Raw genomic sequence first — 56,363 nt, 5'->3', positions numbered from 1 at the left:
ACCGGATCTGGTGCGCATCCACCGCGCCATGGAAGACGGCACGCAGCACCACCGCCTCGTTGATCACCAGACCCATCGCCATCGACCTTCTTGCTGAACAGGGGAAAGGGGCAGCGAGCCCCCGCAAATGAGAATAATTTGCAATACCATTGAAAGTTTAGGCGCGACGAAAGAAAATTTAGGCACGACAGCATTCGCGGGTGCCTTGCATGCAGGTCTATTCCTGCGCCGAACTGATGAGCGCCGCCCACGCGCTGGGTGGCCGGGTCGACTTTGAATCGGGCCTCCCCGATGCGCTGCCGGTGCTGGCCGGCTGGCAGCAGGTGCAGTCGATGGACAGCGGCCTGGTGCTCTACCTCAGCCGCAGCCAGGACATGGTCGGCGGCCGCAGCCAGAACTGCCTGCCTGCGGGCCTCACCGCCAGCTTCCTGCTGCTGGGGCAGGCCGAAGTGGTCATCGCCAACCAGCGCCTGCAGATGGACAGCCGCCGGACCGGGAGCCCGGCGATGCTGGTCCACCTTCGTGAGGAGGAAGCGTTCCAGCGCCATTGGCAGGCGGGTCGTGAGGAAACCAAGGTCAGCCTGCACCTCGGCCAGGACTGGTTGTCGCGCCAGCTCGATGGTATTGCATCGGCCGGACTCACCCGCCTGCGACTGAGCCACGCACGCAACCAGGCGTGGCAACCGCCTGCGCCACTGCTGCGGCGGGCCGCAGCGTTGTTCGGGGCGGAAACGGCGGAGCCGCCTCTGCTGGCCAACCTGCAACGCGAGAGCTTTGCGCTGGAAGTCGCGGCCAGCGTGGTTCGATCCGTGATCGCCGAACGCGAGGCGCCTGCCCCCAGCGCACATCTGCGGCGTTGCGTGGACCAGTTGCAACAGTGGCTGCAGAGCGGCGAGGCCGATGGCCTGACCATCAACCAGATGGCGCGCAGGCTGGGGACCAACGCCGTCGACCTGCAAAGCACCTTCCAGCAGCTGCACGGCAGCAGCATCGCCGCCTGGCTGCGTGCACTGCGCCTGCAACGGGCGCACGATGCCCTGCTGCAACGACGGGTGTCAGTGGACGTGGCGGCCAGCGTGGCCGGGTACGCCCATACCAGCAGCTTCAGTGCCGCGTTCAAGCGGCAGTTCGGAAGGTCTCCTTCCCGGATCCGCTAGCCGCAGCAGGCACGCCCCGCGCGCACAACCAGTACCTGCCACGCAGCGCAGGTACTGCTTAAACCTTTTACGCACCCGCTGCATCCGATCCTCGACGCCCCGCCGGAATCCCGCATGTTCCGCCCAACGCTTCGAGTCATGCTCATGCTCATCACTGCCCTGCCCTTCGCCGCCATCTCCGCCAGCCAGGACCAGGCCAACGACCAGACCCGCCGCCTGATCCGCCAGATCATGCTGGAGCAGCGCATTCCCGGGCTGCAGGTCGCGGTGATCAAAGACGGGCAGATCGTGTTGTCCGAGGCCTACGGCCTGGCCAATGTCGAGAACGGTGTGCTTGCCTCGCGCGACACCCGCTTTCCGCTCAATTCGGCCACCAAGGCGTTCACCGGCGTGGCTGCCGCGCAGCTGGCCCAGCAGGGGCAGCTGGATCTGGACGCGCCGGCCTCGCGTTACCTGGATGATCTTCCACCAGCGTGGAGAGACGTACGCGTACGCCAGTTGCTTGCGCATACCTCAGGCCTTCCGGACATCCTTGATGCGAACGGGCTGTTGGGTGGTGGCTCCGAAGCGCAGGCGTGGACAGCCGTCACTGCGCGGCCGGTCGAAGCCGCACCCGGGCAGCGCTTCGCCTACAACCAGACCAACTACGTACTGCTGGCACGGATCATCGCGCAGCAATCCGGCATGCCCTACGAACGTTTCCTCGCCACCGGCCAGTTCAGCAGCGCGCGCATGGCCCGCACCACCTTCGGCGACAGCTACGACCTGATTCCGGATGCGGCGACGATGTACAGCCTGGCCCCGCGTGCCACCGACGCAGCCGATGCACCGGCGCGCCTGTCGCACTGGTTCTACGACATTCCGCCTTCACTGTGGGCCGGTGGTGGCATCCTCACCACCGCCGATGACACCGCGCGCTGGCTGGTCGCGTTGACCGACGGGCGCCTGCTTCAGGATGCAGCTCGGAAGAGGATGTGGACCGCAGAGCGCCTCACCGATGGCCGTGCCGGCCCATGGGCGGGCGGCTGGCCGGTGCTGCGCGCATCGCCCGACCTGCAGGTGGCCGGCATCGGTGGCGCGCGATCGGCCTTCATCGTCTACCCCGACCGCGGCGTGGCGGTGGTGGTGCTGACCAATCTGGTCGGTGCCAATCCACAGCAGTTCATTCCGCGCATTGCCGATCTCCATGCGCCTGCGGTGACCGTGCCCTGAGGCTGCCGGCCAGCGGCCGGCACTACCGTCGGCTCACCCCCGCGGCCCGCCCATCACCGGCAGGATCACCCCGCTGATGTAACTGGCACAGACCGGCGAAGCCAGGAACACATAGGCGGGCGACAGTTCTTCGGGTTGTGCGGGCCGCCCCATGTCACTGTCCTTGCCGAACTCCGCAACATCTTCGGCCTGCTTGTCGGCGGGGTTCAACGGCGTCCACACCGGCCCCGGCGCCACGCAGTTGACCCGGATGCCACGTGGCAGCAGCTGGCTGGCCAGCGCCTTGGTGAACGCATGGATCGCGCCCTTGGTGGCCGAGTAGTCGATCAGCGCCTTGCTGCCGAAGATTCCCGTTTCCGATCCTGTGTTGATGATGCTGGCACCCTCGCCCAGGTGCGGCAGCACCGCGCGCGCCATCTGGATGTAACCGCCGATGTTGGTCTGCAGGGTTTCCTGCAGATGCGCGTCTTCCAGGTCTTCCAGCCGCTCGCAATGCAGTTGGAACGCGGCGTTGTTGACCAGGATGTCGATGCCGCCGAACGCCTTGGCCACCTGCTTGACCGCCTTGTTGCAGAAGCGCGGATCGCGCACGTCACCGGCGATCACCACGCAGCGACCGCCTTCGCGCTCCACGTGCTGGCGGGTGATGTCCGCGTCCTCGGCCTCGTCCAAATGCAGTACCGCCACATCGGCGCCTTCGCGTGCGAACAGTACTGCCACCGCACGGCCGATACCAGAATCGCCACCGGTGATGATCGCGCGCATGCCCTGCAGCTTGCCGCTGCCGGCGTAGTCCGGTGCAAGGAAACGCGGCGCCAGCTCCAGTTCGTGTTCATGCCCAGGCTTGGCCAGCTGCTGCGCCGGCATCGCCTCCGGTTGCCGGCGCGCACCGGCCTGGGTCGCGGTCTTCTTCGTTGCTTTTTTTGCCGCGCGCACGTCCTTGGCCTTCTCCTGGTCCTGCAGGCGCCGCTGCCGGGCCGCGACGCGCGCTGCCCGCGGATCGCTGGCGGCCGCCTTGCGGGTTGCGGTCTTCACCACCCGTGGGCGATCGGGGTCGGCGACGGTCTTGGTTGCGGTGCTGCCTTTGCGCACCTTCGGCGAGGCTTTGCGGCGGACGGGGGCTTTCTTGGTGGTGGCCATGCAGGTCTCCTCGGGAGGGAAAGGGGCTGCCGGCCAGCGGCCGGCACTACCGGGGGCGGCCCTTGCCGCTCCTGCAGTGTCTCCACCCACGCTGTTGGCGGCGGTGAGCGCGCCGTGTCCACGATGTGCACGGCATTCATTCCGCCACCACGTCTGACGTCGCACCCTGCACGCAATCAAACAAGGAACGCCTCCATGAAACTTGCCATCGCCACCGCCGCCGCCTGCTTTGCCCTTGCCGCCTGCAGCAGCACGCCAATGGCGCAGGTGCAGCCGATCGACGGCGTGATTTCCGGACAGTGCCACAGCGACATGGTGCGCGGCGCACTGGGCTTGGCCGCTTCGGACGCCACCGTGGCCCGCGCACGCGTGGACAGCGACAGCCTGCATGTGCGGGTGCTGCGCCATGACGGTCCGCGGGTACCGCCGGCCAGCGAAGGCGGCGACCGCCTGACCATCGAAAAGGGCCGCACCAACAACATCACCGCGATCTACTGCGGCTGAGCCTGCGCGCCCTGCGCAGCACGCGCAGGGTGGCCTGTTCCCATTGGCGCGGCCCACGCAGGCCGGCCAGCTTCGCCAGTTCACCGCGCTCCCAGCCGGCGAACACGCACGGGTCGATGTAGGCCTTGCGGCACACCGCCGGGGTATTGCCCAGCAGCGATGCCACTTCGCACACCACCGCGCGCTGCGCCTGCGCCAGCGCGCGCTGACTGGCCGGTTCCGGCAGTTCGGTGGCGGCAAACGCCTGCACCGCCGCCACCGTGCCACCCCAGGTGCGGAAATCCTTGGCAGTGAAGTCCTCGCCCATCGCCTCGCGCAGGTAGTCGTTCACCGCGCCGGAATCCACCGGCTGCAGCGCACCGTCATCATCGCGGTACTGGAACAGCGCCTGCCCCGGCAGCTGCTGCAGGCGCCGCACCAGCAGCCCCAGCCTGCGGTCGCCCACGGTCACCTCCTGCAGCTGCCCGGACTTGCCGCGGAAGCGCATGCGCACCCGGCCGCCGCGCAGCAGCTCCAGATGGCGGTTGCGCAGCGTGGTCAGTCCGAACGAACGGTTCTGTTGTGCATAGGTTTCATTGCCGACCCGCACCAGGGTGTCCGCCAACAGCGCCACCACCATGGCCAGCACCTTTTCCTGCGGAAACCCAGGTCGCTTGAGATCCCGCGACAACCGCCGCCGCAGCGTGGGCAAGGCCTCGCCAAAGGCGATGATGCGGTCGAACTTGCCGGCGTCGCGCTCCTTGGCCCAGTCGGCGTGGTAGCGGTACTGCTTGCGTCCGCGTGCATCGCGGCCGGTGGCCTGCAGGTGGCCGTTGGCGTGGGCGCAGATCCATACGGCGGTATACGCCGGCGGAATCGCCAGCGCACGGATGCGTTGCAGGGTGGTGGCGTCGCGTATCGCGTGACCATCGGCATCGCGGTAGCTGAAACCCTTGCCGGCGCGGCGCCGGCTGATGCCCGGTTGGGTGTCATCGACATAGCGCAGGCCGGCCGCGCGCGCGGCCTGTCGTTCGGGGGTGGAGGGGGTTGGCATGTCGGTAGTGTCGCCGTCGCCATGCCGCGATCCTGTCGATAACACAAGACAAACACGTGAGGGCCGGTTCGCCGCTATGCTCGGGTCTTCACAACCCCTTCCGGAGTCATGATGTCGTTCCCGATTCGCGCCCGTTCGCTCTCCGCCCTGTTGCTGCCGGCCGTGCTGGCGCTGACCGCCTGCCAGGCACCGGCGCTGGATGAACAGGATTCGGCCACGGCCCACGCCCAGCAGGCCGCCGAAGCCGCCAAGGCACCAGCCGACGAAGCCGGCAAGGCCACCGAGGCTCCGCCGGTCGGCACCTGCGATGCCAGCCAGGTGCAGAGCCTGGTCGGCCAGACCTACACCGACGCGCTGGGCAAGCAGGCGCAGGAAGATGCCGGCGCCAACCAGGTGCGCGTGCTCAAGCCCAACGACGTGGCCACGATGGAGTTCCTCGGCGACCGCCTGAACATCGAAGTGGACGCCAAGGGCGCCGTCAGCGGCGCGCGCTGCGGCTGAGTCCGGCCCCGCGCCGGCACTGGGTTGCCGGCGCGTTCTGTTGCACCTGCAACCGTGTATTGCGGCGTTGCAGCAACCTGTGATCTAGTCGAGGCATCCGGTGGCCTCACGATGCGCTCCAGGGATTGAGCGGGCTTGAGTGTCCCCGTTCAATTCATTCCGCATCGAGGTAGAGATGGCCCCCCGCAACCGCCAAGGGCTTTACGACCCGCGCTCCGAGCGCGATGCCTGTGGATTTGGCATGGTCGCCCAGCTCGACGATCAACCATCGCGCCTGTTGGTTGATACCGCCATCGCCGCGCTTTCGCGCATGACCCACCGTGGCGGTGTCGCCGCAGATGGCCTGACCGGCGATGGCTGCGGCCTGCTGCTGCGCCGCCCCGATGCGTTCCTGAAACTGCTGGCCAGCGAAGCCGGCATCGCGGTCGCTGCGCGTTTCGCCGCCGGCCTGGTGTTCCTGCCGCACGACGCCGACGCGGCGCAGGCCTGCCGCGCGCAGCTGCAGGCGCAGGTGGAAGCGGTCGGCTGCAAGGTCGCCGGCTGGCGCGAGGTGCCCACCGATGACAGCGTCTGCGGCCAGCTGGCGCGCGACACGCTGCCGCGCATCGAGCAGGTGTTCGTCGACGCGGGCATCGGCCAGGATGACGCCGGTTTCGCACTGGCGCTGTTCCTGGCCCGTCGCCGCAGCGAACAGCAGCTGCGCGAGCATGCCGATTTCTACGTCACCACCCTCACCCCGGATGCGATCAGCTACAAGGGCATGGTGCTGCCGGACAAGCTCAGCCGCTTCTTCCCGGACCTGCAGCGCCGCGAGCTGGCCTCCAGCGCGATCGTGTTCCACCAGCGCTTCTCCACCAACACGCTGCCGCGCTGGCCGCTGGCGCACCCGTTCCGCATGCTCGCCCACAATGGTGAGATCAACACCATCGAAGGCAACCGGCGCTGGGCGCAGGCGCGCAGCAAGGTGTGGAAGACGCCGCGCTTCGACATCGGTGAATTCGACCCCGTCATCTCCATGCACGGCTCTGACTCGCAGAGCCTGGACAACATGCTGGAGCTGATGGTGGCCGGTGGCATGGAGCTGATCCAGGCGCTGCGCATCCTGGTGCCGCCGGCCACCCAGTCGCTCGAATTCAAGGATCCGGACCTGGCCGCCTTCTACGAGTTCCATGGGCTCAACAGCGAGCCGTGGGATGGCCCGGCCGGCATCGTCGCCTGCGACAGCCGCTATGCGGTGTGCACCTTGGACCGCAACGGCCTGCGTCCGGCGCGCTGGATGCTGACCGCCGACCGCCACTTCCTGGTCGCCTCCGAAGCGGGTGTGTGGGAAGTGCCGACCGAGCGCGTGGTGCGCAAGGGCAAGCTCGGCCCCGGCGAAATGGTGGCCATCGATCTCAAGCGCGGTGACCTGCTCGACTCCGATGCGGTGGATCGCATCAACCGCGGTCGCGCGCCGTACAAGCAATGGCTGCAGCAGGGCGTGACCTACCTGCAGACCGAACTGATCGATCCCTCGCTGGTGGAGGAACCCTTCGACGAAGGCACGCTGCGCAGCTACCACAAGCTCTACCAGCTCAGCAGCGAGGAAGTGGAGCAGGTGCTGCGGCCCTTGGCCGAGACCGAGCAGGAAGCCACCGGCTCGATGGGCGACGACACGCCGATGGCAGTGCTGAGCCAGCGCAGCCGTCCGCTCTATGACTACTTCCGCCAGGCGTTCGCGCAGGTCACCAACCCGCCGATCGATCCGCTGCGCGAAGACTGCGCGATGTCGCTGTCCACCCAGCTCGGCAGGGAGACCAACATCTTCCACGCCGGCCCGGAGACGGTGAACCACGTCATCCTCAACTCGCCGGTGCTGAGCCAGCGCAAGCTGCGCCAGCTGCTGAAGATGGACCAGTACGTGCAGGCCAACCGCCTGCTGGACCTGTCCTACAGCGAAGACGAGGGCCTGCGCGCCGGCATCGAGCGCATCTGTGCCGAGGCCGAACAGGCCGCGCGCGAGGGTATGGTGATGCTGCTGCTGTCCGACCGCTACCCGGTGGCCGGGCGGCCGATGGTGCATGCCCTGCTCGCCACCAGCGCCATCCACCACCACCTCTCGCGGCTGGGCCTGCGCTGCGACGTGAATCTCATCGTCGAGACCGGCACCGCGCGCGACCCGCACCACATGGCCTGCCTGCTCGGCTTCGGCGCTACCGCGGTGTACCCGTACCTGGCCTACCAGACCCTGTTCGACCTGGGCCGACGCGGCATCCTCAAGCTCAGCAAGGGCGGTGAGCAGTCGCAGATCGGCCGCCGCTACCGCAAGGGCGTCTACAAGGGCCTGTCTAAGATCATCTCGAAGATGGGCATCTGTACCGTGGCCAGCTACCGCGGCGCGCAGCTGTTCGAGATCATCGGCCTGGAACCGGAAGTCGTGGACCTGTGCTTCCCGGATACCGCTTCGCGCATCGGTGGTGCCGGTTTCGCGCGCCTGGATGCCGACGCACGCGAGCTGTGCGCGCAGGCCTGGGATGCGCAGCAGGACGTGGATGTCGGCGGCCTGCTGAAGTACGTGCACGGCGGCGAGTACCACATGTACAACCCGGACGTGGTGACCACCCTGCAGCGCGCGGCGCGCAGCGGCGATCCGCGTGCCTGGCAGCAGTACTGCGATGCGGTGCATGCGCGCCCGCCGTCTGCACTGCGCGACCTGCTGGAACTGGTGCCGGCCGCTGCGCCGACACCACTCGATGACGTGGCGCCGGCCAGCGAACTGTTCCCGCGCTTCGATACCGCGGCGATCAGTCTCGGTGCGCTGTCACCAGAAGCACACGAGGCGCTGGCGATTGCGATGAACCGCCTCGGTGGTCGCAGCAATTCCGGCGAAGGCGGTGAGGATCCCGCCCGCTATGGCACCGCCAAGCGCAGCAAGATCAAGCAGGTGGCCTCGGGCCGCTTCGGCGTCACCGCCGAATACCTGGTCAATGCCGAAGTGCTGCAGATCAAGGTCGCGCAGGGCGCCAAGCCCGGCGAAGGCGGCCAGCTGCCCGGGCACAAGGTCAACGAGCTGATCGCGCGGCTGCGCTACGCGCGTCCAGGCATCGGCCTGATTTCGCCGCCGCCGCACCACGACATCTATTCGATCGAAGACCTGGCGCAGCTGATCTACGACCTCAAGCAGGTCAACCCGACCGCGCTGGTGTCGGTGAAGCTGGTCAGCCACGCCGGCGTCGGCACGATTGCCGCGGGCGTGGTCAAGGCCGGAGCGGACCTGATCACCATCTCCGGCCATGACGGCGGCACCGGTGCCTCGCCGGTCAGCTCGATCCGCTATGCCGGCGTACCGTGGGAACTGGGCGTGGCCGAAGCGCACCAGGCGCTGCTGGCCAACGATCTGCGCGGGCGCACCCTGCTGCAGACCGACGGCGGCCTGAAGACCGGTCTGGACGTGGTCAAGGCCGCGCTGCTGGGTGCCGACAGTTTCGGCTTCGGCACCGCGCCGATGATCGTGCTGGGCTGCAAGTACCTGCGCATCTGCCACCTCAACAACTGCGCCACCGGCGTGGCCACCCAGGACGAGCGCCTGCGCGAGAACCACTTCACCGGCCAGCCCGAGCGCGTAGAGAATTTCTTCCGCCTGCTGGCCGAGGAAGTGCGTGGCTGGCTGTCCTACCTGGGTGCGCGTTCGCTGGAAGAAATCGTAGGCCGCACCGACCTGCTGCGGCAGATCGAGGCGGCGCCGCGCGACGGCGTGCGCGTGGACCTGTCACGCCTGCTGGCCGACAGCCGCTATGAGGGCAGCCACTGTGCCGCGCAGCGCCTGTACGAATCGCCGGACAGCCTGGCCACGCAGATGGACGGCCTGCTGGCCCCGGCCATCGAACACAAGCGCGGTGGCGAACACCGCTTCCTGATCCACAACACCGACCGCAGCATCGGCACCCGCCTGGCCGGTGCGGTGGCACGCGCACACGGCAACCAGGGCATGGCCGAGGCGCCGCTGGAACTGCGTTTCCGCGGCAGTGCCGGGCAGAGCTTCGGCGCGTTCAACGTCGGTGGCCTGCACCTGGAAGTGGAAGGCGAAGCCAACGACTACGTGGGCAAGGGCATGGCCGGCGGCCGCCTGGTGGTGCGTCCGCCGCGCGGCGCCCGCTTCGAGGCACGCAGCACCGCGATCATCGGCAACACCTGCCTGTACGGTGCCACCGGCGGTGAACTGTTCGCTGCCGGTCGTGCCGGCGAACGCTTCGCCGTGCGCAATTCCGGCGCGCTGGCGGTGGTGGAAGGCGCCGGTGACCACTGCTGCGAGTACATGACTGATGGCGTGGTGCTGGTGCTGGGCAAGGTCGGCCTGAACTTCGGTGCCGGTTTCACCGGCGGGCTGGCCTACGTGCTGGACGTCGACCGCGATTTCGTCGACCGCTACAACCACGAGCTGATCGACATCCATCGCGTGTCCGCCGAAGGCTTCGAGAACTACCGCCAGCACCTGCACCGCCTGATCGGCCGCCATCGCGAGCTGACCGGCAGCATCTGGGCGCAGCAGATCCTGGACGAGTTCCGCGACTACATCGGCAAGTTCTGGCTGGTCAAACCGAAGGCCGCCAGCATCGAGTCGCTGACCGAAACCCTGCGACGCGCTGCGTGATGTTTTCCGGTAGTGCCGGCCGCTGGCCGGCAACGTTCCCCCCCGCATTCCAGAGCCCGCCATGAGCCGCAAGCACGCCTTCCAGTTCCTCGACCTGCCCCGCACCATGCCGCAGCGCATTCCGGTGGAACTGCGTACGTCCGGCGACTGGGGCGAGTTGTACGGCAAGTTCGGCAAGGAGGACGCCCAGTACCAGGCCGGCCGCTGCCTGGACTGCGGCAACCCCTACTGCAGCTGGAAGTGCCCGGTGCACAACGCCATTCCGCAGTGGCTGCAGCTGGTGCAGGAGAACCGCATCCATGAAGCCGCCACGCTGTGCCACAGCACCAACCCGTTGCCGGAGGTGTGCGGCCGGGTCTGCCCGCAGGATCGACTGTGCGAGGGCAGCTGCACGCTGGAGGAATTCGGTGCGGTCACCATCGGTGCGGTGGAGAAGTACATCGTCGATACCGCGCTGGCCAGCGGCTGGCGCCCTGACCTGGGCGCGGTGCAGCCCAGCGGCCACAGCGTGGCGGTGATCGGCGCCGGTCCGGCCGGCCTGGCCTGCGCCGATCGCCTCGCCCGCGCCGGCATTGCCGCCGTGGTCTACGACCGCTATGAGCAGATCGGCGGCCTGCTGCAGTTCGGCATTCCCAGCTTCAAGCTGGACAAGGACGTGATCCACCGCCGCCGCGAAGTGCTGGAGGGCATGGGCGTGCAGTTCCGCCTCGGCGTGGAGATCGGCCGTGACCTGAGCGTGCAGCAGCTGCTGGACAGCCACGACGCGGTGTTCGTCGGCACCGGCGCCTACCGCTACACCGATGGTGGCCTCGACGGCCAGGACCTGAAGGGCGTGCTGCCGGCCCTGCCGTTCCTGGTGCAGAACAGCCGCATCGTTGGCGGCGATGATCCGAAGGGCCGGCCGATTGCCGGCTGGGAAGACACCATTGCCCTGCCCGACCTCAACGGCAAGCGCGTGGTGGTGCTCGGTGGCGGCGATACCGGCATGGACTGCGTGCGCAGCGCGGTGCGCCTGGGCGCGGCCAAGGTCACCTGTGCCTATCGCCGCGACGAAGCCAACATGCCCGGCAGCGCGCGCGAAGTGGCCAATGCCCGCGAAGAAGGCGTGCGCTTCCTGTTCAACCGGCAGCCGCTGTCGATCGAAGCCGGCGCCGACGATGAAGTGATCGGCGTGACCGTGGTGGAAACCCGGCTGGGCGAGCCCGATGCCAACGGCCGCCAGAACGCCGTGCCGATCGAAGGCAGTGAATCGCTGCTGGAAGCGGACGTGGTGATCATCGCCTTCGGCTTCTCGCCGAGCGTGCCGGCGTGGCTGGCCGAGCTGGGCGTGGAAGGCCAGTCCAACGGACGCATCGTGGCCGGCGGCAAGGACCGCCTGCCATTCCAGACCGCGCATCCGCGCCTGTTCGCCGGTGGTGACGCGGTGCGCGGTGCTGACCTGGTGGTGACCGCCGTGGCCGAAGGCCGCGATGCCGCCGCCAGCATCGTGCGGCTACTGGCGCACTGAGTCCGGTACCAGCAGTGCCGCCAGCAGTGCCCGCAGTGCGTGCGGCTCCACCGGCTTGGCCAGGAAGTGGTCGATGCCAGCCGCACGACAGGCTTCGCGGGTGCTTTCCATCACGCTGGCGGTGAGCGCGATGATCGGCACCTGCGCACGCGCCGGGCAGGCATCGGCACGGATCGCCCGTGCCAGCGCGAAGCCATCCATGCCCGGCATGTGGCAGTCGGTGATGACCAGGTCGAACGGCTGCGCCTGCCATGCTTCAAGCGCCGACCGTCCATCGGTACAGGCGTGGACCTGCAGCCCGAGCGCACACAGGTGCTGCTCCAGCAGATGCAGGTTGGTGGGATGGTCTTCAGCCATCAGCACGCGCGCCGCCGGCAATGGACGCTCGTCCGCAACCGCCGCCGCGGGCGCGGCCACGGGTGCCTCACAGGCATCCAGGTCCAGATCCAGCCACACCGTGGTGCCCTTCCCGGGTGAGCTGTGCAGTTGCAGCTCCGCCCCCATCGAGATCGCCAGCTCGCGGCAGATCGCCAGGCCCAGCCCACTGCCGCCGAAGCGCCGCGTGGTCGAGCGCTCCGCCTGGGTATAGGCAGCGAACACCGCCTGCTGGCGCTCCTCGCTGATGCCCACGCCGCTGTCGCTTACCTGCAGGCGCAGCCGCTGGCCCCAGTCACGTTGCTGCAGTACCTGCACCTGCAGCTCCACGTGGCCGTGCCGGGTGAACTTCAACGCGTTGCCGGCCAGGTTGAACAGGATCTGGCGCAGGCGCAGGCCATCGGCCAGCGATCCCGGCTGCATCTCCGGATCAAGCACCACCTGCAGGTGCAGGCCTCGGCTGGCGGCCACCGGCATCAGCAGCTGCTGCACCGCGCGCACCAGTGCCGCCAGGTCGGTGGGCCGCAGCTGCAGTGGTGCGCCCTCCAGGCGTTGGCTGTGCAGTACATCGTCGAGGATCTGCCGCAGCATCCGCGCGGCATCATCGACGGTGGCCAGCACCTGCTGCTGGCGCGGCTCCAGCCTGCTGCCCGCCAGCCGTTCAAGCATGCCCAGCAGCGTGCTCATCGGGGTGCGGATCTCGTGGCTCATCGTTGCCAGGAAGTGCGCCTTGGCCTGTGCCGCCTGCTCGGCCTCGCGGCGCGCTTCGGCCAACGCACGGGTACGTGACTGCACCTCACTGACGTCGATCCAGTAGCCGCTCCACTCGACGTCGCTGTCGTCGCAGGACAACGGCCGCCCATGCGAGCGCACCCATCGCCAGCCCTGTGGCGAGCGGGTGCGGAAGGTGACGTCGATCGGGCCACGCGCCAATGCAGCCATCTCGACGCAGGCCATCACCTGGTTTCGGTCATCCGGGTGGACCGCGGCCAACAACCGCTGGTGATCGATCCGCGCGGTCTCCACGCTGATTCCGAACAGGGCCTGCACGTCCCCGGCGATCTGCGGAAAGCTGTAGTGGCCGCCCGCCGAACGACGCGCCTGGTAGACCACCGCCGGCAGGTTCGCGGTCACCTCCTGCAGGCGCTGCTCCACCCCTCGGCGGCGCACGCTCTCGCGATGGACCCGCCAGTAGCCGAAGGCATGGACCAGCGCCAGGGCGAGCAGGATCAGCGAGGCAGGCACCAGCCAGCGCAGGGGCGACGATGACGGAGCATTGCGCGGCCGGTCCGGCAGCCAGGCCGCGCGGATCTGATCGCGCTCGGTATCGGTCAGCTGCGACAGCGCCTGTTCGAAGCCGGCGATGACATCGGCGCAGGCGGGCGTGGCCGCCAGCACCAGGGCATCATCGAAACCGGCCGGCGCGGCGATCAGCAGTGCATCGCCCTGGTAGCGGCGCAACGCCGCCTCGACGTCGCCGAGGTTGGCCACCACCGCATCGATCAATCCGGTGCCCAGCAGCGGGAGTGCATCATCCAGCGCTGCCGGAGGCAGCAGCTGTGCACCCGCTGCCTGCTCGGCCAGCAGCCCCTGCAGCGGCATCCGGCTGGGGCTGGCCACAATGCGTCCACGTAGATCTTCCAGGCCCAGCACCGGCGGCGCATCCTCCCGGCGCACGATCACCTGTGGCAGCTGCAGGTAGGGCGTGCTGACCACCCATCCGGCAGGCAGTTGCGAGCGTGGCCATCCCAGCAGCGCCTGGGTGCCGGCCGGCAGCTCGTCCCGGTCCACGCTGGTGGCCGGCACGGGCAACAGCTGCAGTGGCCGTTGCCCGCCCAGCAGCTTCAGGTACGCCGCGCCGAGCCCCCGGGCTTCGCCCTGTTCGCTGGACGACAAGGGAGCACGGTCGGACGGCCAGGCGATGCGCAGCGGTGTGCTGCAGCCCGTGGCGGAGGCCGCGGCAGGCAGCAGCAGGCTGGCCATGACAGCAATGGCTGCCGGGAAGCCGGCGACATTCACGGTAGGCATCCTCATCTCGCGGGCGGAAGGAACGGCCGCGCTGCGGTACCGCTGCCTGCCACGCTATCGACGCGCGGGCCGACGGCAATGAAGAAAGTTGTAAAAGCATCCAGATGGGGGAATGCCGACATACACTGCCGCCTTCACCCGTACCTGCGGAGCGTTCGATGCGCATCGGCCTGGCTGCCAACCGTCTTCATCACCACGACGCGCGCGCTGCGCTGTTCCGTTGGCTGCGCAGCAGCGAGGCCGGCCTGCGCGAGCTGGGCGTGTCGCTGCATGCGGTCGGCCGCACCCATGACGCGATCGAACGGCAGGGCTTCCTGACCGGGTACGCGGGCCTGCACCGTTATCCCTACGGACGCGAGGGTGGCCTGATGAAGCTGGTCGCCGAAGTCGTTGGCATGGGTCCGGATCGGACACTGGATGGCGCGATCTACCTGATCGACCCGGTCGATCCATCCTCGGTGTTTCCGGAAGCAACCGCGCTCAAGCGGCAGTGCGTGATCCACGGCAAGCCGTTCATTTCGACCGTGGCCACCGCACGCGACTGGGTGGAGGTGGAGCGCGTCCACGCCGGGCTGGCAGCCGATGCCGGCGCCGACGACCTGCATGCGTTCGAAGGCCAGACGCTGGCGCTGATCGCGCACGATGCGATGAAGCCGGCGATGCTGGCCTTCGCCGATGAGCACTTCGATGTGCTGGCCCGGTTCGGTGAGCGGGTGGCCACCGGGACCACCGGCCAGCGTTTGAACGAGCTGGCCTGGAGCCGGGGCTGGCCGCGTGATACGCCGTGGGTGACGCGCTACCAGAGCGGCCCGATGGGCGGTGATGCGCAGATTGCCGACCGGGTGCTGGAGGGGCGTTGCCAGCGCGCGATCTTCTTCGAGGATCCGCATGTGGCGCGCCAGCATGAGGCGGATATCCAGCTGCTGGAGCGCGCGGTGACGACGGTGACCGATCAGGCGGTGTGCATTACGGCGCCGCGGGTGGCGGCGCGGTGGGCGGCGGCGGCGGCGTTGCGGGCGGGGTGAGGGTTTCGGCCAACGGCTGAGCCCCTCGTGGTGGGTCGTTCAGATCAGAAGCCGTGCTTGGCCGGGTGGGGTGGATTGCGCAGGGGTCGCTGCAAGTCCCCCTCCGGGGCCCGGCCCAGCCGCTGGCGGCTGTGCGTTCAGGCGCTTGCGAAGCAGTGCTTCGCAAGCAAAGCGCCTTCACCCCTGTAAGCTCGGTCGCCGCTTGCTCGTGTGCGCTGTCCTGCGCACACGGCAAGACCGGGCTTGGGCGTCCTGCCCAACCCGCCCGAGGCATGCCTCGGGCCCATGCGGCTCACGCCCCTGCGCAACCCACCCCACCCGGCCACGGACACTTTCCGGTGTGCCCACCACGGAAGAAAGAAAGAAGAGCAGGAGCGAAAGCGGGTCGCGCGCTGCGCGCGCTTCTGTAGAGTCGAGATCCTATGTTCGTGGTCAAGCCTGCTGGAAGCAGGCTTGACCCACCTTCAGCATGGCCGGATCGAAGTCCCGGCCGCTTTTGAAGACACCCCAGGCGATCCTGGCCAGCTTTCTGGCCAGGATGTTGAAGACGGCGGTGCTGGGGTGACCGCGTTTTGACAGCTCGTCGTAGAGCGGTTGCCCCCGACGACACCGCTTGAGCCCCATGGCGGCCATGTAGAGCATCTGGCGCAGCACTGGCGCGCCCTGTTTGGACAGCCGACGCCGTCCCGTTCTGCCGCCAGACTCGTTGGGCCGGGGATCCAGGCCCGTGCAGGCGATCCACGCGTTGGCGTTGGCCAACGGCCAGCGCGTCATGTAGTAGATCAGGTGAGCGGCGACAGCGGGGCCGATACCAGGGATGGTCAACAGGCGCTTGTAGAGCGTGCCATGCTCTCCATCGCGACCCAAGCGCTGCAGTTCGCTTTCCAGCTCGGACAGCGTCCCAGCCAGAGCGCAGAACAGATCTGACAGCTCCCCGGGGGCACTTTTGCTTACCCCGAAGGATTGCTCCAGCCGCGCGCGTGTCTTTACCAGCGTCTGCCGCTTGCGCAGCAAATCGTGCATCTGCTGCTGCTCATCGGTACGCGGTACGTATTCACGCAGGCGATCGTTCTCCTTCTTCACGTATCGGGCGATCGCTTCGGCGTCCATGGCGTCCGTCTTGCCACGCGAGCCCGTCGCCCGGCCGTAGTGCTTGATCAGACGTGGATTGATCACATAGACAACGTGGCCTGCCTGGCCAGCCATCCGAGCCAACAACTCGTAGTACCGCCCCGTCGCCTCCATGCCAATCCGGCATCGCTGGGGCAAGGTGTTGAGCCACTGGGCTATGCCGGCCCGGGTGTTGGCGATCCTGTCGCCGGCCTTGCGGTCGGCCACTGCCGGTACGAACTCCTTGGAGTCCACGTCCACGCCAATATCGAGAGAATCAGACATTTGTACGGCTCCCAGCTATCTTTAAGGGGCTGGGGTGGTACCGCACCGACGTTAGCTTGCCTACATCGACGATCCCCTTTGGGGGCCGTACGATCCTTTATCGACGTTCGTGTGCGGGATGGGGATCGCTCGACTCGTCTGTCGGCTAGTATCCGCAGATGCATGCTTGACGGTCCCTCCACCCTGGCTCCTACATACCGCGTAGGAGCCGGGAGGAACATACAAGCTTGCTCGACTGCTCAGCACGCGGTCTGGAGTGAAGCCCCTTCTGTTGAAGGGGCGCGCCGAAGGCGGGGGTAGAGGAAGAATGCGTGGGCAACTGCTGTAGCGCTGGCGCTACAGCAGTTGCCGAAGCATAGCTTTCAAGCGGCGCCCTTCCAGCTGGAAGTAGTCGCGCTGTTCGCGCCAGGCGGGGAAGCGTTGTTCCACTTCGTGCCAGAACGCGGGTGAGTGATTCGGCTGGATCAGGTGGCAGAGTTCGTGCACCAGCACGTACTCGAACGCCTCGGATCGGCCCAGCACCAGGGCCAGGTCCAGTGCCATGCTGCCGTCCGGGGCAAGTGAGCCCCATTGCGAGGACATCACCTTCAGGCGCAGGCGGCTGGGTGCGCGCGGCAGGGTGGGCAGGTACTTCGGCAGCCAGCGGCCGACGTCGGCGCGGGTCTGGGCTTCGTAGAACTCGCGCAGCAGGCGGCGCAGGGTGGCATCACCGCCGCGGGTCGGCCACTGCACGCAGGCGCCGTGCGCGTCGATCTCCAGCCGCGCGTAGCGGCCTTCCTGCCAGCGCAGCGGCAGCAGTTCGCCACGCAGGGGCAGCACACCGTCTTCGCCGGGCTGCAGCGGTGCCGGCAGGCCCTGGCCCTGGTACTGGCGCAGCTGCAATGCCAGCCAGTCGCGGTGCTGTTCCAGAAAGCGTTCGCCCATCACCAGGCTTGCGCGCGGCGGCAGGGTCAAGCGTGCGCCGCGCTCGTCCACGCTCAGCTTGATGCGGCGCGCACGTGGATCGCGCACGCGCAGCACCTCGATCTCGGCATCCTCCAGGCGCAGGCGAACGGTGTCGCGCTGTACGGTGGCGGGCGGGGTCGGGCTGATCAGGCGGCGCAGCAGACGGCTCATGCGCCCAGCATAGCGCCGCTTCGGGCCGCCGGATGACCGGCGGCCGTCGGGCTGCCTGTTCAGTCAGCCTTGCTGAGCTTGAAGGCTTCTTCCAGCAACAGGAACAGGCGGCGGATCTCGGCGCTCTGCAGGGCGAAGCGGGCATCGAACTCGGCGCGGCGGCCGTCTTCGTCGGCATGCTCCAGCTGGTCCAGGGCGCCGTCGAGGAACTTCAGCTTGCGCACGATCAGGTCGTCGCCGATCACGAAGGACAGGTTGTCTTCGAAGATCAGCGCCAGCTTGGTCACCTGCTTGCCGGCGTCCAGGTGCTTGTCGATCTCGTCGCAGCGCAGTTCCTGGTGCTGGCACTTGACCACCGCGCCACCTTCCACCGGGTCCTTCATCTCGCACTCTTCGCCCAGGCTCAGCCCGGTCGGCAGCGGCTCGCCGGCGATCCAGCCGGTCAGGATCGAGCGCGGCGCGACTTCGGCATTCAGCGGCATCGCCGGGAAGCTGCCGAGCAGGCCGCGGATGTCGGACATGAAGTACTCGCCGGTCTTGCGGCTGGAGGTATCCACCGCCACGTAGCCGTGCTGCAGGTCGATGAAGGCGTCGTTGCGCGAGGACTTCACGAAGGCGCGCGGCAGCAGTTCATGCAGCAGGTCGTCCTTCATGCGCTTGCGCTCGCGGCCACCCGGGCGGCGGCCTTCCTTCTCCTCGATCTCCTCCAGCTTGCGCTCGAGCAGGTCGTTGACCACCGCCGCCGGCAGGATCTTGTCCTCGCCGCCCACGGTCAGCCACAGGTGTTCGGCGATGCGGTGGGAGAGCAGTTCCTTCTCCTCGCGGCCGAACGGCGAGATGAAGCCGCGCGAATTCATTTCCAGTGCGCCGACCGGCTTCAGCAGCGCGTGCGGCAGCAGGGTGTCGACTTCGGAAAAATCGGTGGTGGTCGGGAAACGGAAGAACGTCAGGTTGCGAAAGAACATGGAATTCCGGATGGCAAAGAGGAAGGGCGACCGACCTTAAACGGTGGGCGTCTCGGGATCTGCGTCGGCGTCGGCCGGGGAGCCGGCCAGCCAGGCATGGGCGTCGGGCAGCGGCGCGTCGTCGCGACGGCCCAGCGCCATGAAGTCGAACAGGGTGGTGTCGGCCAGCTGCGAGGGCCGGACTTCGCCCATGGCACGCGCGATCTGCTCGATGCGGCCCGGGTGGTCCTTTTCCCACTGCTTCAGCATCAGGCCGACCTGGCGGCGCTGCAGGTTCTCCTGGCTGCCGCACAGGTTGCAGGGAATGATCGGGAACTGGCGTGCCTGTGCGTACTCGACGATGTCGCTTTCGCGCACATAGGCCAGCGGCCGGATCACCACGTGTTTGCCGTCATCGCTGCGCAGCTTCGGCGGCATGCCCGACAGCTTGGCGTGGTGGAACAGATTCATGAAGAACGTGGCCACCATGTCGTCGCGGTGGTGGCCCAGCGCGATCTTGGTGAAGCCATGGAGTTCGGCGTAGTTGTACAGCGCGCCACGACGCAGCCGCGAGCACAGCGAACACATGGTCTTGCCTTCCGGGATGACCCGGCTGACCACCGAATAGGTGTCCTGCTCGATGATGTGGTACGGCACGCCCAGCCCGGCCAGGTACTCCGGCAGCACGTGCTCGGGGAAGTCCGGCTGCTTCTGGTCCAGGTTCACCGCCACCAGCTCGAACGGCACCGGCGCCTTCTTCTGCAGCTGCAGCAGCACGTCCAGCAGGGTGTAGCTGTCCTTGCCGCCGGACAGGCAGACCATGACCTTGTCGCCGGCCTCGATCATGCCGAAGTCGGCAATCGCCTCGCCGACCTGGCGGCGCAGGCGCTTGGCCAGCTTGTGCTGCTCGCGCTCGGCCACGCGCGGATCACGGGCGATGCGCGGCTGGGGATCGGGAAGGGAAATCACGGCACTCATGGGTTCCATTCTAACGGCTCGGAGCGGCCACGGCCGGGGGTCGGAATTCCCCTCTCCCGGCAGTCATCATCGCTGTGTATGCTCGGAGGCTGTGGACACCTACAGCCCCGCCGAGATCGTCGAGCACCTCGCCGCCCTGCGCGCCGAGCACCGCCTGCTGGATGAACAGATCACCCGCATGGCCGCCAATGGCGAGGACGAGCTGGAAGCCAAGCGCCTGAAGCGGCGCAAGCTTCAGCTGAAGGACTGCATCGCCAAGCTGGAAAGCCTGCAGATTCCCGACGAACCGGCCTGAGCGGTGGCCCATCCACGCATGGCGTGGATCTACTGCTTCGCCACGGTAGATGCCAACCTTGGTTGGCATGCCGTTCGCCGGGCATCGCCCGGCGCTGCCTTCAATCCTGCGGCGCAGGCTCGTCCGGGCGGGCCGCTTCCGGGCTGACCCTTTCGATGGTGTGGCGCAGCTCGCGGCCGAGGATGAACTTGGCATCCTTGGCCCAGGCGTCCAGGCGTTCGTCGAACAGCAGCTTGCTGTTCTCGTCCGGCCACACCAGGCGCAGCTCGCGCAGCTTCTGGATGAAGCCGCGGAACAGGGACTTGTCGAAGAACTCCGGTGCCGCCGGTGCATAGAGCAGGCTCAGCCGCTGCGCGGCCTGCTGGCACAGGCTTTCCAGCTCGGCCGCGCCGAGCACGCCCGGGCCGTTCTTCACCAGCACCGAGATGGCGATGTAATAGCGCTCGAACGCCTGCTGCAGCGAATGGCCGATCGCACGCAGGCGGAACACCTCGTCGGTCTGCCCGGTGTTGCGCGCCAGGATGCCGCCATCGTCATCGTTGACGTTCTGCAGCAGGCCTTCGCGCACGAACACGTCGATGGTCCGGTCGATGCGCTGGGCGAACTCGTCCTCGCTCCACGGCAGGAACAGCTCGGCCTGCAGGAACGGATATACCGTACGGCCCAGCTGGACCAGGCCGGTGCGGCTCATGCGGCGGTTGTTCTGGAAGCAGCAGGCCACCCACGACGAGGCGGTGAACAGGTGCACCACGTTGTTGCGGAAGTAGCTCAGCAGCACCGCGGTATCGCCGCTGACGCTGAGCACGTCGCCCAGCGGGTGCTTGATGCGGGTGAGGACGTTGATTTCCTCGGCATGGGCGATGATCCGCTCCGGCGAGTGCGGGGTCACCGTCACCCGGTCCGAGTACGGCATCTCGACCAGCAGGGTCTTGCACAGCTCGATCTGCGCGATCAGGTCGGCCTCGCCCATCGCATGCTTCGGCGTGGACAGCAGGGCCAGCGCCAGCAGGTTGATCGGGTTGACGTCGGCGGCACCGTTGATGCGCACCTGGATGCGTTCGGCCAGCGTATCCACCGTGGTCGACAGCCACGCCGGCTTCTCGTCCTCGGAGACCGCCTCGCCCTTCCACTCCGGCGCCTTCTCGGCGAGCACGTCGTTCAGTGCGATCGGTTCGCCGAAGTTCACCACCACCTGGCCGTAGTTCTGCTTGAGCACCTTGGGGATGCCCCACAGCAGCGACCAGATCGATTCCTTTTCCTTCGGCCGGCCGGACAGTTCGTCCAGGTAGCTGCCGCCTTCCATCAGCTTCTCATAGCCGATGTAGATGGGCTGGAACAGCACCGGCTTGCGCGGCTGGCGCAGGAACGCACGCAGCGTCATCGAGATCATGCCGCCCTTGGGCTGCAGCAGCCGGCCGGTACGCGAGCGGCCGCCTTCGACGAAGTACTCCAGCGAGTAGCCACCGGCCACCAGCTGCGCGACGTATTCGCTGAGCACCGCCGAGTACAGCGCGTTGCCACGGATCGAGCGGCGGATGAAGAACGCACCGCCCTTGCGCAGCAGGGTGCCGACCACCGGCAGGTTCAGGTTGATGCCGGCCACGATGTGCGGCGGCACGATGCCACGGTCGTACAGCAGGTACGACAGCAGCAGGTAGTCCATGTGGCTGCGGTGGCTGGGCACGTAGACCACTTCATGGCCCGGCGCGGCGGCCTTGAACTTGTCCAGGTGGTGCACCAGCACGCCCGCATAGATGCGGTTCCACACGTGGCTGAGCATGAAGCTGGCCGAGCGCACCACCGGGCTGGAATAGTCCGCGGCGATTTCCCAGGCGTAGGCGTGCGCCTTCTTCCAGGCATCGGCCGGCTTCGAATTGTCGCGCTTGGCCTGTGCGGCGATCGCTTCGCGCACCGGTTCGGCGGCCAGCACCTGGTCGACCAGCAGGCGCCGCGTCGACAGGTCGGGGCCGATCACCGATTCACGGATGCGGCGGAAATGGGTACGCAGCACGCGCTGCAGCTTGCGCACCGTGCGCTCCGGCTCAAGGCCTTCGTCCACGGTGCTGCGCAGCGAGATCGGCGGGGCAAAGCGGACGATGGTGCTGCGGCCGTTGAGCAGCACCGCCAGCAGGCGGCGGAAGCGGCCGACCAGCGCCCAGTTTTCCGAGAACAGCACGGCGAACCAGCCGCTCTGCTTGTCCGGCGCGCGGCCGACGAAGATCGACACCGGCACCAGGTGCACGTCCAGGTCATCGCGCACGCGATGTGCCTGCAGGACCTTGGCCAGCGAGTCCGAATGGGTCTTGGCGCCGCGCTGCTCGGGAATCAGCGAGTTGCTGGAGCTGCGCCGCGACAACGCCAGGTAGGCGCGCTTGCGGCCGGTCGGGTCACCGGCCAGCGGCACCAACGGCGATGGCAGGCCGGCCTGGCGGCAGGCCTTGTCCAGGATCAGCGCATTGGACAGGCCGTAGTCTTCCAGCACGTACATGACCGGGCGGCCATCGTTGTACTGGCCCGGGTCTTCCGGTTCGATCTTCAGCGACAGCCACGGCTCGACCAGGCGGCCGAGCAGGCGAGCCCACAGCGGGCGGCGGCCGGCCGGACGCGCATGCGCGGGCGGCGGTACCGGGTTCGGGCCGGTACCGGTCGAGGGGGACGCCGGCACCGTATCGGCGGGCGTCGACTGGGATTCTTCGCCGGGGAACGGCAGCGGGTTCTGTTTCGACATCGGCGCCATTATGGCTTAGGCGGCGGCGTTGCCGCTTCCCCACCCTCGGCGGGGGCTTCAGCCGGTGACGGCGACGCAGCGGCGCGGGCCGCGTCGGCCTTGCGCAGCAGCGCGTCGGTGTCGGCCAGGGTTCGGGTCAGGTACCAATGGCCCTCGCGGCGGCTCAGCGGCAGCTGCAGGGTCATCTCACGCCCCGCCAGGTCGTAGTGCAGGCGTACCAGCGCGTTGTCGCCCTCCACCGAGAGCAGTTCACCGCGCACGCTGCGCAGTGCGTCATCCACGCCCAACCCGTAGCTGCCCAACACCGCCTTGAGGGTATGGATGAACGGCGCCAGCTGCTGCAGGCTGCCTTCCATGCCCGCGGCCTGCAGGCCGGCCTCATCGTCGAAGCCAACCTTGCCGGCGGCACCAACCAGCGCGGCGATCGTGCTGCGTGCACGCGCACGGTCACTGATCGGCGCGCCCTGCGCCCAGCTGGCAAGGGTTTCCACCAGGGCGATGTAATGGGCCTGCTGGCCGGGCGTATAGCCCTTCTGGTGGCGCAGGTACTGCACGCCGAAGTTGCCCATCGACTGCGCGGCCTGGCGCACGGCACCGGCCTGGCCGGCCAGCTGGCGGTCGAAGCTGCGTTGCAGTTCGGCACCGGCATTGGGCGTGCGCAGTGCGGCCAGCATCGGCAGCAGCTGGTCGCCCAGCGGCAGCTCGGTCAGCGGCCACTGGCTGTGGCCCTCGGCCCAGGCCTGCTGCAGGCGCTGGTACTGGCTGGGCGGAACCGACAGCTTTGCATAGCCGACCAGATCGTCCTCGGCCAGGCGCAGGGCCATCGCCTGCACCGCCGCAACCGGTTCGGCTGCCGGCCTGGCCGGATCGTTGGCCGGTTCACGGCACGCGGCCACGGCCAGCAGCATGACTGCCAGCCCCCATCCACGCGCAGACCTTCCTCGCACTGCCACGCTCATGCACTCGGACTCCCCGGACCGGTCCGCATCTTGCGGCCTGCGAGGTGACAGCGGCAAGCCGGGACGTCACGGTTTCCGCAGTTGCTTGTGCAAGTCACTGATCGGAATAAAAAAAGAGCCGGGATCACGAGGATCACAGGCTCTTCAAGCCGGCGCAGGGCCGGTGGACAGTGTTGTGGCACATGTCCGGTCCGAGGACCGGATGGCGGCGATCCTACGCTGCCGCTCAAGTTAAGGCAATACTTCACGTAGTGTCATATAAATCATTGATTTTATTGGGTAGCCTGATGCCTTGCGCCGGGGCCATGAAATCTACGGCAGGTTTTGCGGCGATTCGGGCACAACCGGTCCTTCGGCGGATGCAAAAACGCCATCCCGCGCGGGTCGGGATGGCGTTCGGGCCTGCAGACTGCGCAGCGGAATCTCAGCGCGTAGCCAACGCCGACGCGATTTCCTGCTGGATGGCCCGGGCCGCAGCCTGCGGATCGGCGGCCAGGCGGATCGGGCGACCGACCACGATGGCATCGGCGCCATCGGCAAAGGCCTGGGCCACGCCAACGGTACGCTTCTGGTCATCGCCGACCGGGCCACCGGGGCGGATGCCCGGGCAGACGATCGAGAACCCGGCGCCGGTAGCGGCGCGGATCGGGCCGGCTTCCTGGCCCGAGGCGATCACGCCATCGATGCCGGCCGCCTGCGCGGCCAGCGCGCGCTCGACCACCACGTCCACCGGCTCACGGTCGATGCCCATCTGCGCCAGGTCCGGGCGGCCCATCGAGGTCAGCACGGTCACCGCCAGCAGACGCATGTCGCTGCTGTTGGCGGCGGCGCAGGCTTCCATCATCGCCGGGTGCCAGCCGTGGATGGTGGCGTAGCTGACCGGCCACTGCGACAGGCGCTTGATCACCGCCGCGGCGGTGGCCGGGATGTCGAAGAACTTCAGGTCGACGAACACGCGCTTGTCGCGGCGGGCCAGCTCGTCCAACACCTGGAAGTACTCGCCGGAGGCGAGCAGTTCCATGCCGATCTTGTAGAACGCCACGCTGTCGCCGAGGCGGTCGACCCACTCCAGCGCCTGCACGCGGTCAGGCACGTCCAGCGCGAAGATCAGGCGCTCGTCATCGCGCAGCGGCAGCGGCGCGCGGCTCACGGTGCGTAGTCCAGCGCAGCGCGCTTGGCGTCGTGACGGGCCTGGCGCGACTGGCTGTAGTCGTTGTTGAACTGCGCCGGCTCGAAGCCGCCGTAGGTCGGGTTCGGCAGCATCCACCAGCGCTCGCCGAACCAGTCGTGGTACTGCTGCAGCAGCGCGTCACGACCGTCGTTGGTGTTGGCGGTCACCTCGACGAAATCGCCCAGCTGGTCGCCGAACTGCATCAGCACGCGGTATTTCTGCCCGGCCAGGCGGCGGCGGCAGTTCTTCTCGCTGCCGGCCTGCTCGCAGCCTTCGACCACGGTGCCCAGGCCCAGGAACACGCTGTCATCGGCCACCGGCAGGCCCTGCTCGCGCAGGTTGGCCAGGGTTGCGTCCTTCAGGTGCACGGCGCGGTTGGAGATGTACAGCAGGGTCACGCCCTTGGCGTTGGCGGCCTTGGCGAAATCAACCACGCCCGGAATGGCTTTGGCCTTCTTTTCGGCCACCCACTGGTCCCAGGTCAGCTCGTCGTATTCCTTGCCGTCGCGCACCAGGCGCGCCTGGTAGGGCGAGTTGTCCAGCACGGTCTCATCCACGTCCAGCACCACGGCCGGCTTCAGGCCCTTGGCCTCGTTGCCGCGTTCTTCCGGCACCAGCGCATCCCAGTGGGCTTCCTTCAGCGCGGCATCCAGGTGGTCGGCGGCGGCACGGTAGGTCTGTTCGGTGATCGCCTTGTACTCCTGCGCGCGCTGCATCCACAGCACCGCATTGAGGTTGTCGTTGGCAGTGGCATCGAGCGCGCCGTCGGCCTTGGCAGCGGCGGCCGGGGCCTCCGGCGCAGCGGCTTCAGCGGCAGGCGCATCCACGCGCTTGCAGGCGGACAGGCCCAGCGCCGCGGTGGCGAGCAGGGTCAGGGACAGGGAAACGGGACGACGCATGGATTCACCGGCAATCAGATATACCGGCGCATTTTACCGGCAAAGGCGGTCCCGGGACGGCTATGCTTGGCGGTTGACCCGTTGCCCTTCCGGAGGCCGCCATGACCGATTCCACCCAGACCCCCGACGTCCCCCTGCTCGACGCCGTGCAGGCCCGCCTGCTGGGCTGCCTGGTGGAGAAGGAGGCAACCACCCCGGACACCTATCCGCTGACGGTCAACGCCGCCCAATCGGCCGCCAACCAGAAGACCGCCCGCGAGCCGGTGATGAACGTCGATGCCGGCAGCGTGCAGCACGCGCTGCGCCAGCTGGAAACACTGGGCCTGGCCCGCCAGCACTTCTCCTCGCGCGCAGACCGTTACGAGCACCGCCTGCAGGCCGCGCTGGACCTGACCCGGCAGCAGACCGTGCTGCTGGCGATGCTGCTGCTGCGTGGGCCGCAGACCCTGGGCGAACTGGTCACGCGCAGCGAGCGACTGCACCGCTTCGCCGACGCCGACGAAGCCCGCCACGCCATCGAGCGCCTGCAGCAGCGCGCGCTGCTGGTGGTGCTGCCGCGCGCCAGCGGCCAGCGCGAAGACCGCTACATGCACCTGCTGTGCGGTGAAGTGGACGGCGCGGCGCTTGCGGCCAAATACGCCAGCAGCGGCGGTGGCAGCGACGCGGCCGATCCGGGCCTGGCCGAGCGCGTGGCCCAGCTGGAAGCGGCCGTGGCCGAGCTGCAGGCGCAGCTGGCCGAACTGCGCGGCTGATGGTGGGTGCCGGCCGTTGGTCGGCACTGCATTTGAATCGTGCCGACCAACGGTCGGCACCCACCACGATCAAACCTCAGCCGCACCCAAGGTGGCGTACAGCCGACTGGGCGTATCGATGCCCGGCAACTGGATGACCCCGCGCTCCTGCATGCCCAGGCCCAGCAGGATCTTCCCGGACACCACGTTGTCCAGATCGGTGATGCCGTACAGATCCTGCAGGCCCAGCTCAGCGCGCGCATGCGCGAACACCGCCCGCGCCGCCTCACTGGCATAACCCTGCCCGGCGAATTCAGACAGCACCGCGTAGCCGATGTCCGGCCCCGGCAGGCCATCGCGGCGCACCAGCCCGGCATTGCCCAGCCACGCCCCATCGGACAACCGCTCGATGGCATACATGCCGAACCCATTCAACGCATAGCTGTGCAGCACCCGCAGCGCGATGTACTCACGCGCCTGTTCTTCACTGCGCACATTGCGGTCACCAATGAAGCGCACGAAGCCCGGATCATTCAACAGCGCCAGCATCGGCGCCGCATCGCGATCAGGTTCAATCGCACGCAAGCGCAGGCGTTCGCTTTCAATTGGATGCACGCGCAGACCTCCAGCCGAAACCCCGATTCTGCCTCAACCCCCGGCTGTTGCTTTTGATTTTCTTTTTTCTTTTCCGTGGCTGGCGCGCACGGAACCTGTCAGAGGCCGGGCGGGTGGGCTGGGCGGGACCGTCCGCGGCATGGGCCCGAGGCATGCCTCGGGCGGGTTGGGCAGGACGCCCAACCCCGGTCTTGCCGTGTGCGCAGGACAGCGCACACGAGCAAGCCGCGGCCGAGCCCCCATGGATGGGTTTACGGCGTGTCGCGACCGGCCCACCCGCCCGGCCCACCACGAATGCGCTGCGAACGGCGGCAGCCACGAGGGGCTGCGCCGTTCGCCGATCAATCGAACAACGCCTCGATCGCCGCCAACCCCGCACTCGCCCGTTCCTTCTTGCGCACCGCATCGGCCACCGGATCAGCACCATCGCGCTGGATCTCCTCCGCCGGAATCTCCTCGAAGAACCGGCTCGGCTTCAACCGCACGTGCTCACCGAACTTGCGGGTCAGCTTGCTGTAACTCATCCACAACTGGATCTTGGCGCGGGTGATGCCCACGTACAGCAGGCGCCGCTCTTCCTGCAGGTTGCCCTCGTCCAGGCTGACCTGGTGCGGCAGCACGCCATCCTCGCAGCCGACGATGAACACGTACGGGAATTCCAGGCCCTTGGAGGCGTGCATGGTCATCATGCGCACCTGGTTGCCGCCCTCGTCCTTGTCGCTGCGCGACAGCAGCGCCAGCTGGCCGGCCAGGTCGGCGGCAGTGGCACCGCGCGGGCCCCCCTCGAACCACTGCGCCAGTTCCTCGATGTTGTTGGCACGGCGCTGGTAACTCGCCTCTTCCTTGGCCTGCTGGCGCAGTTCGCTGAGCAGGCCGGATTCCTTGGCGACCTTGCGGATCATGTCGCCGGAAGTGACCTGTTGGGTCTGTGCACGCAGGTCACGCAGGATGTCGGTGAAGCGCGCCAGGCTGTTGGCCGCGCGCGGCGGCAACTGCTGCAGGGCGCCGATCGCCTCGGCGGCCTGTGCCATCGGCATGTCCTTTTCCTGCGCCAGCTCGGCCAGCTTGGCCAGCGTGCCGGCACCGACGTCGCGCTTGGGCGACTGCACCGCACGCATGAACGCGGTGTCGTCGTCGGGGTTCACCAGCAGCCGCAACCAGGCCAGCGTGTCCTTCACTTCCTGGCGTTCCAGGAACATGGTGCCGCCGGTCAGGTGATACGGGATGCGCAGCAGCTGCATCGCCTTTTCCAGCGGGCGCGACTGGAAGTTGCCGCGGAACAGGATGCAGAAATCACTCCACGGCACATTGCGCGACTGCGCCACGAAGGCGATCTCGGCGGCAACCTTTTCCGCCTCATGTTCGCTGTTGCGGCATTCCCACACGCGGATGCGTTCGCCGTCGGCCTGGTCACTCCACAGCTTCTTCAGGTGCTCGTGCGGGTTGTTGGCGATCAGCGCATTGGCCGCGCGCAGCACGCGGTTGGAGCAGCGGTAGTTCTGCTCCAGCTTGATGATCTCCAGCTTGGGATAGTCGCGCCCCATCTGCTGCAGGTTTTCCGGATTGGCGCCGCGCCAGGCATAGATCGACTGGTCATCGTCACCCACGCAGGTGAAGTTGCCCTTGTCACCGGCCAGCTGCTTGAGCAGCCGGTACTGCGCGTCGTTGGTGTCCTGGCATTCGTCCACCAGCAGGTAGCCGATGCGCTCGCGCCAGGCCAGCGCGATCTCCGGATTTTCTTCCAGGATCTGCACCGGCAGACGGATCAGGTCATCGAAGTCGACCGCATTGAACGCGGTCAGGCGCAGCTGGTAGCGCTCGTAGACGCTGGCCGCTTCCTTCTCGCGATTGCTGCGCGCGGCGGCCATCGCCTGTTCGGGCGACAGGCCGGCGTTCTTCGCGCGCGACACCAGGTTCTTCATGTCCTCGATGTCATCAGGCTTGGCCCCGTACATCAGGTCCTTGATCTGCGCAGCGGCATCGTCGGCATCGAAGATCGAGAAGCCGCGCTTCAGGCCAACGGCCGCGTGCTCGATCTGCAGGAACTTCAGGCCCAGCGCATGGAAGGTGCAGATGGTCACCTCGTCGGCGTCCTGCTCGCGCAGGCGCTTGGCCACGCGCTCGCGCATTTCCTTGGCCGACTTGTTGGTGAAGGTGATCGCCGCGATGCGGCGCGCCGGATAGCGGCCGCAGCCGATCAGGTGGGCGATCTTTTCCACGATCACACGCGTCTTGCCGCTGCCCGCGCCGGCGAGCACCAGCAATGGACCTTCGATGTGCAGGACGGCGGCGGCTTGGGGGGGATTGAGACCGTGCATGGGATGGGGATTGTAGCGGGGCCGGGTGACGACCACAGCGGGCCGCCGGTGGGGTTGCTGAACGGCTTCGGCGAAGCGGGGCTGCGGCGTACAATCCGTCGATGGCCAAGCTCTACTTCTACTATTCGGCGATGAACGCCGGCAAGACCACCACCCTGCTGCAGAGCGCCCACAACTACCGCGAGCGCGGCATGCGGGTGGCGATCCTGACCCCGCGCCTGGACGATCGTGCCGGCGCCGGCGTGGTCGCCTCGCGGATCGGCCTGCGTGCGGACGGCATGGCCTTCGACCGCGATACCGACCTGCAGCGCTGGGTCGAGCAGGATCTGGCAGCCAACGGCCCGATGGGCTGCGTGCTGGTGGACGAGGCGCAGTTCCTGACCCGCGCCCAGGTCTGGCAGCTCAGCGAAGTGGTCGACCAGCTGCGCATTCCGGTGCTGTGCTACGGCCTGCGCACCGACTTCCGCGGCGAGTTGTTCGAAGGCAGCCAGTACCTGCTGGCCTGGGCCGATGAGATGCAGGAGATCAAGACCATCTGCCACAGCGGCAAGAAGGCGACGATGACGGTGCGTGTGGACGAGCATGGCCACGCGGTGCAGGACGGCCCGCAGGTGGAGATCGGCGGCAACGACCGCTACGTGTCGGTCAGTCGCGCCGAGTTCAAGAAGATCACCCGCGGCGAAGGGCGGATCGATCCGGCGCAGGCGCCGCTGCCGCTGTAGCAGGCGCGCCGGTGCGCCATGACCTCCAGCGGTTTACAAGCACGCGCTGTCGCGCCTAGGCTGCGGCTCCCCTGCTGCCGAACTGGACGTCCGACATGCGCTCTGCCCTCCTGCTGCTGCCGCTGCTGTTGCTGCCCCTGCTGGCCACCGCGGCCGAGCGCCCGTCAGGTGAAGACGATGCGGCGGTGATCGGCGCCGGTTTCATGGACAGCCACCCGGACATGATGTACCGGCAATGGGGCGTCAACGCGCTGCGTCGCAACGATGTCAACGGCGCGATGGACAACTTCCGGCTGGCCGCGCGGTATGCGGACAAGCCTGCCCAGGGCTACCTCGGCGAGATGTACTGGTACGGGGTAGAGCAGCCGCGCAATCCGGTCATGGCCTATGCCTGGATGGAGGTGGCGGCCGAACGTGGCTATCCGTTGTTCGTCGAGCTGCGCAACGAGTACTGGGCCACGCTGCCGCTGGAGCAGCATGATGCGGCGCGCGCGCAGGCAAGCGCGCTGCGCGCCGAGTATGGTGACGAAGTCGCGCGCCCACGCATGGCCGAAGTGCTCAGAAAGGGGCGCCGCGAGATGACCGGCAGCCGCGTCGGCTCGATGTCCAACAACGTCGACATCGTGTACATGGACGGCGGAATCTCCCGCACCATCAAGGCCGATCGCCTCTACGACCCGAAGTACTGGGACCCGAAGCAGTACGAACGCTGGCAGGACGAAACCTGGATGAAGATCCGCCGGGGCACGGTGGAAGTGGGTGTGCCGACCCAGTCGCACGCCACCGACAGCAAGCCTTGAAACAACGGTGCCGGCATGTAGCCGGCACCGGGCCGCATCCATTCAGTACAGCGTGCGCTCCGGCGCACCTGCCGGCGGCGGGGTGTACTGGTACAGCCAGGTCTCGGTGAGGGTCTTGCCGCCACTGCGCAGGAACAGGCGGATGTCGATCTGCTCGGTGCTGCCTTCCGGCGGCACCAGGTCGAACATCGCGCGGTAGCCGTTGATCTCGCGCAGCGGGCGCGCCGACACGATCTCGACCCGGCCACGGCTGGCTTCCACCACGGCCTCGACCTCACCCTTGTCGATCAGCCTGGCCAGTTCGCCGCCTTCGAAGTCCACCGCGAAGCGCCAGCTGAAATACTCGCGCTTCTTGCCGACCACGCCGCCCAGGCCGGTGCGGCTGGCCACGCAGTGCGCCAGCGGCGGCCGTGCCGGCGGCTCGGCGCCCCAGTACAGGCGGTAGCCGACCAGCAGCTCCTGGCCCGGCTGCGGCTTTTCCTTCGGGTTCCAGAACGCCACGATGTTGTCGAAGGTCTCGTCCACGGTGGGAATCTCCACCAGCTGCACCGAGCCCTCGCCCCATTCGCCCTTCGGCTCCACCCACAGGCAGGGGCGCTTCTCGTAGAACACGCCGTCGTCCTGGTAGTGGTCGAAGTTGCGGTCGCGCTGCAGCAGGCCGAAACCACGCGGGTTGCGGTCGACGAACATGTTGAAGCGCAGGTTGCGCGGATTCAGCAGCGGTCGCCAGATCCATTCGCCGGCACCGGTCCACAGCGACAGGCCGTCGGTGTCGTGGATCTCCGGGCGCCAGTCCCATGCCATGCGGCGGTCGTTCTCGCCCACCTGGTACATGCTGGTGCACGGGGCGATGCCCAGCCGCTCGATCGCCTTGCGCGGGTACAGCGCGCTGTCGATGTCCATCAGCAGCACATCACCATTGGTGATGGCGAAGCGGTAGGCACCGGCCACGCTGGGCGAATCCAGCAGGCCGTAGACCACGATCGTCTCCGAATCGGCCGACGGCTGCTCCAGGTAGTAGGCGATGAAGTCCGGGAATTCCTCCGGCTTGCCCATGCCGGTGTCGATCGCCAGGCCGCGCGCGGACTGGCCGTACTGGCCTTCCTTGCCGACCGCGCGGAAGTAGCTGGCGCCGAGGAAGGCGGCGAAGTCGCGGTCGGTGTCCTTGCGGGTGTTCAGGCGGAAGCCAGCGAAGCCCAGATCTGCCGGCAGCTCGCCGTCCTTGATGCCGCTCTTGCCGTAGTTGAACGCCGCGCCGTCATAGGCCAGCTCCTGCGCCTTGCCGTCGACCACGTCGAACATGCGCACCGGCGAGTGGAAGTACAGGCCCAGGTGGAAGAACTTGGCCTGGAACTTGCCCGGCTGGTCAGCCCACAGCGCATGGTCCTGGCGGTAGCCGATCGACTGGTACTGGTCCCAGTCCAGGCCTTCCAGGCGGCCCGGCAGCACCCGCTTGTGGCTCTTGTAGGGTGCCTGTGCCAGCGCGCGCGCCTGGCCCTTCAGGGTGGCGAAGTCGAACGGCTGCGGCTGGCCGAGGCGGCGCAGGCCCATCTGGCCGCTCTTGCTGGCCGCGCACGCGGGCAGGGACGGCAGGCCGAATGCAGCCAGGGCGAGGGAGGCATTGCGGATGAAGTCGCGTCGTTGCATGCAGGCGCGTCAGGCACAGAGGGAAGGTCGGCCATCATAGGCAGACAAACGTTAACGGGCAGCGGAGACGTGCCCTGCCCGTTCAGCTGCCGCTGGCCGCCCGCCTCAGCGCTGGCAGTGGCTGCACCAGACGCTGGCGCGCTGGCCGATGGTGGCGTGCTTCAGCGCGCGGCCACAGTTCGGGCAGGGCAGCCCGTCGCGGCCGTACACCAGCAGTTCCTGTTCGAAGTAGCCCGGTGCGCCGTCAGGGCTGATGAAATCGCGCAGGGTGGTGCCGCCACGGGTGATGGCGTAACCGAGGATTTCCTTCACCGCGTCGGCCAGCCGCTGATAGCGCCCGCGCGAGATCTTGCCGGCCTCGCGCAGTGGACTGATGCCGGCCTTGAACAGGCTCTCGGCGGCGTAGATGTTGCCCACGCCCACCACCACCGCCTGGTCCATCAGGAAGGTCTTCACCGGCGCGCTGCGGCCACGGCTGCGGGCGAACAGGTAGTCGCCGTCGAACGCGTCGTCCAGCGGCTCCGGGCCCAGCCCCTGCAGCAGCGGATGGACCTCACCGGCGGGCTGCCAGAGCAGGCTGCCGAAGCGGCGCGGGTCGTTGAAGCGCAGCAGGCGGCCGTTGTCCAGGCTGATGTCGACGTGGTCGTGGGCGCGTACCGGCGTATCACCGGGCAGCACACGCAGGCTGCCGGACATGCCCAGGTGCAGCACCGCGCTGCCGATGGCGGTATCCAGCAGCAGGTACTTGGCGCGCCGGCGGATCTCCTCGATGCGCTGCCCCGGCAGCAGCTCGGCCACTTCCGGCGGAATCGGCCAGCGCAGGTCGGCGCGACGCAGGATCACGCCATGCACGCGGCGACCCTGCAGGTGCGGCGCCAGGCCGCGGCGGGTGGTTTCGACTTCGGGCAGTTCAGGCATGAACCGATTCTACGCCCGCTCAGCGTGGCGGTGCCGCCAGTTCACGGGCATCCAGGACGCCATCACCGTTGGCATCCTGCTTGTGGAAACGCTGCACGATCACCTGCCGCTGCTGCTCGCGGCTGATCGCCCTGCCCTTGCCGCCGGGCAGCTCGTCTGCGCTCAGCACGCCATCGCCATTGCGGTCCATGCGATCGAAGGCATACAGCATCCACTGCACGTACTCGGCCTCGCTGACCCTGCCGTCGCCATCGCTGTCCATCCGCTGCAGGTAGCTGGTGGTGTCGGTGACCTGGGCCAGCGCCACGCCCGGCAACAGCACCGCCAGCAGAAGCCCGTACCCTGCCCTCACGCGCCCACCAGGCTGTAGCCCTTCAACCGTGCGGCATAGGCCTGCAGCGCGGCGATCCCGCTTTCCTCGGCCTCACGGCACCAGGCCTGCAACTGATGCAGGCGCTCGGCGGCATCGTGGCCGCGGGCCTCGAGCAGCGCCGCCAGCCGCGCGCGGTACTCGACCAGGGTGCGGATGCGCGGGCGCTGTGCCACCCATTCGCTGAGCTGGGCACGACTGTCCGGCTTCAGCCAGCGGCCATCGTTGACCAGGCCACGGCGCAGCCGGCGTGGCAGCAGGCGGCGCAGCTTGGCCCCGGCCTGCACGGCTTCCTCGCGCAGGGCCGGCATGAACACATTGCGCTGGTAATCGGTCATCGCCTGGAAGCGGTGCGACAGCAGCGCCTTCAGGGTTTCGGCATCGGGCACGGCGATGTTCGGGCGCACGTCCATGGCCGGCGCCACCCGCAGCACCCTGGCCAGGCGCAGCGCCTGCAGCAGGCGGATCGCACTCCAGCCGATATCGAACTCCCAGCGCCGCATCGCGAAGCGCGCCGAACTGGGGAAGGCATGATGGTTGTTGTGCAGCTCCTCGCCACCGATCCAGAACCCCCACGGCGTGAGATTGGTGGAGGTGTCGGCGGACTCGTAGTTGCGGTAGCCCCACCAGTGTCCCAGGCCATTGACCACGCCCGCGGCCCAGAACGGGATCCATGCCATCTGGATCGCCCACAGGGCCACGCCCGGCAGGCCAAACAACACGGTATTGATCGCGAACAGCAGCACCGGCCCCAACGTGGCATGCGGGGTATACAGGCGGCGCTCGATCGCATCATCCGGGGTACCGCGCCCGTACTGCTCGATGTCCGCGCGCATGCCACGCGCTTCGCGGTACAACTCCACGCCGTGCCAGAACACCTTGCCGATGCCACGGGTGACCGGGCTGTGCGGGTCGTCCTCGGTCTCCACCTTGGCGTGGTGCTTGCGGTGGATGGCCACCCACTCGCGGGTGATCATCGAGGTGGTCAGCCACAGCCAGAAGCGGAACACATGGGCCAGCGCCGGGTGGAAATCGACCCCACGATGGGCCTGGCTGCGGTGCAGGTACAGGGTCACCGAGAAGATGGTGATCTGAGTGAAGACCAGCAGCACCGCCAGCATGGCCCACCAGCCCAGGCCGAGCACACCACCGGTCAACAGGGACATCAGGGCATCTGGCATGACGGCTCTCCGGGTCGACGCGGGGATGGCAGACATCATGGGCGCTTGCGTTGCAAACTGCATCCCTGCGGCGATGCTCTGCATCGCCATCCGAGGCACCGTTCACAGTTGGGGACCTGAGTTGTCGAGCCTTGATCCACGCGCCAGCGCCATGACCGCCGCCCCGCCCCTGGCGGAGCAGCCCCCCTTGATCGAACTGGACCGCGCCACCGTGGTACGCGGCCAGGTGAAGGTGCTGCACGGGCTCAGCCTGCGCATCGCGCAGGGCCAGCACACCGCCCTGCTCGGCCCCAACGGCTGCGGCAAGTCCACCTTCATCAAGCTGATCACCCGCGAGCTGTACCCGCTGGCCCAGGGCGACGGCACGGTGGCGGTGAAGGTGCTGGGCCAGAACCGCTGGCAGGTGGATCGCCTGCGCTCGCAGCTGGGCATCGTCACCGGCGACCTCAGCAGCAACCTGGCCGACATGCCGGGGCTGACCGTGGAACAGGCGGTGCTGTCCGGCTTCTTCGCCAGCTACGTGGTGCCGGCCTTTCGCGAGGTGACCGCCGACATGCGTGCACGCGTCGGCGAGACACTGGCGATGACCGGCGCGCTGTCGCTGCGTGAGCGCGCCTACGCCGAGCTGTCGGCCGGCGAGACCCGCCGCGTGCTGATCGCCCGCGCGCTGGTCAACCGGCCGCAGGCACTGCTGCTGGATGAGCCCTCCACCGGCTTGGATCTGGTCGCCCGCGAGCAGCTGGTGGCGACCATGCGGGTACTGGCGCAGCAGGGCATCACTCTGGTGCTGGTGACCCACCACATCGAAGAGATCATTCCCGAGATCGAACGGGTGGTGCTGCTGCGCGACGGCCGCGTACTGGCCGATGGCACCCGCGCCGAGCTGCTGCGCAATGAACCGCTGTCGGCGGTGTTCGGCGGCGCGATCACGGTGGTCGAACAGGAAGGCCGACTGACCGCGTACGCGGGATAGACAGATGCATCGCTCTCCGTAACCGTCTGTAGAGTCGAGCCATGCTCGACTGCCGTTCGCCGCGAGCAGAAGCAGCCGAGCATGGCTCGGCTCTACAGAAGGCGGGGCAGCGGGCCGGATGTTCCGGCCCGCCACCGCTTTGCTCAGAACCGCAACGCCAGTGCGCGCGACTCGATCGGTGCCATCCGGCTCTGGTCCTGCAGCTGCAGGTCGCGCAGCTCGTACGGCGCACCGAAGCCGGCCGGCAATGCGGCCTGGTCGAACGGCAGCACCAGCTGGCCTGCGCCCGGGCCATCGAACCACGCGGCCGCATGTGCCTGTGCCACCGGCTTCAACTGGCCATCGCGGGCCGTGGCGTACAGCGTGCCCCGCGCCTCATAGCGTCCGGCCGCGGCCACCTGCAGCGGCAGTGCCACCTGACGACTGGCCGGGTCCGGCGCGGCCTGTCCACTGAAGCGGGCAGTCGGCCGTGCCACCGCAAAGGCGACCTTGCCATCGCGCAGCACACCGTCGGCCTGGGCGAACACCTGCAATTCCCACAGCCCCTGCACGCTGCCGACATCGGCCGGGATCCGCACCTGCGCGCGCAGGCTGCCATCGGTGGTGCGCAGCAACCGCTGCGGCCAGCTGCGGCCATCCGGTGCGACCAGCAGGGCTTCACCGCCCAGCCCACCACGACGCGATGCCAGCTGCGCGGTGGTGGTGCCGTCTTCCAGCAGGCGTGCCTGCAGCTGCACGTTGCCGCCGGCCAGCACCTGCGCCTGGTTGGCCTGCACCTCAAGGCGTAGCGGGCTGTTCGGCTCCAGCACCTGCACCACGTAGCGGCCCTGGGCCTGCGCGCTCTGCAGCGTGTACGCACCGACCGCACTGGTCGCGCCGGTACGCAGCATGCTGCTGCCATCGCTCACCGGCATGCCGGCATCCTGCAGCGCGCGCGCATCGACACTGCGCGCCACGCTGCTGCGGCCGGCCGGGTCGCGCACCTGCAAAGTGTTGGCCGGCAGCGCGCGGGCACCTGCGGTCGGGCTCAGCTGGATCACCGCATCCGGCGCCGTCAGTGGCAGGTCGAGGCCTCGCTGCAGCTGCGTGCCATCAACCTGCTGCCAGTAGCTGCGGCTGACCGAGGCATACGGCGTAGCCGCCTGCAGCGGTTGTGCGGGGTCCAGCGCCCAGGCAAAGGCCAGTGGCGCGTGTTCGCTCTCATCGGTGGGAAGCGGCGCGGCTACCAGGGCGGCAGGCACCTGATCGCCCGCACGGGCGGCCTGCAGCGGCTGCGCGGCCTGCGCTACGGAAAGGGACAGCACTGCCAGGGTGGCGCCGGCCAGCAGGGTGGATTGAATCGTCATGGTCGTCTCCCTCACTGGGTCAGGTCGTTGCGCAGCAGGGTGCCGAGGCCGAAGCACTCGCGGCGGCTCTGGTTGTGGCTGAGCGGTTCTGCACCCTGGGTACGCGCCTTGTCGGTGAACCAGGTGGTGCCGGCGGCCTTCTGGCTGCTGCACTCCAGGAAGCCATCGGAGCAGGACGACAGCCAGTTCTGGGTGAACTCCAGGCCGACGTTGGCGGCATAGCCACCGCAGTAGCTGTTGCTGTCCCACACCGCCGATTCCACATCGCTGCCCACCACCGCGCGGAACGGTTTGGGCAGCGCCGGGCGGCCAGCGGTGCCGTAGAGGTTCTGCGCGTTGTAGGTGGCCATGCTCGCCACCTGCTGCTGGCGCACGGCGTCGTTCTTGTAGCCCAGCAGCCAGCCCAGCGAGGTTTCAAAGGTGTTGCCGTTGAGCACCGCATCGGCCAACGGCGTGCCGGCCGAAGACGGTGCCAGCGCGTTGACCTTGCGCACCGTGCGGATGATCTTCGGATAGCGGCTGTCATAGGTCGGGTTGGACAGGATCCAGCGCATCACGTTGCCGCCGTTGGAGTGGGTGATCACCACCAGCTGGGTGATGCCACGGCTGTCGATGAAGCCGGTCAGCTGATTGGCCAGGCAGCCGGCCGCTTCCGGCTTCCACATGTACTGGGTGAAGTCACAGTTGATGACGACGTAGTTGCTGCTGTTCGGCAGGCCCTGGCGCACGGTGTCGATGATCGCCGGCTGCCAGTAGTCCTGGGTGGCGTTGGTCTGTGCGCCGGTGCCATGCACAAAGGCCACACCGACCACGTCGGCCGCCTGTGCCGGCGCGGTTGCCAGCCCGAGGAGCAGGGCCAGGACGGTACTTCCTGTTGCGGTGCTGCGCATCGCTTCTCTCCCTCTGTCAACGGATCCCCCCGACCCGGCTGGAACTGGACGGCCCCTGGTGCTTGCCGTTGTGCCGATGCTCGCGGCGAGGCCGCGTGAAAGTCCGTGCGCTGCGCCCGGATTCAGGAGACTGACGTCACTCGATGACGCTTTTCATATCGCCGGGATGACCATGCCGGGTCTGGCCGTATGACCGATGGCCACTGCGGTGTCGTATACGGGCTGCGATCATGGCGCGATGTTTTTCCTCCGGAGCCTGTCCATGTCGCTGATTTCCCACCCTGCCCGCCCGCTGCTCGGCCTTGCCGTCATCGCGGCCCTGGCCGGTTGTGCCGCCACCGCCGCCAAGCCGACCGCCGTCGAAGCCAACATCACCACCAAGGCGGTGGGCTATCTGGACAAGAGCGCGGTACCGGCCAGCCTCGACCTGGTGCCAGCACCGCCGGTGGCCGGTTCGGCCGCCCTCGCCCTCGACGAACAGGTCAGCCGTGAAGCCCGCGCGCTGCGTGGCAGCCCGCGCTTCGCCCAGGCCGGTGTCGATGCGGAACTCGGCTTCCCGGAAGGCGCCAACCACTTCTCCTGCGCCGCCGACATCGACGTCGATGCGGTGAAGACCCCGGCGCTGTACCGCCTGCTGGAGCGCAGCCGGATCGACGCCAGCGCCGCCACCAAGGCCGCCAAGAACCACTACCAGCGCCCGCGCCCGTTCATGGTCAATGGTGAACCGACCTGCTCGCCGAAGGACGAAGAAGGCCTGCGCAAGAACGGCTCGTACCCGTCCGGCCACACCTCGATCGGCTGGGCCTGGGCCCTGATCCTGTCGGAGATCGCACCGGATCGCGCCGATGCGATCCAGGCGCGCGGCCGCAACTACGGCGAGAGCCGCCTGGTGTGCAACGTGCACTGGCAGAGCGACATCCTCGAAGGCCGCTTCATGGGCGCTGCCGCCGTGGCCCGCCTGCACGACAACGCCGCGTTCAACAAGGACCTGCTGGCCGCACGCAAGGAGATCGCTGCCGCGCGCAAGGCCGGCCTGCACTCCAGCCGCGACTGCGCGGCCGAGGAAGCGGTGCTGAAGGTGCGCCCGCAGAGCGCGCTGTAAGCGCCTGGCGGTTCAATTGTTACCGGCCAGCGGCCGGCACTACCGATGGGTGTAAAGCAGAAGGGCCGGCATTGCGCCGGCCCTTCTTCATTGCATCTACGCGGTCACCGCATCAGAACTTCGCGGTGAACTCCACGCCCCAGGTACGCGGCTCGTTGAGGAAGCCGGTCAGGTTGTTGAAGTCGATCGCGCCGACCACGCGGGTCTGGTTGGTCAGGTTGCGGCCGAACACGGCCACGTCGTACTGGCCGTAATCCCAGTTGTAGCCCAGGCGCAGGCCGCCTTCCAGCGAACTACGGCCGCGGAATTCCGGCGACTCGTAGATGAAGAAGTTCACTGCGCTGCGGTAGGCCCAGTCGGTGTAGGCATACAGCTCGCTGCCATCGCTGAGCGGGAAGCCGACGCGCAGGGTCGCGTTGTGGATCCACTTCGGCGCCTGCGGCAGCGGGTTGCCGTTGACCAGTGCGTAGGTGCCACCGTTGATGACGGTGGTCGGGTCATTGATGGTGCAGCCACCGCCGCAGATCGCTACCGCCAGATCCTTGTCCTTGATCTCGGTGTCGTTGTAGCTGCTGCCGAAGGTCAGCAGGACGTTGTCGGCCAGATAGGCTTCCAGGTCCAGCTCCACGCCCTGGCCGATGGTCTTGTCAGCGTTGAGCAGGGTGGCGGTGTTGTTGGTGCCGCCCACCGCGATCAACTGCTGGCCGTCAACGTTGTAGCGGAACACGCTCAGGCCCAGGCGCGCGCGGCGCTCGAACAGGTCGGCCTTGATGCCGGCTTCGTACGAGATCACCTTCTCCGAATCGGCCTGCGACAGGCCCGGCGCGAAGGCCAGGCGGCCCTGGATCGACGGCGCACGGAAGCCCTTGGCCACGCGGGCGTAGGCATTCACGTTGTCGGTCAGCTTGTACACGCCGCTGACATCCCAGCTGACGTCGTTGACGTCGGTGTTGGCCAGGTACGGGCCACTGACCGGGGTGCCGAACGGAAGGACGGCCTGCAGCACGCTGGCGTTGAAGTCCTTCTTGTCCTGGGTGTAGCGCACGCCGGCACGCAGCTTGAAGCGGTCGGTGACATCAAAGTCACCCGAGGCAAATACCGCCCATGCCTTGTTGCGCTGGTTCTGCACCACGTGGCCGGTCTGCGGGTTGCCCGGCTTCAACGAGTTGTAGTTGAAGTTGTTGATGGTCACGTCTTCGTCGAAATAGAAGACGCCGGCCTGCCAGTCGAAGCGACCCCATTCGTTGGATTCGACGCGGAACTCCTGCGTCCACTGGCGATGGTGCGGCAGGCCGTCGGCCGACTCCGACGAGAACGGGATGAAGCCCGGCCCATAGTTGCCAGCGCCCAGCGATGCGTCGCCGTAGCCACCGTCGATGTCACCACGATTGAGCGATTCGGCGGTTTCATAACCGGTGATCGAGTGCAGGGTCACCGAACCGAGGTTCCACTGCAGGCGCGCACTGCCGCCCCAGGTCTTCAGGTCGGAGAAGTTGACGCCATCGTTGGCCACCTTGTCGCGATCGAAGTTCTCGACCAGGCCGTTGCCACCCGTCTGGATGATGTTGGCACGGAACAGGCGGGCGGTGCCGTTGAGCTTGCGCTTGTGCAGGTTGAACAGTGCTTCGAAGTCGTCGCCTTCGTACAGGAACTGCACGCGGCCGGCGGCTTCGTCATAACCTTCGAAACCGCTGTTGGGCGCACCGGCGCGGGTGTTGTCGACCCAGTCGTCACGGCGCTGGTAGATGGCCGAGACGCGTGCCGACCAGCGGTCGGTCAGCGGGCCGCCATAGGCGCCCTGCACGTTCCAGCTGTTGTAGCTGCCATAGCCCACGCGCACGTAGCCGTCAGCATCCTGCGAAGGGCGCGCCGAATCGAACTTGACCACGCCGGCCGGGGTATTGCGGCCGAACAGCGTGCCCTGCGGGCCGCGCAGCACTTCCACATTGGCCAGGTCGAACAGCGGGAAGCCCTTCAGCAGCGGGCTTTCCTGCACCACGTCGTCGTACACCAGCGACACCGGCTGCGACGCATTGAGGTCGAAGTCGGTGTTGCCCAGGCCACGGATGTAGAAGCGCGGGAAGGCACGGCCGTAGGACGACTCGATGTTGAGGCTGGGCACGCGCGCGGCCAGGAAGCGGATGTCATCGCCCGCCGAACCCAGCACATCGAGCTTCTCGCCCTGGATCGCGCTGATCGCGACCGGCACGTCCTTGGCGTTCTCGACGCGGCGCTGCGCGGTCACCTGCAGGGCATCAAGGGCAACCGGATCCTTGGCAGCGGGAGTTTCCTGGGCGGCTGCTACCAGCGGCAACAGGGCGGAAAGAGCGGCAACGAGGGGGCGCGCGACCGGAAGGCGGCCACGGGAAGTGCGGGTCGGAGACATGGCGGTAGGCTGTGTTTGGAGGGGTGGTAAAACGGCGCTACCAGATAATTGTTGCAATACAGCACCTGCCCCGCAAATGCCTGCCGTTCATGGCCGCGTCGCTCCGGCCCCCGCGCCCTCGCTAGACTCGGGGTTTTCCAGCCCTGCAGAGCCGCCGCGATGACCCAGTGGTACTTCCATGCCTCCGCCCAGGCCGAGCGTATCGGCCCGCTTGATGACGAGTCCGCGCGCCGTTATGCGCAGGCCAACCCGCGCGCCCTGGCCTGGTGCCAGGGCATGAGTGGGTGGACCTCGATTGCCGAGGTGCCCGAACTGCAGTCCGCGGCCCCGGGCATGCCGAACACCCCGCCGCCGGTCCCCGCCGCGGCCAGCGGCCGCGCCGACGACATCGAGTTCCGCATCGTCGGCCATGAAATGCAGTTCGTGGAGATCGAGCTCGACCCCGGTGAGAGCGCCATTGCCGAGGCCGGCGCATTGATGTTCAAGGATGCCACCGTGCAGATGGACACGGTGTTCGGCGCCGCCAACGGCGACCAGGGCGGCGGCTTCATGGGCAAGGTGATGGCCGCCGGCAAGCGCGTGCTGACCGGCGAGAGCCTGTTCGCCACCGTCTACACCCAGAGCGGCCACGGCAAGGGCAAGGTCGCCTTCGCCGCGCCCTACCCCGGCACCGTGCTGGCAATGAAGCTGGACCAGCATGGCGGCCGCCTGATCTGCCAGAAGGACAGCTTCCTGGCCGGCGCGCGCGGCGTGCAGATCGGCGTGCAGTTCCAGCGCAAGATCATGACCGGCCTGTTCGGCGGCGAAGGTTTCATCATGCAGAAGCTGGAAGGCGACGGCTGGGTGTTCATCCATGCCGGCGGTTGCGTGGTGGAGCGCGAGCTGGCCGCCGGCGAGCGGCTGGATGTGGATACCGGCTGCGTGGTGGCCTACCACCCGACCGTAGACATGGATGTACGCCGGGTGGCCGGCATCAAGAGCATGCTGTTCGGCGGCGAAGGCGTGTTCCTGGCCACGCTGACCGGTCCGGGCAAGGTCTGGCTGCAGTCGCTGCCGTTCTCGCGTCTGGCCGGCCGCATGTGGATGGCCGCGCCGCAGGGCGGTGGCCAGAACCGCGGCGAAGGCTCGGTGCTGGGCGGCCTGGGCCGGATGCTGGACGGCGACAACCGGTTCTGACCGCCCCCGGTCGTGCCGGCCGCTGGCCGGCAGCCTCATGAACCGTTGCCAGGTTCCCAATGATTGCCGGCCAGCGGCCGGCACTACCTTTATGAATGGGCGATGTTTCCTACCCTGCCCGCCCCGCCACGGCTTCGGTATGCTGGCGCCCTTTCCTGAATCCGGCGCCGCGAGCGCACTGCCGATGAGCCTGTTCCGCCCCCGCATGCTGCTGTCCGTCGCCCTGATCGGCCTGCTGGCCGGCTGCGGTGGCGACCCGGTCCGCCCCACACCGCCGCCGGCGCCGACCGTGGTGCCGCAGGCCAAGCCGGTGAAGATCGGCATCGCCCTCGGTGGTGGCGCAGCCAAGGGCTTCGCCCACATCGGCGTGATCAAGATGCTGGAGGCCAACGGCTTCGAACCGGCCGTGGTGTCCGGCACCAGCGCCGGCAGCGTGGTCGGTGCGCTGTACGCCAGCGGCATGGACGCGTTCCAGATGCAGAGCAAGGCAGTCGCCCTGGACGAAGCCAGCATCCGCGACGTGCGCCTGTTCTCCGGCGGCCTGGTGCAGGGCCAGAAGCTGCAGGACTACGTCAACGAGCAGGTCGCCAACCGTCCTGCCGAGCGCCTGAAGAAGCCGTTCGCCGCCGTCGCCACCCAGCTCGAAACCGGCGAGCGCTCGATTTTCGTGCGCGGCAACGTCGGCCAGGCGGTGCGCGCGTCCAGCAGCATTCCCGGTGTGTTCGAACCGGTGAAGATCGGTGGCCGCAACTACATCGATGGCGGCGTGGTCAGCCCGGTGCCGGTGGATGCCGCGCGCCAGCTCGGCGCCGACTTCGTGATCGCCGTGGACATCTCCAGCAAGGCCAGCGGCAAGGCGCCGACCGACATGCTGGGCATCGTCAACCAGTCCATCTCGATCATGGGCCAGCGCCTGGGCGAGCAGGAACTGGCACGCGCCGACATCGTCATCCGCCCGAAGGTGCTGGACATCGGCGCCGCCGATTTCAGCCAGCGTGGCACCGCCATCCTGGAAGGCGAAAAGGCCGCGATGGCAGCCATGCCGCAGATCCGCGCCAAGATCCAGCAGCTGCAGCGCGCACGTGCCGCGGCGGCCGCACCGGCACCGGTGGCCGCGCCGAAGTGCGAGGAAGCCTCGCGCCTGGGCAAGCTGATGGGCCGCAAGGACAAGTGCTGACCTGAGCCAGCGTGTCGCTGCCAGACAGCGACGCGCGTGCTAGCGCGCGGGCCGGTAACCGCTGGCCTGCTGCTGCTCGCGCCTGCGCATCTGGCGGGCCTGCTCCTGCAGTGTCGCCGTGTGCTGCAGCTGTTCCATGCCATCGGCCGGTACGTGCAGCTGGCGTCGCGCACGGGTCAGCGCCAGATAGACCGCGCGCACCGGGTTGTGCCAGATGCGCCCGCCCTGCCCCGCACTGAAGCAACCGGGCGACAGCGAGACCACGTCGAACTGCAGGTTCTTCGCGTGTTCGGCCAGGCACAGCGCCACCCGCCCTTCAGCGGGCGTGTCCTGGTCATCGAGCGCTTGCAGCAGTGACTGCACCCGATCGGCAGACGCAAACAGTTCGACCAGCGCGCCCTGCCCTTCGTCGGCCTGCGTGGCCAGGAAGCGCTCCCATTCCTGGTCCGATGCGCTGTCGCGGCGCCGGCGCCACGCATCCAGTGGCCGCTGCAGCACGCTGCGCAGCGCGCGCAGCGATGCCGGATGCAGGTAGGGCCGCAGCCCGAGTGCGTGCAGCTGTGCCGCGTCCAGGGCCAGATCGGCGACGCTGCCATGGATGCGCAGGCCCTCGCTCGGCACCTGCGCCCAGTCGCGGTAATGCAGCACACCGGTGGCGCGGTCGGTGGCACCGACGAACGGCCCACTGTCCTGGCCCAGTCCATCCAGTGCCAGGGTCTGGTTGACCAGGCCCTCGACCTGGTTGCCCTGGCGCACCGACTGGTGCATTTCCAGCACCTTCGACGCGGCCCAGCGCGGCACCGTACCGGTCAGGCACTGGTGCGGATCACCCAGGCTGACCACGCCAGGCGCATGGCCGGCCAGCAACTGCTTCCACGACGGGCTCAGGTCATGCGCCTCGTCCACCAGCAGCATGCCCATGTCCAGCGGCGGGGTGACGCCGCGCAGGGCCAACCACTTGCCGATGTGCGCCGGGCTGAGGCTCAGCAGCGTGCCCCGCTGCAGTTCGGCGTCGAACATGCAGCGCCAGACGTGCTCGGCGGCCGCCATGTACGGCGACACATCGAGCATCGCGGCAGGCACCGAACGGTCGAAATGCTGGAAGGCCATGCGCGGCGCGGACGAGGCGCACCAACGGTTGATGGCCTCGAATGCGGTCAGCAGCACCTGCTCCGGGCTGCGCCCACCGATGCCCTGCAGGCCGATGCGGCCGGCAATCTCGCGCGGCGTACGGGTGCTGCGCCGGTAGCTGGCAACGAAGCCACCGGTCTGGCCGCTGCGCGCGGCGTGCTGGGCCACGCGGTTGGCGAACTCGATCTGGGTCAGCAGGCGCACCGCAGTGCTGGTCGGCACGCGGGCGCGGAAGGCTTCCACCTGCCCACGCGAGGGCGCCACGTAGGTGTAGCGGCCCGGCCGCGCATCCATCAGCGCCAGCACCAGGTGGCCCTTGCCGGTGCCGGCATAGCCATCGAGGTCGATCAGCTCATCGGGGTTGGCGGCGATGGCGCGCAGCACGCGGGCCTGCTCGGAGGTGTACAGGCCATGGTGTTCGACCGACCGTGCATCCTCGGCGACAACCTCATCCTGCGTGGCCTCGTCATCGTCACTGGAAAAGGTGGCGGGAAAGCGGATCTCATGTTCGACCAGGGTTTCCTGACAGGCCTGCTGCAGGGCCAGGCCCGGATACTCCCGTGGCGACTGCGCGATGACGTCCTGCAGGATCTCCGCCGGTGCCAGCAGCACGCCGTGGGCAGCCAATGCGCTCAGCCAGGCATCCAGTTCCGGTTGGCCACCGCCACCGGGCCCGGCCAGCTGTGCAGCCGCACCTTCGTTGCCGGCAAACAACGCGCAGGCATCATGCAGCAGGCGCTCGATCTCGGCCGCCGGATGCAGGCGCGTCCGGCACAGCTGCGCGGCCATCAGCCCGGCCTGCTCCACTGCGGTCTGCGGTGGCGTGCCATGGGCAACGTAGCGCGCCAGCGACTTGCGCTGCAGCGGCAGGAACGTGGTGGTGGGCAGCGGGTGCTGGAGTTCGGGCATGCGTGGAACCGGAAAGGAACGCTGCGACGCGCGCAGGGCGGAGATGCTCGGCTACCCGCCCGGCGCCGTCAAATCGCAGCGGCGCGTTCATTCCAGCTGCGAAAGCGGCAATGCCTGGAAGCCCTTCACCGTGCGCAGCACGAAGCTGGAATTGGCATCGGCCACGCCACCGGCGTTGAGCAGCCGGTCCAGCAGGAAGTGCGAGAAGTGCTCCAGGTCGCGCACGTAGACGTGCAGCAGGTAGTCCATGTCGCCGGTCAGTGCATGGCAGGCCACCACTTCATCCCAGCCCTGCACGCTGTCCACGAAGTGGCCGATGGCGGCCTGGTCGTGCTTTTCCAGCTGCACGCGCACGAAGGCCTGCAGGCCCAGCCGCAGCTGGCGCGGTTCCAGCCGCGCGCCATAGCCGACGATAACGCCCTCGCTTTCCAGCCGCTGCAGGCGCCGCAGGCAGGCCGAGGGTGAGAGGTTCACCCGCGTCGCCAGCTCGGCGTTGGTGGCGCGCCCATCCCGCTGGATTTCAGCGAGCAGGCGTATATCCGTGCGATCGAACTGGACTTCTCCGGCCATTGTTGCCCCGCAACATGGTGAGTACGCAAGGATATTGCGCCAACAATGCCAATCGGCGCAACTTTTGCAACCCTGTTGCGCGCGCCCTGCCCTAGCATCGTGGGTATCCCGTCAAGGAGTGCCCCATGGACCTCGCCCAGCCCCGCCGCGTCGAACACCAGCAGACCGACAAGGGCTACGTGCCGGTGTATACCACCGCGCTCGTCGAGCAGCCGTGGGACACCTACAGCGCCGACGACCACGCCACCTGGAGCACGCTGTACCAGCGCCAGCGCGAGCTGCTGGTCGGCCGCGCCTGCCAGGAATTCCTGGATGCACAGGACGAGATGGGCATGAGCGCGCACATGATTCCGCGCTTCGACCAGCTCAACGAAGTGCTCGGCGCCGCCACCGGCTGGACCCTGGTCGGCGTGGAAGGCCTGCTGCCGGAACTGGACTTCTTCGACCACCTGGCCAACCGTCGTTTCCCGGTGACCTGGTGGATCCGTCGCCCGGACCAGATCGATTACATCGCCGAACCGGACCTGTTCCACGATCTGTTCGGCCATGTGCCGCTGCTGATGAACCCGGTGTTCGCCGACTACATGGAGGCGTACGGCCGTGGCGGCGTCAAAGCCCACGCGATCGGCCCGGACGCGCTGCAGAACCTGACCCGCCTGTACTGGTACACGGTGGAGTTCGGCCTGATCGATACGCCCGAAGGCCTGCGCATCTACGGCGCCGGCATCGTGTCGTCGAAGGGCGAATCGCTGTACTCGCTGGAATCGGCCGCGCCCAACCGCATCGGCTTCGACCTGCAGCGGATCATGCGCACGAAGTACCGCATCGACACCTTCCAGAAGACCTACTTCGTCATCGACAGCTTCGAACAGCTGATGCAGGCGACCTCGCCGGACTTCACCCCGATCTACGCGGCGCTGTCTGATCAGGCGCATCTGCCGGCGGGCGATGTGCAGGGCGATGACCGCGTGTTCCAGAAGGGCACCGGCGAAGGCTGGGCCGACGGCGGCGACGTGTAGGCGAACGGCACACACCGCTCCGTACTGAAAACGGCGCACCTGGATGCGCCGTTTTCGTTGCTGCCTGCCTGCACCGTCACGGCAGTGCAGGCGATGGCAGGGCGATCAGGCGTCCACGGCCCGGCAGGAACCGCGCACCATCAGCTGCGGATGCACGCTGGTTGCGGTCGGCGCATCCGGCACGTCAGCCTGCACCAGCATCGCCGCCGCCATGCGCCCGATGTCGGACACATGGCGGCGCACCGAGGTCAGCGGCGGCCACAGCCGCGACGCCAGCGGGCTGTCGTCGTAGCTGACGATCGACAACTGCTGCGGCACCGCGATGCCCGCACGCAACGCCACCTGGTACACGCCGGCAGCCATTTCGTCGTTGCCGGCAAAGATCGCACTGGGCCGCTGTCCGCCCATCAGCAGCCGTTCGGCGGCATGCACGCCCGACTCGAACGTATCGCCCGCTTCCAGCACGCGTTCACCCGGCAGGGTCAGGCCCACCTGCGCCAGCCGATCGAGGAAGCCATGAGTGCGCTCGCGTGCGGTACGGCGGTCACCCGGACCGGCAATCACCGCGATGTCGCGGTGGCCGAGCGAGAGCAGGTAGCCCGCTGCCGCGGCTGCACCGTCGCGATCATGGGTGACCACGGCCTGTGCCTCGTCATCCGACACATGCGCGTTGATGCGGACGTAGCGGCATTCAATGCCGTCGAGCATCTCCGTCAACGCAGCCGACTCGGAGGCACGCGGGCCCAGGATCACGCCGTGCAGCTTCTGCTGCTGCACGAAGCGCCGCACGCCGTACGCACAGTCCGGAGCCAGGCTGTCGCAGGGATGCACGACCAGTTCATAGCCGGTGCCGCGCAGCGCTTCCAGCGCGCCGTGCTGCAGGTCGACGATGCATTGGGCGCCCGGGTCGTCATACACCAGGCCGATCAGGAAGGAGCGGCGGAACGCGAGGCCGCGCGCCAGGGGGTCGGGCACGTAACCGACCTCGCGCATCAACGCCTCGACCTTGTCGCGGGTGTCTTTGCGCACCAGCGGCGAGTTGTTGATGATTCTTGAAACCGTTTTCTTGGAAACTCCCGACAGTCGTGCGATGTCGTTGATCGTGGCAGCCTTGCCCTTCGATGCCGGCAACGCGGCATCGCTAATAATTCGCACTGACATGTATAGAACCAGGTAATTCGGAGAATTCTAGCCTTGCGCCCGTGGGGCGCGAAGTTGCGGAATGTCGCAGCGAAGATGGATCGCGTCGTGTTCGACCGCTTCTGCTGCGCGAGGTTCCATTGTGATCGCTCTACTTGATGTCCATCTGAACCGTTCTTCCGCGCGTGTTCACCTTGAATGCGGGCGCGACGCGCGCGAACGCCAACATTCCCTTAACCAGGCTCCGCTACAGTCGGGGCATGGACCTGCAGACTTCTCCGTTTCCGGTGTTCCGTGGCCGCGACAGGTTGATCGCTGCGGTCGATGCGGCGATGACCTCCGGTGATGCCGAGCGCATCACCGCCGACCTGCAGCTGGCGCTGCAGGAAGCCATCGCGGACAGCCGCATCGAATTGCCCGAGTGCGTACACCATCCGGTCAGTGATCATTACGCGCGACGCCCGCTGTACCACAGCCGCGAACACGGCTACAGCGTGATTGCCATGAGCTGGGGCCCAGGGCAGGGCACGCCGCTGCACGACCACGATGCCATGTGGTGTGTGGAGGGAGTGTGGTCAGGCGAGCTGGAGATCACCCGCTATGAACTGCTGGAGCGCAACGGTGAGCGCTGCCGCTTCCGCCGCCACGCCGTGCTGCGCGGGGGCTGCGGCAGTGCCGGCAGCCTGATTCCGCCGCACGAGTACCACACCCTGCGCAACGCCAGCAACGAAGCGCTGGCGATCTCGGTACACGTGTACGAGGCGCAGATGGAGCGCTCTGCGGTGTTCGATCCGCTCGGTGGTGACTGGTACCAGCGCCGCATCCAGGCATTGCAGGCCGACCCGGCCTGAGCCGGGGGCAGGGCGGGGCACCACCAGCACCGTCGTGAGCCACGTGGCATCATGCGCCGCTGCGCTGCCGGACCCGGCGGCGATCCGCGATGCCCGGTCGGGCAAGGAGCAAGACGATGTCCAGCGCTGATCCGCGCCTGCGCGCGCTGTTGAAGCTGGCACCGGTGATTCCGGTGTACACCCCCGAAGATGTGAATGAAGCGGTCGAAGTGGCCCAGGCGCTGTTCCGCGGCGGTCTGCCGGTGATCGAAGTGACGCTGCGCACGCCGCAGGCGCTGGATGCGATCAAGGCGATGGTCGAGGCCGTGCCCGATGCGGTAATCGGTGCCGGCACCGTGCTCAACGCCGCGCAGATGCAGGCAGCCAAGCAGGCCGGTGCGCGTTTCGCGGTGTCCCCCGGTGCCACCCCGACGCTGTATGCCGCCGCGCGTGATGCCGACCTGCCATACCTGCCCGGTGCCGCCACTGCCTCCGACCTGATCCTGGGCCTGGAGCACGGCCACGACACCTTCAAGTTCTTCCCGGCGGTGCAGGCCGGTGGCGCTGCGCTGCTGGCGGCCTGGCACGGCCCGTTCGCCGATGTGCGCTTCTGCCCGACCGGCGGCATCAGCGCGCAGACCGCGCCGCAGTTCCTGCACCTGCCCAACGTGCTGTGCGTGGGCGGCTCGTGGCTGACCACCCCGGCGCTGCTGCAGACCCGCGACTGGGATGCGATCGAGCGTCTGGCCCGCGAGGCCTCGGTACTGGCCGGCTGAACCGCTGCACGAATCGTCAAAGGTTTGATCGTGATCAAAGCGCCGGCCTCGAGCCGGCGTCATTCTGTGGGCAAGCGCACTACGGAGATCCGAACATGAATTCGACCATGAAGGCCGCCGTGGTGCGTGAGTTCGGCAAGCCACTGGTGATCGAGGAAGTCCAGATACCGCGCCCGGGGGCGGGCGAAGTACTGGTCAAGATCGAGGCCTGTGGCGTCTGCCACACCGACCTGCACGCCGCCGAGGGCGACTGGCCGGTGAAACCGAACCCGCCGTTCATCCCCGGTCACGAGGGCGTGGGGCACATCGTGGCCGTGGGAGGCGGGGTAGGGCACGTCAAGGAAGGCGACAGGGTCGGCATCCCCTGGTTGTACTCGGCGTGTGGCCATTGCGAACACTGCCTGGGTGGCTGGGAAACGCTGTGCGAGACACAGCGCAACACCGGCTACTCGGTCAACGGCGGCTTCGCCGAGTACGCACTGGCCGATGCCAACTATGTCGGCCTGCTTCCGAAGGACGTGGGCTTCGTCGAGATCGCGCCGGTGCTGTGCGCCGGCGTGACCGTCTACAAGGGCCTGAAGGTGACCGACACCAAGCCCGGGGACTGGGTCGCCATCTCCGGCATCGGCGGTCTGGGCCACATGGCGGTGCAGTACGCCCGCGCGATGGGCCTGAACGTGGCCGCGGTGGACGTGGACGACAGCAAGCTGGCATTGGCCCGGCAGCTCGGCGCGCAGATCACCGTGAACGCCCGTACCACCGATCCGGCCGCCTTCCTGAAGAAGGAAATCGGCGGCGCGCACGGCGCGCTGGTCACCGCGGTGTCGCCGAAGGCGTTCGAGCAGGCGCTGGGCATGGTCCGCCGTGGCGGCACCGTCTCGCTCAACGGACTGCCGCCCGGTAATTTCCCGCTGGACATCTTCGGCATGGTGCTCAACGGCATCACCGTGCGTGGCTCGATCGTCGGCACCCGGCTGGACCTGCAGGAGTCGCTGCAGTTCGCTGCCGAAGGCAAGGTCGCGGCCACGGTCAGCACCGACCGCCTGGAAAACATCAACGACGTGTTCGCGCGCATGCACGCGGGCACCATTGAAGGCCGCGTGGTGCTCGACTTCGCCGCCTGACCGCCTGTGCATGGCCGCCGTCGCTCCGTCCCCCTCTCCCACGGACGCGGCGGCCATGCCTATCCCCCGGTGGTGCCGGCCGTTGGCCAGCAAACCCCAGTCGGTTCGGTAGTGCCGGCCGCTGGCCGGCAACCCGGGCACTCTGTGGCAGCCGTACAATGCGCGCATGCCCGGCCTGCTCAAGACCCTGTTCCTGTCCCTCGTCGCCCTGATCGGCGGCGTGCTGTCGCTTGCGCTGGTCAGCAGCGTCGCCAGCTGGCTGCCCCCGCTGGTGGGCATGTCGCCGGACAACAACAGCGTGCAGCTGGGGTGGGACCTGGCCTTCAGCGTGCTCGGCGGCGTCGCTGGCATTTCCTTCGCCACCTACTACGCACCGTGCTGGCCGCGTTCGCATGGTTTTTCGATCTGGTCGTTGATCGCGCTCGGCTGCGCCTACGCAATGTGGACCGCAGGCGCGGATTTCCCGCTCTGGTTCGTCATTTCGCTGCTGGCATCGCTGCCGTTGCAGCTGCTGGCCGGCTGGTGGTTCGGCCGCCGCGCGTCGCGCGATCCGCGCTGAGCGCATCCAGGTAGTGCCGGCCGCTGGCCGGCAACCTCGCCCATGCTACAGGTGCCGGCCAGCGGCCGGCACTACCGCTTCAGCGACGGCAGCGTCTGCTTCAATCGCGCGATGCCCTGCCATGGGTCACCCTTCAGCCGCTTGGCACGCGCCAGCGCCTTGGCCATCGGAAACGCGTCGGCCGCGCTCACCCGCGCCAGTTCTTCCCAGCGCAGCGGCACCGCCACGCCGCCAGAATCGCGTGCACGCAGCGACCACGAGCACACGCTGGTGGCGCCTCGGGTGTTGCGCAGCCAGTCGATGAAGATGACGCCATTGCGCTTGGCCTTGCTCATCGTCGCCACGTAGCGGTCCGGCGCCTGCTCCGCCATCACCTGTGCGAACGCCTCGCAGAATGCCTTGGCTTCGCCCCAGCCAGCCTTGGGCTGCAGTGGTACCACCACGTGCACCCCCTTGCCGCCAGACAGGCGTACGAAGCTCTCCAGACCCACCTGCTGCAGGCGGTCACGCACGTCGCGCGCACCGGCTTTCACCTGTGCCCAGCTGACGCCGTCACCAGGGTCGAGATCGAACACCAGTCGGTCCGGATGCTCCGGGTCAGCCACGGTCGCACCCCACGGATGCAGCTCCAGGGTGTTCATCTGCACCAGCTGCAACAGGCCACGTGCATCGTCGATATAGACATAGTCCTCGCGGCCGCTCTTCTGCTGGAGGGGCACCGCATGTACCGCATCGCCCAGGCCGGGGCCATGATGCTTCTGGAAGAAGCAGGCCTTGCCGACGCCATCCGGACAGCGCAGCAATGACAGCGGACGTCCGGCGATTTCGGGCAGGATCCAGCGCGCCATGCGCTGGTAGTAGTCGGCCACGTCGCCCTTGCTCAGTTTCTGCTTTGGAAACACCGCCCGCTCAGGATGGGTGATCTGGACCTCACCTCCGGCTTCGGCATCTGCGCTGCTCATTCCCAGGTCCTCCTTCTGCTTGTCGCTGCGCAACCGCTTGAAACTGGCCTGGCGCAGCAGGCCTTCCTTGCCCCAGCCACGGAACGCCACCTCCGCCACCGTCACCGGTTTCACCCAGCGTACGCTGGCGGCGCGGAACGGCACATGCGCCGGCAGCTGCAGCACCGGCGTCTTCACTGCCAAAGGCTGCAGTGCCTTGAGCAGCGCGCGCAGGCGCCCGTCGTCGAAGCCGGTACCCACGCGGCCCACATAGCGCAGCCCGGCCTTGTCCGGCGTGGCCAGAAGCAGCGAGCCGAATCCCACCCGGGAACCCTTGGGTGCCGTATAGCCGACGATCACGAACTCGTCGGTGTCTTCGTGCTTCACCTTCACCCAGCTGCGCGCGCGGGTGTTTACGTACGGCGCATCCACCGGCTTGCTGACGATGCCTTCGAAGCCGGCCTCGCCGCTGGCATCGAACACTTGCGGCCCATGGTCGACCACGTGTTCGCTGAAGGCCAGTGTGCCGGGCGGCGGCCCGATGAGATCCTTCAGCAGCGCCTTGCGTTCCAGCAACGGCGCACGACTGATGTCCACGCCGGCCACACCCGGAAGATCGAACACGATGTAACGCAACGGTTGCTTCGAGCTTCCATCGATCACGCGCTGCAGTGCTGCGAAATCGCTGCGTCCTTCCTTGTCCAGAACCACCAGCTCGCCATCCAGGCGCGCATCGCGCACCGGCAGCGCCAGCACGGCCTGCGCGACCTCGGGAAAATCGGCCGTCCAGTCCAGGCCGTTGCGCGAGCGGAGTTTCACCTCGCCATTGTGCAGATCGGCCAGCAGACGATAGCCGTCCCACTTGATCTCGTGCAGCCAGCGCTCGCCGTCGGGGGCACTGTCGCGATGATCGGTCAACTGCGGTTTGAACCCAAGGGGATAGGGCGTATCACGTGCGCCGTGCAGTTGCAGCGCGCGTGCACGCCAACGCGCATCGGCCTTGCGCGTGGTCGTGCGTGCGACGGGTGCAGCACGCGCCGCCTTCGCTGTGGAACGCTTCTTCGCCGCAGATGCTCGTTTCGGCGTGGGTGCCGTCAGCAGGTCATCCGCCTCCGCGTCGCGCGCTTCGCCGTCGTCGCGCTTGATCAGCAGCCACTGCACCTGACGCCCTTTCATTGCCGTACGCACCAGCTTCCAGCCACCGGCCAGGCGTTGCCCGTGCAGCACGAAGTCGATCTTTCCAGCCGCCAGCGCCAGCAGTGGATCACCTTCACAGGCCCAGGTGCCGTGATCGAAGACATCCACGTGGCCAGCGCCATAGTGGCCTTCAGGAATGTCTCCTTCGAAACCGGCGTAGGACAGCGGATGGTCTTCCACTTCCACGGCCAGCCGCTTTTCACCGACGCGCAGGGAAGGCCCCTTGGGCACCGCCCAGCTCTTCAGTACACCGTCCATCTCCAAACGGAAATCGTAGTGACGCGAGCTTGCGTGATGCAGCTGGATGACGAAGATCGGCCGCCGCTTGGGATCAGCCCGTGCAGGCGTTTCGTCAGGTTCCGGCGTCTGCCCGGCGCCACCACCCAGTCTGCGCTTGCGCCGGTACTGGTGCAGCGACATGGTTCAACCTGCCTTGCGCCGCGTGGTCTTCTTTACGGCCTTTTTGGCGGCCTTCTTCACTGGCGACTTGGCGGCTGCTTTGCGCGTTGCGGCCTTCTTCGCTGGCGTTCGCTTGTTCGCATCCAGGCTCTTCTGCAGCAGCGCCATGAAGTCGACCACATTGGTACTGGCGTCCTCGCGCGGTGCCGGCTCATCGTCCACCCGGGTGGTGCCGCCCTTGGATTTGATGCGCTTGTTCAACACCTGCTGCAGGCGCTCGCGGAATTCATCGTGGTACTGCGACGGATCCCAGTCGCCGGCCATCGACTCGATCAGCTGTTCGGCCATCGCCGTTTCCTTGCTGGTGATGCGATAGTCGGACAGTTTTCCGGTGGGCAGCTTGTAGTCCTCGGGATCCACCAGCTCCTGCGGATAGCGCAGGATCATCAACACCAGCGCGTCCTCATGCGGCATCACCGCGCACAGGTATTCGCGCGTGCGCACCACCACCCGCGCGATGCCCACCTTGCCGGTACTACGCAGCGTTTCGCGCAACAGCACATAGCCCTTTTCGGCCTTCTTGCCGGGCACCAGCAGATACGGTTTCTCGTAGTAGCGTGGGTCGATCTGCGCCGCATCCACGAACGATTCCACCTCCACCGCTTCGTGGCTTTCCGGCGCCGCCGAACGGATATCACCTTCCTCCAGCACGACATAACTGCCCTTGTCGTACTCATAGGCTTTGACGATGTCCTTCCAGGGCACTTCCTCACCGGTGTCGGCGTTGACCCGTTCGAAACGGATCGGCTTGCGATCGCGGGAGTCGAGCATGCGGAACTGCAGATCGACCTTGCGTTCGCCGGACATCAGTGACACCGGCACGTTGAGCAGGCCAAACGACAACGTGCCGGTCCAGATCGGGCGGGCCATGGGCGCACCTTTGGCGGGGCAGGGCATCCAGCTTCGGATGGGCGGTGTAAACCACCCGTGTCGATACCGTGCACGTGGGTTCTACGCAGATGCCGTAGTGCCGGCCGCTGGCCGGCAGAGCTCGCGGCCTGAAGTTTCCTGGGGTTGCCGGCCAGCGGCCGGCACTACTGCAGCAACGGCTTCACCGCCGCCGCCGGAATATGGTCCAGTGCGCGCCAGGCGTCCTCCACCACCGGCCTCGCCTGCGACCAGCTCAACCGCGACTGCCCGCGCATCTGCTCCCAATGCTCGGCCAGTTCCTCGCAGGTATCGGCGGCGTCACCGCGTGGCCAATCCGCGGCATGGGTGGTCAGCGCGAAGGCATACACCGGGCACAGATCGCGCCAGTTGCGGTGGCTGTGGCCTCGGCGCTCTTCGTAGTCACTGAGCATGTACTGCAGGTAGTCCTGCGCCACCGCCTGCGGATCTTCCTGGCGGCGCGTGCGGCGCTGCGCGGTGCGCTGGCCGAGCGGATCGAGCAGGGCGTTGAACACGGACGGTGCGGGTCGTTCAAGACGGGGCATGGCCGGCTCCTGCAGCGGGGGCGGGTGGGCAGGAATACGCGCGGTGCCGTTACCGGGGGGTGAGCGAGATGTTCATGACGCCAGGTTCGCGGCGGCTTTACCTGCAGGGCGGTGTAGTGGGAGCCCCCGAGTGCAGGTACCAGACCATGAGCCGAGAGACCTCACGAGACCCGCTGCGCGAAAACCACCCGCCCATTCCCGGCGAGCAGCGCGGCAAGCGCGATGCCGACAATGCCGACTACCGCGGCACCGGTGCACCGTTCTTCGATGCCGAGCATGCCGGAGAGCATCTGCCGGTGAAGCACGAGTCTGAACAGGCCGCGCTG

48 protein-coding genes (2 of these 48 cut by a window edge) are annotated in these 56,363 nt (G+C 67.7%); 21 read left to right on the top strand and 27 right to left on the bottom strand.

Features of this window, described 5'->3' with window-relative positions; genetic code table 11:
• Nucleotides 1-82, bottom strand: partial view of a hypothetical protein gene (locus ACZK33_RS00470; RefSeq protein WP_232528179.1) — the 5' portion only. It extends 311 nt beyond the left edge of the window; only the first 82 of its 393 coding nucleotides appear in the window; its start codon is at nt 80-82; its stop codon lies beyond the left edge, outside the window.
• Between the two features lie 127 nt (nt 83-209).
• Between ACZK33_RS00470 and ACZK33_RS00465 the strand changes: the two genes are divergently transcribed.
• Both ACZK33_RS00465 and ACZK33_RS00460 read left to right on the top strand, forming a co-directional pair.
• The gene (locus ACZK33_RS00465) at nt 210-1,157 is read left to right on the top strand and encodes a helix-turn-helix transcriptional regulator (protein ID WP_423175331.1); all 948 of its coding nucleotides are present in this window, start codon (nt 210-212) and stop codon (nt 1,155-1,157) included.
• A 144-nt stretch (nt 1,158-1,301) separates the two neighbouring features.
• Nucleotides 1,302-2,369 (top strand): serine hydrolase domain-containing protein, encoded by a 1,068-nt coding sequence (locus tag ACZK33_RS00460; protein ID WP_423175332.1) that lies wholly within the window; start codon nt 1,302-1,304, stop codon nt 2,367-2,369.
• A gap of 33 nt (nt 2,370-2,402) precedes the next feature.
• On the opposite strand, the gene ACZK33_RS00455 is transcribed toward ACZK33_RS00460, so the two are convergent.
• Entirely contained in the window at nt 2,403-3,509 is a 1,107-nt protein-coding gene (locus ACZK33_RS00455) for an SDR family oxidoreductase (RefSeq protein ID WP_423175333.1), read from the bottom strand.
• 195 nt (nt 3,510-3,704) lie between these two features.
• Here ACZK33_RS00455 and ACZK33_RS00450 point away from each other — a divergent pair, with 195 nt between their 5' ends.
• Complete coding sequence (locus ACZK33_RS00450) at nt 3,705-4,013, top strand: hypothetical protein (RefSeq protein WP_010487302.1); 309 nt, start codon at nt 3,705-3,707, stop codon at nt 4,011-4,013.
• Here the strand turns inward: ACZK33_RS00450 and ACZK33_RS00445 are convergent.
• Entirely contained in the window at nt 3,991-5,046 is a 1,056-nt protein-coding gene (locus ACZK33_RS00445) for a DNA topoisomerase IB (protein WP_329810939.1), read from the bottom strand. The two genes, ACZK33_RS00450 and ACZK33_RS00445, sit on opposite strands and share 23 nt — an antisense overlap.
• A 111-nt stretch (nt 5,047-5,157) precedes the next feature.
• Here ACZK33_RS00445 and ACZK33_RS00440 point away from each other — a divergent pair, with 111 nt between their 5' ends.
• The 3 genes from ACZK33_RS00440 to ACZK33_RS00430 all read left to right on the top strand — a co-directional run bounded on the left by ACZK33_RS00440 (nt 5,158) and on the right by ACZK33_RS00430 (nt 11,684).
• Nucleotides 5,158-5,547 (top strand): I78 family peptidase inhibitor, encoded by a 390-nt coding sequence (locus ACZK33_RS00440; RefSeq protein WP_004133799.1) that lies wholly within the window; start codon nt 5,158-5,160, stop codon nt 5,545-5,547.
• A 175-nt stretch (nt 5,548-5,722) separates the two neighbouring features.
• The gene (gene gltB, locus ACZK33_RS00435) at nt 5,723-10,177 is read left to right on the top strand and encodes a glutamate synthase large subunit (RefSeq protein ID WP_423175334.1); all 4,455 of its coding nucleotides are present in this window, start codon (nt 5,723-5,725) and stop codon (nt 10,175-10,177) included.
• 61 nt (nt 10,178-10,238) lie between these two features.
• Nucleotides 10,239-11,684, top strand: coding sequence for an FAD-dependent oxidoreductase (locus ACZK33_RS00430; RefSeq protein ID WP_014035469.1), 1,446 nt, complete (start codon nt 10,239-10,241; stop codon nt 11,682-11,684).
• On the opposite strand, the gene ACZK33_RS00425 is transcribed toward ACZK33_RS00430, so the two are convergent.
• Entirely contained in the window at nt 11,670-14,078 is a 2,409-nt protein-coding gene (locus ACZK33_RS00425) for an ATP-binding protein (protein WP_423175335.1), read from the bottom strand. The genes ACZK33_RS00430 and ACZK33_RS00425 overlap by 15 nt on opposite strands.
• Before the next feature lie 167 nt (nt 14,079-14,245).
• Here ACZK33_RS00425 and ACZK33_RS00420 point away from each other — a divergent pair, with 167 nt between their 5' ends.
• Complete coding sequence (locus ACZK33_RS00420) at nt 14,246-15,112, top strand: methylglyoxal synthase (protein ID WP_049422383.1); 867 nt, start codon at nt 14,246-14,248, stop codon at nt 15,110-15,112.
• A gap of 432 nt (nt 15,113-15,544) precedes the next feature.
• Here the strand turns inward: ACZK33_RS00420 and ACZK33_RS00415 are convergent, their stop codons facing one another.
• The 4 genes from ACZK33_RS00415 to ttcA all read right to left on the bottom strand — a co-directional run bounded on the left by ACZK33_RS00415 (nt 15,545) and on the right by ttcA (nt 19,545).
• The gene (locus ACZK33_RS00415) at nt 15,545-16,450 is read right to left on the bottom strand and encodes an IS110 family transposase (protein WP_478453963.1); all 906 of its coding nucleotides are present in this window, start codon (nt 16,448-16,450) and stop codon (nt 15,545-15,547) included.
• Between the two features lie 393 nt (nt 16,451-16,843).
• Entirely contained in the window at nt 16,844-17,623 is a 780-nt protein-coding gene (locus ACZK33_RS00410; protein WP_032128692.1) for a M48 family metallopeptidase, read from the bottom strand.
• Nucleotides 17,624-17,682: 59 nt separating this feature from the next.
• On the bottom strand, nt 17,683-18,588 hold the full coding sequence (locus tag ACZK33_RS00405) for a recombination-associated protein RdgC (RefSeq protein ID WP_005411825.1): 906 nt from the start codon (nt 18,586-18,588) through the stop codon (nt 17,683-17,685).
• 36 nt (nt 18,589-18,624) lie between these two features.
• Nucleotides 18,625-19,545 (bottom strand): tRNA 2-thiocytidine(32) synthetase TtcA, encoded by a 921-nt coding sequence (gene ttcA, locus ACZK33_RS00400; RefSeq protein WP_180837745.1) that lies wholly within the window; start codon nt 19,543-19,545, stop codon nt 18,625-18,627.
• A 91-nt stretch (nt 19,546-19,636) separates the two neighbouring features.
• On the opposite strand from ttcA, the gene ACZK33_RS00395 reads away from it, so the two are divergent.
• Entirely contained in the window at nt 19,637-19,840 is a 204-nt protein-coding gene (locus ACZK33_RS00395) for a YdcH family protein (protein WP_049461553.1), read from the top strand.
• A 100-nt stretch (nt 19,841-19,940) separates the two neighbouring features.
• Here ACZK33_RS00395 and plsB read toward each other — a convergent pair whose 3' ends face one another.
• From plsB to ACZK33_RS00375, 4 genes are all read right to left on the bottom strand, one after another.
• A complete protein-coding gene (gene plsB, locus ACZK33_RS00390) occupies nt 19,941-22,577 on the bottom strand; it encodes a glycerol-3-phosphate 1-O-acyltransferase PlsB (protein ID WP_032128690.1) in 2,637 nt (878 codons plus the stop codon).
• Nucleotides 22,577-23,527: a hypothetical protein gene (locus ACZK33_RS00385; RefSeq protein WP_107432560.1), complete on the bottom strand. Its 951-nt coding sequence runs from the start codon at nt 23,525-23,527 to the stop codon at nt 22,577-22,579. Before ACZK33_RS00385 ends, plsB begins: the two co-directional genes overlap by 1 nt.
• A 424-nt stretch (nt 23,528-23,951) precedes the next feature.
• On the bottom strand, nt 23,952-24,677 hold the full coding sequence (gene pyrF / locus ACZK33_RS00380; RefSeq protein ID WP_032128688.1) for an orotidine-5'-phosphate decarboxylase: 726 nt from the start codon (nt 24,675-24,677) through the stop codon (nt 23,952-23,954).
• Nucleotides 24,674-25,597: a 5'-nucleotidase, lipoprotein e(P4) family gene (locus ACZK33_RS00375; RefSeq protein ID WP_032128687.1), complete on the bottom strand. Its 924-nt coding sequence runs from the start codon at nt 25,595-25,597 to the stop codon at nt 24,674-24,676. Before ACZK33_RS00375 ends, pyrF begins: the two co-directional genes overlap by 4 nt.
• Before the next feature lie 101 nt (nt 25,598-25,698).
• On the opposite strand from ACZK33_RS00375, the gene ACZK33_RS00370 reads away from it, so the two are divergent.
• Nucleotides 25,699-26,349, top strand: coding sequence for a YceH family protein (locus tag ACZK33_RS00370; RefSeq protein ID WP_032128686.1), 651 nt, complete (start codon nt 25,699-25,701; stop codon nt 26,347-26,349).
• A gap of 69 nt (nt 26,350-26,418) precedes the next feature.
• On the opposite strand, the gene ACZK33_RS00365 is transcribed toward ACZK33_RS00370, so the two are convergent.
• Nucleotides 26,419-26,943 (bottom strand): GNAT family N-acetyltransferase, encoded by a 525-nt coding sequence (locus ACZK33_RS00365; RefSeq protein WP_423174628.1) that lies wholly within the window; start codon nt 26,941-26,943, stop codon nt 26,419-26,421.
• 341 nt (nt 26,944-27,284) lie between these two features.
• Nucleotides 27,285-29,261 (bottom strand): UvrD-helicase domain-containing protein, encoded by a 1,977-nt coding sequence (locus tag ACZK33_RS00360; RefSeq protein ID WP_285303533.1) that lies wholly within the window; start codon nt 29,259-29,261, stop codon nt 27,285-27,287.
• Between the two features lie 101 nt (nt 29,262-29,362).
• Between ACZK33_RS00360 and ACZK33_RS00355 the strand changes: the two genes are divergently transcribed.
• Entirely contained in the window at nt 29,363-29,983 is a 621-nt protein-coding gene (locus ACZK33_RS00355; protein ID WP_008264720.1) for a thymidine kinase, read from the top strand.
• Between the two features lie 95 nt (nt 29,984-30,078).
• Nucleotides 30,079-30,783 carry an SEL1-like repeat protein gene (locus ACZK33_RS00350; protein WP_032128680.1) on the top strand — a complete coding sequence of 235 codons (705 nt, stop codon included), beginning with the start codon at nt 30,079-30,081 and terminating at the stop codon, nt 30,781-30,783.
• A 42-nt stretch (nt 30,784-30,825) separates the two neighbouring features.
• On the opposite strand, the gene ACZK33_RS00345 is transcribed toward ACZK33_RS00350, so the two are convergent.
• From ACZK33_RS00345 to ACZK33_RS00330, 4 genes are all read right to left on the bottom strand, one after another.
• The gene (locus tag ACZK33_RS00345; RefSeq protein ID WP_012509627.1) at nt 30,826-32,430 is read right to left on the bottom strand and encodes an OpgD/OpgG family glucan biosynthesis protein; all 1,605 of its coding nucleotides are present in this window, start codon (nt 32,428-32,430) and stop codon (nt 30,826-30,828) included.
• 105 nt (nt 32,431-32,535) lie between these two features.
• Nucleotides 32,536-33,348, bottom strand: coding sequence for a bifunctional DNA-formamidopyrimidine glycosylase/DNA-(apurinic or apyrimidinic site) lyase (gene mutM, locus ACZK33_RS00340; protein WP_032128679.1), 813 nt, complete (start codon nt 33,346-33,348; stop codon nt 32,536-32,538).
• A 19-nt stretch (nt 33,349-33,367) separates the two neighbouring features.
• The gene (locus ACZK33_RS00335; RefSeq protein WP_329894394.1) at nt 33,368-33,700 is read right to left on the bottom strand and encodes an EF-hand domain-containing protein; all 333 of its coding nucleotides are present in this window, start codon (nt 33,698-33,700) and stop codon (nt 33,368-33,370) included.
• Nucleotides 33,697-34,899, bottom strand: a complete 1,203-nt coding sequence (locus ACZK33_RS00330) for a DesA family fatty acid desaturase (RefSeq protein ID WP_182266985.1) — start codon at nt 34,897-34,899, stop codon at nt 33,697-33,699. The genes ACZK33_RS00335 and ACZK33_RS00330 overlap by 4 nt, the downstream gene beginning before the upstream one ends.
• Nucleotides 34,900-35,050: 151 nt before the next feature.
• Between ACZK33_RS00330 and ACZK33_RS00325 the strand changes: the two genes are divergently transcribed.
• Entirely contained in the window at nt 35,051-35,872 is an 822-nt protein-coding gene (locus ACZK33_RS00325; RefSeq protein ID WP_107432555.1) for an ABC transporter ATP-binding protein, read from the top strand.
• 143 nt (nt 35,873-36,015) lie between these two features.
• Here the strand turns inward: ACZK33_RS00325 and ACZK33_RS00320 are convergent, their stop codons facing one another.
• Together ACZK33_RS00320 and ACZK33_RS00315 are read right to left on the bottom strand one after the other, a co-directional pair.
• The gene (locus ACZK33_RS00320; protein WP_423174601.1) at nt 36,016-37,218 is read right to left on the bottom strand and encodes a DUF4785 domain-containing protein; all 1,203 of its coding nucleotides are present in this window, start codon (nt 37,216-37,218) and stop codon (nt 36,016-36,018) included.
• Between the two features lie 11 nt (nt 37,219-37,229).
• Entirely contained in the window at nt 37,230-38,108 is an 879-nt protein-coding gene (locus ACZK33_RS00315) for a hypothetical protein (RefSeq protein WP_032128674.1), read from the bottom strand.
• A gap of 262 nt (nt 38,109-38,370) precedes the next feature.
• Between ACZK33_RS00315 and ACZK33_RS00310 the strand changes: the two genes are divergently transcribed.
• On the top strand, nt 38,371-39,210 hold the full coding sequence (locus ACZK33_RS00310) for an acid phosphatase (protein ID WP_049399001.1): 840 nt from the start codon (nt 38,371-38,373) through the stop codon (nt 39,208-39,210).
• A gap of 112 nt (nt 39,211-39,322) precedes the next feature.
• Here the strand turns inward: ACZK33_RS00310 and ACZK33_RS00305 are convergent, their stop codons facing one another.
• Entirely contained in the window at nt 39,323-41,596 is a 2,274-nt protein-coding gene (locus ACZK33_RS00305; protein WP_423174602.1) for a TonB-dependent receptor, read from the bottom strand.
• Between the two features lie 159 nt (nt 41,597-41,755).
• On the opposite strand from ACZK33_RS00305, the gene ACZK33_RS00300 reads away from it, so the two are divergent.
• A complete protein-coding gene (locus ACZK33_RS00300; protein WP_329810949.1) occupies nt 41,756-42,772 on the top strand; it encodes a TIGR00266 family protein in 1,017 nt (338 codons plus the stop codon).
• Nucleotides 42,773-42,956: 184 nt separating this feature from the next.
• Nucleotides 42,957-43,949 carry a patatin-like phospholipase family protein gene (locus ACZK33_RS00295; RefSeq protein ID WP_049399033.1) on the top strand — a complete coding sequence of 331 codons (993 nt, stop codon included), beginning with the start codon at nt 42,957-42,959 and terminating at the stop codon, nt 43,947-43,949.
• Nucleotides 43,950-43,988: 39 nt separating this feature from the next.
• Here the strand turns inward: ACZK33_RS00295 and ACZK33_RS00290 are convergent, their stop codons facing one another.
• Together ACZK33_RS00290 and ACZK33_RS00285 are read right to left on the bottom strand one after the other, a co-directional pair.
• The gene (locus tag ACZK33_RS00290) at nt 43,989-45,989 is read right to left on the bottom strand and encodes a hypothetical protein (RefSeq protein WP_423174603.1); all 2,001 of its coding nucleotides are present in this window, start codon (nt 45,987-45,989) and stop codon (nt 43,989-43,991) included.
• A gap of 87 nt (nt 45,990-46,076) precedes the next feature.
• Nucleotides 46,077-46,559: an Lrp/AsnC family transcriptional regulator gene (locus ACZK33_RS00285; RefSeq protein WP_004153377.1), complete on the bottom strand. Its 483-nt coding sequence runs from the start codon at nt 46,557-46,559 to the stop codon at nt 46,077-46,079.
• Between the two features lie 125 nt (nt 46,560-46,684).
• On the opposite strand from ACZK33_RS00285, the gene phhA reads away from it, so the two are divergent.
• Nucleotides 46,685-47,578 carry a phenylalanine 4-monooxygenase gene (gene phhA / locus ACZK33_RS00280; protein WP_049422366.1) on the top strand — a complete coding sequence of 298 codons (894 nt, stop codon included), beginning with the start codon at nt 46,685-46,687 and terminating at the stop codon, nt 47,576-47,578.
• Nucleotides 47,579-47,683: 105 nt separating this feature from the next.
• Here phhA and ACZK33_RS00275 read toward each other — a convergent pair whose 3' ends face one another.
• Nucleotides 47,684-48,739 carry a LacI family DNA-binding transcriptional regulator gene (locus ACZK33_RS00275; RefSeq protein ID WP_032129266.1) on the bottom strand — a complete coding sequence of 352 codons (1,056 nt, stop codon included), beginning with the start codon at nt 48,737-48,739 and terminating at the stop codon, nt 47,684-47,686.
• Between the two features lie 239 nt (nt 48,740-48,978).
• On the opposite strand from ACZK33_RS00275, the gene ACZK33_RS00270 reads away from it, so the two are divergent.
• The 4 genes from ACZK33_RS00270 (at nt 48,979) to ACZK33_RS00255 (ending at nt 52,007) form a co-directional block, all read left to right on the top strand.
• The gene (locus ACZK33_RS00270; protein ID WP_049422365.1) at nt 48,979-49,569 is read left to right on the top strand and encodes a cysteine dioxygenase family protein; all 591 of its coding nucleotides are present in this window, start codon (nt 48,979-48,981) and stop codon (nt 49,567-49,569) included.
• A gap of 116 nt (nt 49,570-49,685) precedes the next feature.
• A complete protein-coding gene (gene eda / locus ACZK33_RS00265; RefSeq protein ID WP_132808674.1) occupies nt 49,686-50,324 on the top strand; it encodes a bifunctional 4-hydroxy-2-oxoglutarate aldolase/2-dehydro-3-deoxy-phosphogluconate aldolase in 639 nt (212 codons plus the stop codon).
• Nucleotides 50,325-50,419: 95 nt separating this feature from the next.
• Nucleotides 50,420-51,448 (top strand): alcohol dehydrogenase AdhP, encoded by a 1,029-nt coding sequence (gene adhP, locus ACZK33_RS00260; protein WP_423174604.1) that lies wholly within the window; start codon nt 50,420-50,422, stop codon nt 51,446-51,448.
• Nucleotides 51,449-51,614: 166 nt separating this feature from the next.
• Complete coding sequence (locus ACZK33_RS00255) at nt 51,615-52,007, top strand: hypothetical protein (RefSeq protein ID WP_032129269.1); 393 nt, start codon at nt 51,615-51,617, stop codon at nt 52,005-52,007.
• Between the two features lie 71 nt (nt 52,008-52,078).
• Here ACZK33_RS00255 and ligD read toward each other — a convergent pair whose 3' ends face one another.
• The 3 genes from ligD to ACZK33_RS00240 form a co-directional block, all read right to left on the bottom strand.
• Nucleotides 52,079-54,565, bottom strand: a complete 2,487-nt coding sequence (ligD, locus tag ACZK33_RS00250) for a DNA ligase D (RefSeq protein ID WP_423174605.1) — start codon at nt 54,563-54,565, stop codon at nt 52,079-52,081.
• Nucleotides 54,566-54,568: 3 nt separating this feature from the next.
• Entirely contained in the window at nt 54,569-55,474 is a 906-nt protein-coding gene (ku, locus tag ACZK33_RS00245) for a non-homologous end joining protein Ku (protein WP_100467672.1), read from the bottom strand.
• 164 nt (nt 55,475-55,638) lie between these two features.
• Nucleotides 55,639-56,037: a hypothetical protein gene (locus ACZK33_RS00240; protein ID WP_164079654.1), complete on the bottom strand. Its 399-nt coding sequence runs from the start codon at nt 56,035-56,037 to the stop codon at nt 55,639-55,641.
• Nucleotides 56,038-56,183: 146 nt separating this feature from the next.
• Here ACZK33_RS00240 and ACZK33_RS00235 point away from each other — a divergent pair, with 146 nt between their 5' ends.
• Nucleotides 56,184-56,363: the 5' portion of a hypothetical protein gene (locus ACZK33_RS00235; RefSeq protein ID WP_423174606.1), read on the top strand. Its footprint extends 165 nt past the window's final position; 180 of the gene's 345 nt are visible here — the first part of the coding sequence; the start codon lies at nt 56,184-56,186; its stop codon lies beyond the right edge, outside the window.

The organism is Stenotrophomonas sp. 86156_Sma (genome assembly GCF_056481625.1).
The sequence above is the reverse complement of the archived record's forward strand: the minus strand, read 5'-3'. Positions and strand labels throughout refer to the sequence as shown.

Excerpts from the sequence above, each read along its gene's own strand:
- ACZK33_RS00465 (WP_423175331.1), top strand. The coding sequence starts at position 210 with ATGCAGGTCTATTCCTGCGCCGAACTGATGAGCGCCGCCCACGCGCTG.
- ACZK33_RS00460 (WP_423175332.1), top strand. The coding sequence starts at position 1,302 with ATGCTCATCACTGCCCTGCCCTTCGCCGCCATCTCCGCCAGCCAGGAC.
- ACZK33_RS00455 (WP_423175333.1), bottom strand. The coding sequence starts at position 3,509 with ATGGCCACCACCAAGAAAGCCCCCGTCCGCCGCAAAGCCTCGCCGAAG.
- ACZK33_RS00450 (WP_010487302.1), top strand. The coding sequence starts at position 3,705 with ATGAAACTTGCCATCGCCACCGCCGCCGCCTGCTTTGCCCTTGCCGCC.
- ACZK33_RS00445 (WP_329810939.1), bottom strand. The coding sequence starts at position 5,046 with ATGCCAACCCCCTCCACCCCCGAACGACAGGCCGCGCGCGCGGCCGGC.
- ACZK33_RS00440 (WP_004133799.1), top strand. The coding sequence starts at position 5,158 with ATGTCGTTCCCGATTCGCGCCCGTTCGCTCTCCGCCCTGTTGCTGCCG.
- gltB (WP_423175334.1), top strand. The coding sequence starts at position 5,723 with ATGGCCCCCCGCAACCGCCAAGGGCTTTACGACCCGCGCTCCGAGCGC.
- ACZK33_RS00430 (WP_014035469.1), top strand. The coding sequence starts at position 10,239 with ATGAGCCGCAAGCACGCCTTCCAGTTCCTCGACCTGCCCCGCACCATG.
- ACZK33_RS00420 (WP_049422383.1), top strand. The coding sequence starts at position 14,246 with ATGCGCATCGGCCTGGCTGCCAACCGTCTTCATCACCACGACGCGCGC.
- ACZK33_RS00410 (WP_032128692.1), bottom strand. The coding sequence starts at position 17,623 with ATGAGCCGTCTGCTGCGCCGCCTGATCAGCCCGACCCCGCCCGCCACC.
- ACZK33_RS00405 (WP_005411825.1), bottom strand. The coding sequence starts at position 18,588 with ATGTTCTTTCGCAACCTGACGTTCTTCCGTTTCCCGACCACCACCGAT.
- ttcA (WP_180837745.1), bottom strand. The coding sequence starts at position 19,545 with ATGAGTGCCGTGATTTCCCTTCCCGATCCCCAGCCGCGCATCGCCCGT.
- plsB (WP_032128690.1), bottom strand. The coding sequence starts at position 22,577 with ATGGCGCCGATGTCGAAACAGAACCCGCTGCCGTTCCCCGGCGAAGAA.
- ACZK33_RS00385 (WP_107432560.1), bottom strand. The coding sequence starts at position 23,527 with ATGAGCGTGGCAGTGCGAGGAAGGTCTGCGCGTGGATGGGGGCTGGCA.
- ACZK33_RS00375 (WP_032128687.1), bottom strand. The coding sequence starts at position 25,597 with ATGCGTCGTCCCGTTTCCCTGTCCCTGACCCTGCTCGCCACCGCGGCG.
- ACZK33_RS00370 (WP_032128686.1), top strand. The coding sequence starts at position 25,699 with ATGACCGATTCCACCCAGACCCCCGACGTCCCCCTGCTCGACGCCGTG.
- ACZK33_RS00360 (WP_285303533.1), bottom strand. The coding sequence starts at position 29,261 with ATGCACGGTCTCAATCCCCCCCAAGCCGCCGCCGTCCTGCACATCGAA.
- ACZK33_RS00355 (WP_008264720.1), top strand. The coding sequence starts at position 29,363 with ATGGCCAAGCTCTACTTCTACTATTCGGCGATGAACGCCGGCAAGACC.
- ACZK33_RS00350 (WP_032128680.1), top strand. The coding sequence starts at position 30,079 with ATGCGCTCTGCCCTCCTGCTGCTGCCGCTGCTGTTGCTGCCCCTGCTG.
- ACZK33_RS00345 (WP_012509627.1), bottom strand. The coding sequence starts at position 32,430 with ATGCAACGACGCGACTTCATCCGCAATGCCTCCCTCGCCCTGGCTGCA.
- mutM (WP_032128679.1), bottom strand. The coding sequence starts at position 33,348 with ATGCCTGAACTGCCCGAAGTCGAAACCACCCGCCGCGGCCTGGCGCCG.
- ACZK33_RS00330 (WP_182266985.1), bottom strand. The coding sequence starts at position 34,899 with ATGCCAGATGCCCTGATGTCCCTGTTGACCGGTGGTGTGCTCGGCCTG.
- ACZK33_RS00325 (WP_107432555.1), top strand. The coding sequence starts at position 35,051 with ATGACCGCCGCCCCGCCCCTGGCGGAGCAGCCCCCCTTGATCGAACTG.
- ACZK33_RS00320 (WP_423174601.1), bottom strand. The coding sequence starts at position 37,218 with ATGACGATTCAATCCACCCTGCTGGCCGGCGCCACCCTGGCAGTGCTG.
- ACZK33_RS00315 (WP_032128674.1), bottom strand. The coding sequence starts at position 38,108 with ATGCGCAGCACCGCAACAGGAAGTACCGTCCTGGCCCTGCTCCTCGGG.
- ACZK33_RS00310 (WP_049399001.1), top strand. The coding sequence starts at position 38,371 with ATGTCGCTGATTTCCCACCCTGCCCGCCCGCTGCTCGGCCTTGCCGTC.
- ACZK33_RS00305 (WP_423174602.1), bottom strand. The coding sequence starts at position 41,596 with ATGTCTCCGACCCGCACTTCCCGTGGCCGCCTTCCGGTCGCGCGCCCC.
- ACZK33_RS00300 (WP_329810949.1), top strand. The coding sequence starts at position 41,756 with ATGACCCAGTGGTACTTCCATGCCTCCGCCCAGGCCGAGCGTATCGGC.
- ACZK33_RS00295 (WP_049399033.1), top strand. The coding sequence starts at position 42,957 with ATGAGCCTGTTCCGCCCCCGCATGCTGCTGTCCGTCGCCCTGATCGGC.
- ACZK33_RS00290 (WP_423174603.1), bottom strand. The coding sequence starts at position 45,989 with ATGCCCGAACTCCAGCACCCGCTGCCCACCACCACGTTCCTGCCGCTG.
- ACZK33_RS00285 (WP_004153377.1), bottom strand. The coding sequence starts at position 46,559 with ATGGCCGGAGAAGTCCAGTTCGATCGCACGGATATACGCCTGCTCGCT.
- phhA (WP_049422366.1), top strand. The coding sequence starts at position 46,685 with ATGGACCTCGCCCAGCCCCGCCGCGTCGAACACCAGCAGACCGACAAG.
- ACZK33_RS00275 (WP_032129266.1), bottom strand. The coding sequence starts at position 48,739 with ATGTCAGTGCGAATTATTAGCGATGCCGCGTTGCCGGCATCGAAGGGC.
- ACZK33_RS00270 (WP_049422365.1), top strand. The coding sequence starts at position 48,979 with ATGGACCTGCAGACTTCTCCGTTTCCGGTGTTCCGTGGCCGCGACAGG.
- eda (WP_132808674.1), top strand. The coding sequence starts at position 49,686 with ATGTCCAGCGCTGATCCGCGCCTGCGCGCGCTGTTGAAGCTGGCACCG.
- adhP (WP_423174604.1), top strand. The coding sequence starts at position 50,420 with ATGAATTCGACCATGAAGGCCGCCGTGGTGCGTGAGTTCGGCAAGCCA.
- ACZK33_RS00255 (WP_032129269.1), top strand. The coding sequence starts at position 51,615 with ATGCCCGGCCTGCTCAAGACCCTGTTCCTGTCCCTCGTCGCCCTGATC.
- ligD (WP_423174605.1), bottom strand. The coding sequence starts at position 54,565 with ATGTCGCTGCACCAGTACCGGCGCAAGCGCAGACTGGGTGGTGGCGCC.
- ku (WP_100467672.1), bottom strand. The coding sequence starts at position 55,474 with ATGGCCCGCCCGATCTGGACCGGCACGTTGTCGTTTGGCCTGCTCAAC.
- ACZK33_RS00240 (WP_164079654.1), bottom strand. The coding sequence starts at position 56,037 with ATGCCCCGTCTTGAACGACCCGCACCGTCCGTGTTCAACGCCCTGCTC.